Here is a 49,805-nt window from a genome sequence, read left to right as displayed (position 1 = left end):
CGTCCCGGGCGGCTTCATCCTTCTTGCCGTCACGGTCCTCGCCGGTCTTGCCGGCGTCGCTGGCGTTCTGCGGCGCCGCCGCGTGGTTCTCCGCGACGCGCTGCGCGTCGTCGGACTTGTTGTTGTCGCGAGCGGCGAGGCCACCGAGTGCCGCCAGACCGACGACGCCGGTCAGTCCGGCCACGCCGGTGGCGACCCAGAGCGCCCGCCGCCTGCTCGTCGGCGGGACCATCGGGGACCCGCCGTCCGAAGTCGTTACGTCGTTGGACATCAGAGCTTCCGCCCTTTCGGTTTCTCCCAAAGGGGTCGCACCACCCGGGGCGGGGCGACCAGCTACAAACCGGTTGTAGCCTCTGATCGACACCGTATGAGAAGCTTCCTCGCGACGCGGACGTATACGAAAAAATCGCGCATTACGCCCACACTCGATCGGGTGGTGCGAGCCGGTGCGTGACCGCCCGCACCGGCAGCGAGCAGCGCAAACGGCGACGGGCCCGCCACCGGCGTCGGACGACGACAAACGTCGCAGACGCCGACGGACGGGCCCGTCGTGCGGGTCGTGCCTTCCCGGTCAGCCCGGCAGGCGGGGGCCGGCCTCGCGCTGCTCGGCCAGCCAGGTCTCCACCTCGTCCGAGCGGCGCGGCAGGCCGGCCGAGAGGTTCACCGGACCGTCGGCGGTGACCAGGATGTCGTCCTCGATCCGGACGCCGATGCCCCGCAGCTCCTCGGGAACCAGCTCGTCCTCCGGCTGGAAGTACAGGCCCGGCTCGACCGTGAGCACGTACCCCTCGCCGAGCGGACCGTCCCGGTAGGTCTCCTTGCGGGCGTTGGCGCAGTCGTGCACGTCGATGCCGAGCATGTGGCTGGTGCCGTGCAGCGTCCAGCGGCGGTAGACCGTGGAGGCCGGGTCCATCGCCTCGTCCACGCTGACCGGCAGCAGCCCGAGGTCCTTCAGCGCCTCGGCGAGCACCCGCATCGCGGTCAGGTGCACGTCGCGGAACGCCACGCCCGGCTTGATCACGTCGATGCCGGCCTGCTGGGCGGCGTAGACGGCGTCGTACACCTGCCGCTGCAGCGGGGTGAACCGGCCGTCGACCGGCAGCACCCGGGTCACGTCGGCGGTGTAGAGGTTGCGGTTCTCCACGCCCATGTCCATCAGCAGCAGCTCACCCGGGCGGGTGGCGCCGTGGTTGTGCACCCAGTGCAGGATCGTGGCGTGCTCGCCGGCGCCGACGATCGAGCCGTACCCGACGTCGTTGCCGTCGTGCCGGGCGCGCAGCGCGAAGACGCCCTCCAGCAGCCGCTCCGAGACGGCCCGGTCCGCCGGGAGAGCCCGGGCCACGTCCTCGAACCCGCGTACGGTGGCGTCGCATGCCTCCTGGAGCTGGGCGATCTCCCACTCGTCCTTGACCAGCTTCAGCTCGGAGATCGCGATGGCCAGCTCCCGGTCGCGGCCGGGCTGCCCGTCGACCCGGGCCCCGTCGTACGGCCGCACCGCGGCATCCACCCGGGCGTCGAAGCCGCGCAGCACCCGGGTACGCCCCGGCGCCAGGTCGGCCAGGGCCGCGTCCAGCTCGCTCAGGTCGGCGGTGGGCAGCCCCAGCTCGGTCGACTTCTCGTTGAGCGTGGGCCGCCGGCCCACCCACAGCTCGCCGTGCCGGCTGCGGAAGAACTCGTCGGTCTTGCGGGACGACCGGGGTCGCATGTACAGCGTGGCGTCCCCGTTCGGGCGCAGCACGAGCACGCTGTCCGGTTCGAGGTCGCCGGTCAGGTACGCGAAGTCGCTGCCCGGCCGGAATCGGTGGTCGGTGTCGTTGGCCCGTACCTTCTCGTTGCCGGTCGGGATGACCAGGGTCTCCCCGGGGAAGGCCGCGGCGAGCGCGGCCCGCCGCTTGGCGTGGTTGGGCACCTCCGGGCGGGGGCCGACCGGCAGTTCGGTGTCCCGCCAGCCCTGCCGCATGAACGCCAGGAACGCCTCCGGGAAGTCCGGGTCGTGCGACTCCGTGCCGTCCGCCGGCTTGCCCTGCTGCGTCCGCTCCTCGGCCATGATCCGTCCTCCTCGAGCCTCATCGCTGGTCCAGACGGTATCGCGCGCGCGGGAGTGAAGAGAGCCTGCGGTGCCGCGACGTCCGCTTCGGCCGCGTGGAAAGATGACCACCATGTGCGGACTCCTGGCCTTTTTCAGCGCCCGCGGCGACGCCGCGGCCCACCGCGACCACATCGCCGGAGCACTGGAGTGCCTGCACCACCGCGGCCCCGACGAGACCGGGGTCGAGGTGGTCGGCGACGCCTCCGGCCGGTACGCGGACGGGGTGTTCGCCCACAAGCGTCTGGCGATCATCGACGTGGCACTCAGCCACGAGCCGCTGCCGTACGCGAACGGCCGCTACCTGCTCACCTTCAACGGCGAGATCTACAACTACATCGAGCTGCGCGACGAGCTGATCCGGGACTACGGTGCCGAGTTCGTCACCAACGGCGACGGCGAGGTGATCGTCGCCGGCTACCACTACTGGGGCGAGCAGGTGCTCACGAAGCTGCGCGGCATGTTCGCCTTCGTGATCTGGGACCGGCAGGAGCGGCGGGCCTTCGGCGCCCGGGACTACTTCGGCATCAAGCCGCTGCACTACCTGGAGACGCAGGACGGCCTCTATCTCGCGTCGGAGAAGAAGGCGCTGCTGCCGTTCGCCCACTCGGCGTACCAGGGCGACGCCGGGATCGACACGGCCAACCTGAGCCACTACCTGACCCTCCAGTACGTCCCGGAGCCGGGCACCCTGCACAAGGGGATCAGCCGGATCGGGTCGGGGGAGTACCTGACCTGGACCCCGGGCGGCCGGATCGAGGTGCGCCGCTGGTACCGGCCGGTGTTCCACCCGGCCCCGATGGCCGACGAGCAGAAGCTGTACCACGAGATCCGGGAGACGCTGCGGGAGAGCGTCCGGATGCACATGCGTTCGGACGTGCCGGTCGGCTCGTTCCTGTCCAGCGGCATCGACTCCACCGCGGTGGTCGCCCTGGCCCGGGAGTTCAATCCGAACATCCTGACCTTCACGGTCGGGTACGACGTGCCCGGCTACTCCGAGATCGACGTGGCCCAGGAATCGGCCCGGCACCTCGACGTGACAACCATCCCGACCAAGATCGGGCCGCAGGACATGATGGAGGCGCTACCGAAGATCGTCTGGCACCTGGACGACCCGGTGGCCGACCCGGCGCTGGTCCCGCTCTACTTCGTGGCGAAGAAGGCCGCCGAGCACGTCACCGTGGTGCTCTCCGGCGAGGGCGCGGACGAGTTCTTCGGCGGGTACACCATCTACCGGGAGCCGCTCTCGCTGAGCGGCGTCAACGGCCTTCCCGGCGGGGTGCAGAAGGGCCTGCGGGCGGTCTCCAAGGCCATCCCGCAGGGCGTGAAGGGCAAGAGCTTCCTGGAGCGCGGCACCACCCCGATCGAGGAGCGCTACTACGGCAACGCCCGGATGTTCACCGAGGAGGAGAAGCAGCACCTGCTGCGCCGCTACGACCCCTCGGTGCGCTACACCGACGTCACCGCGCCGATCTACGCGGAGTGCACCGAGCTGGACGACGTCACCAAGATGCAGTACGTCGACCTCTACACCTGGCTGCGTGGCGACATCCTGGTCAAGGCCGACCGGATCTCGATGGCGCACTCGCTGGAGGTGCGGGTGCCGTTCCTGGACCGGGAGGTCTTCAACGTCGCCGCCGGCATTCCGGTCGACCTGAAGCTGCCGCCCCGCTCCGAGGCCACCAAGTACGCCATGCGCCAGGCGCTGCAGGGCGTCGTCCCGCCGGCCATCGTCAACCGCAAGAAGCTCGGCTTCCCGACCCCGACCCGGGTCTGGCTGCGCGGCGAGATGTACGAGTGGGCCCGGCACGTGCTGGCCACCTCGGGCGCCGGCGACCTGATCGACCTGCCGTACGCCATGCGCCTGCTGGACGAGCACAAGCGGGAGGAGGCGGACCACTCGCGCAAGGTGTGGACGGTGTTGATCTTCTGCATCTGGCACGCCATCTTCGTGGCGAAGACCCTCGACCCGGGCATCCAGCGCAACCAGTCCGCGCTGCTCACCAAGCCGGTGGTCGGCAGCATGGTCCGCTGACGGCTGAACGGGCCCCCGACACGGCGCCGGGGCGTCGTACCGGGGGCCCTTGCTAACGCGCGCGCTCGTGGCTCACCTGCCCGTGCAGGTGACCGTGGGCATGGTGTTGGTGCCGGAGGTGCTGGCCAGGAAGCCGAAGGTCGTGGTGCCCTCCGGGGCGAGGGTGCCGTTCCAGGACTCGTTGGTGACGGTCACCGACGATCCGCTCGTGCTCGCCCTGCCGTTCCAGACCTGGGTGAGGGTCTGACCGCTGGGCCAGGCCCAGCTCGCGGTCCAGCTGCCCCAGGTCTGGGCACTGTGGTTCATGATCATGACCTCGCCCTGGAACCCTCCGCTCCAGGCGCTCACCACCTTGTAGACCGCCATGCAGGCGCCGCTGCCCGGCGGGGGCATGGTCGGGCTCGACGTCGGGGTGGGCGTCGGGCCGGTCGGGCTCGGCGTCGGCGTGGTGGGGGTGGGGGCCGGGGTGGTGGGCGACGGGGTGCCGCCCGGGCCGATCCCGGTGACCTCGCCGTTGCCGCCGTCAAAGGTCACGTCGGAACAGCCGAAGAAGTTCTCCTGGCTGTCTGAGCGGACCCACCGGGAGTAGATGATGTGCCGCCCGCTCTTGTTCGCCGGGAGCGTGCCGTTGAAGTAGTAGTGCCCGTCGTTGGTGCCCGGGGAGCCGACCGACGGTGGGTTGGTGACCGTCAGGAACGGCTGGTCCTCCAGGTCGCTCCAGGCCAGCGGCCTGGTCGGGCTCCAACTGTCCTTGGTGACGTAGAAATAGAAGGTGCCCGGGTGGTGGGCCCAGTTGCTGTACCGGAACTCCATCGTCCGCCCGGCGGTCAGGTGGGTGAGCGGCCAGTCGTTGCGGGCCGCGTCGTAGCCGCTGAAGTTGGGGTTGCCCCCGCTGCACAGCTTGCCGTCGGGGATGAAACCGACGGTCCGGCCGCCGGCGTCCGAGCGCAGCACGCTGAACCAGTTGTAGAGCGAGTTCGCTCCGCTCTCGGCGACCGCCGCGGCGCAGGCGGGGTTGTTCGGCTTGATCTCACCGGTGGCGGTGAGCCCGTCCTTCCAGCACAGGTAGGTGCGGGCGCCCGGGGTCATCGCCGCGCCGTGCGCGGCTGCCGGGGCGGAGTTGCTGGCCAGGGCGAAGGCGCCCAGGGCCAGGGTGGCGGCCGCGGTGAGCAGCGCGGCCGTACGGGATCGGTGCACGGGGTTCTCCTGACTCGCGGGCGCGGCCCCAGCGGGCCGCCCCGCTGCGACGAGCGGATGCGACGATCGCGGTGCCGCGCCCGGCGGTCGGCGGAGGCCGGGGCCGTCAGGGGCGTGCACCGCCAGCGGTCCGTCTCGCGGACCGGGGTGCCCCTCGCGTCGGCTCGACCCGGCGGCCGGCGGCGCGGCAGCCCCCGCGCCACTCCGGCAAGCGCAATCCCACCATGCCGCAGTAGCGGGCGCAATAGCCGTCGGTCACTGAGGGGGTCTTCTCGCGCTGCGTTCCGGCATGCGCCAGGATCGGGGGTACGACGTACGGAGGGAGCCAGGATGGGGTACGCGGTGGTGCTCGGCGAGGCGCTGGTCGACCTGCTCGACGCCGAGTACGACGGGCAGCCCGTCTACCGGCAGGCGATCGGCGGCGGACCGCTGAACGTGGCCGTGGCGGTCGCCCGGCTCGGCGGCGATGTCCAGTTCGTCGGGTCGTTCGGCGACGACGCCCTCGGGCAGCGGATCCGCGCCTTCCTCGACGCCGCCGGCGTCGGGCTGGCCGGGGCGGTGACCGTGCCGGCCGCGACGGCGTTGGCGGTGGCCACCTTCTCCGGCCCGGAACCGGACTTCCGCTTCTACGGCGAGCCCCGCTCGTACGCCCTGCTCGGCCCGGACGACCTGGACGTGGCCCTGGTCGAGGGCGCGGACGTGCTCTACTGCGGCTCGATCGTGCTGCTCGACCCGCCGGTGCTGGCCGCCGCCCGGCGAGCCTGGTCGATCGCCGGGGCGCTGCGGGTGTTCGACCCGAACGTGCGGCCCAGCCTGCTCGGCGGCCCCGGTGCGCTGGGCGGGCTGCGCGAGGTGGTCGCCGAGTTCGCCGCGAGCGCCCACCTGGTGAAGCTGAGCAGCGCGGACGCCCGGCTGCTCTACCCGGATGAGCCGGTCGAGGGGGTCGCCGCGTACCTGCGGGAGCTGGGGGCGGCGACCGTGGTGGTCACCCTCGGCGCGGACGGTGCCCTGGTAGCCGCCGCCGAGGACGTGGTCCGGGTCCCCGCGCCGAAGGTCGCCGCGACGGACGCCACCGGCGCGGGCGACTCGGTGATGGGCGCGCTCATCGCCGAGCTGCTCGCCGCCGGCGAGCCGGTGGACCCGACCGGCTGGCGGGACCGGGTCGCCTTCGCCCTGCGGGTGGCCGGACTGGTCTGCGAGTCCCCCGGCGGCGCCACCGCCATGCCCACCCGCGCCGCGGTCGCCGCCCGCTTCCCCGGCTGACCCTCCCGGAATCGCGTCGATCCTCGGATCAGCGGCGGGGGCGGGCGAGGGTCAGGACGGCGGTGAGGGAGAGGGCGGCGGCCCCGGTGAGGACTGCGGCCATGGGCGCGGCGCTGCCCTCGCCGCCGAGGCCGACCAGGGGTGCGGCGAGCGCGCCGACGACCGACTGGACACCGCCCATCAGCGCGGCGGCGGTACCGGCGTGCCGGGCGTGCCGGTCCAGCGCCAGGGCGGTGCTGTTCGGCATCACCATGCCCAGCGAGCCGACGAAGACGAAGAGCGTCACCGCCACCAGGGTGAGGCTGCCGGCGAGCGCCCCGGTCAGCACCCCGGCCGCGGCGACGGCGTTGACCAGCAGGGTGGCGACCAGCAGCCGGCGCGGGCCGGACCGGTCCAGCAGCCGGGCGTTGGCCTGGCCCATCGCCACCAGGGCGAGCGCGTTGAGCCCGAAGATCAGGCTGAACGTCGTCCCGGACACCCCGAAGACGTCCTGGAACACGAACGACGACCCGGAGATGTACGCGAAGAGCCCCGCGAACGCGAAGCCCTGGGTCAGCGCGTACCCGAGGTAGACCCGGTCGGCGGCCAGCGACCGCATGGTCCGCGCGGTGACGGTCAGGCCGCCGGTGCTGCGCCGCTCGGCGGGCAGCGTCTCCGGCAGGTGTCGGGCGACCGCGACCGCGAGCAGCAGCCCGATCACGGCCAGGGCGAGGAAGACCGCCCGCCAGGAGCCGAACCGGAGCACCAGGCTGCCCACGCTCGGCGCGGCCACCGGCGCCACCCCGAAGACCAGGGTCAGCCGGGAGAAGTACTTCGCGGCGGCCCGGCCCGAGTAGAGGTCGCGGACCACCGCCCGGGCGACCACCACCCCCATGCCGCCGGCCAGGCCCTGGACGAAGCGGGACGCGGCCAGCGCCGGGGCGCTCGGCGCCGCCGCGCAGACCAGCGCCAACAGGGCGTACGCGGTGACCCCGACCAGCACCGGGCGGCGTCGTCCCCAGCGGTCGCTGAGCGGGCCGGTGAGCAGTTGGCCGAGGGCGAGGCCGATCAGGCAGGTGGTCAGCGAGAGCTGAATGTGGGCCTGGTCGGCGTTGAGGTCGCGGGTCATCGCGGGGAACGCCGGCAGGTACATGTCCAGCGACAGCGGGCCGATGGCGGTGAGCGTGCCGAGCAGCACGAGCAGGGTGGCGCCGCCGCCGTGCGGGGCCGGCGCGCCGACGGGCGGGCGCACGGTCGTCGGCGCGGTACGGCTCACGGCAGGGTCCCCCAAGAGGTGATGATCTCCCGCTAACCTTAGCTCTGTACCCAGAATTGTTGCGCTGTGAAGTAGGTGACCCGGTGCCGAGCGAGGAGGCCGCCGCCCGGCTCGGCGCCGTGGTGGGCGATCTGCACCGGCTGCTGCGGCGCAGCGCCGCCGGCCGAGCCAACCGGGACGCGCTGCCCGAGGCCCAGGTGGAGCTGATGCTGCTGGTCCGGGCCGAGCCCGGGATCAGCGGCAAGGAGGCGGCCCGCCGGCTCGGCACCGCGCCGAACACGGTCAGCACCCTGGTCCGGGACCTCGCCGATGCGGGACTGCTGGCCCGGGAGCGCGACCCGGCCGACCGCCGGGTGGTCCGGTTGCGCCTCACCGACGCCGCCGGCAACCGGATGGCCGAGCACGAGAGGCATCGCGCCGCCCTGCTCACCGAGGCCCTGGCCGCCCTCGACCCCGCCTCCCGCGACGTCGTCCTCGCCGCGGTTCCCCAACTCGACGCCCTGCTCGCCCAGCTGCGCGGCGTGCCCGACCCGTCCCGGTAGCCCAGGCCCTAGGTGTGCTGTCCCGTCGCGGGGCGCCGCCACCCCGGGCGGAGCGTCATCGGGAACGGGCGAAGAGGTCAGGCGCTGCCGTCGAGTTCGGCGTAGCCGCGACGGGCGGCGATCAGGCCCGGGCGGGCGCCGAACGGGGACTCGGCGGCCACCCGCTCGGGCGGGGCGTTGCCGGTGTGCCCAGCCCGGATCAGCCAGGACTGCTCGACCAGTTGGGCGTGCTGGGCCCGGACGAACTCCACGTCGACCGGCGCGCCGTGCCCCGGCACGACCAGGGTGGCGGGGTTGGTGAGCCGGAGCAGGTCCGCCACCGCGTCCGGCCACTGCAACGGGTACGACTCCTCGAACGCCGGCGGCCCGCTCTGCTCCACCAGGTCCCCGGCGACCAGCACGTCCGCGTCCGGCACGTGCACCACCAGGTCGGCCTCGGTGTGCCCGTGTCCGGGGTGGCGCAGCACCACCCGCCGGCCGCCGATGTCCAGCGCGGTCTCGGTGACCACGGCGTGGGTCGGCGCGAGCAGTTCGGTACGGGCCAGCTCCGCGGCGAGCGCCGGCTGCTCGCCGCGCATCTCCTCGTACGCCGCCCGGCGCAGCTCGTCGGGACGGTCGCGCAGCGCGGCGACGGCCAGTTCGTGCGCGTACACCGGGCGGGGCGGGTCGGCGGCCAGGGTGGCGTTGCCGAAGCAGTGGTCGAAGTGGTGATGGGTGTTGACGACGGTCCACGGGTGCGGGGTGACCGCGCGGGCGGCCTCGCCCAGCTCCCGGGCCTGCCCGGCGGTGGAGAGGGTGTCCACCAGCAGCGCCGCGCCGTCCCCGACCACCAGGGTCACGTTGACGTGCAGCAGCGGGTCGCGCAGCACGTGCACACGGTCGGCGACCTCGACGAACCCGGCGGTCATGAGGCCCGCGACGCGCGCTCGACGAAACGCTGGCGGTCGACCAGCAGCCGCTCCACCCGCCCCTCGGCCACCGTCTCGTCGCCGTCGGCGACGGTCACCTCGAACAGCAGCCGCCGCCCGTCGATCTTGGCCAGCCGGGCCTGGGCGATCACCGTACGCCCGACCGGGGTGGCCGCCCGGTGGTCCAGCTCGACCCGGACCCCGACGGTCGTCGACCCGGCGGGCATCCGGGTGGCGGTGGCCGCCACGGTCGCCGCCTCGGCGAGGGCGAGCACCCGGGGTGTGCCGAGCACCGGCACGTCGCCGGAGCCCATGGCCTGTGCGGTGTCGGCGTCGGTGACGGTCAGCTCGACCCGGGCGGACAAACCCGGCGCGAAGGGCGTCTCCGGCTGTTCCTGCATGCCCCGAGCCTAGACGAGCCGGGGCCCGGGCGTCCGGCCTGCGGGTGGTCGCCATCCGTCGATCCGTTGCCCGCCGTTAACCTTGACCGCGATGGCCGTCGTGACAGACCCCCAGCCCCCCGCCCGGACCGGTGCCACACCCTCGCCCGACGGCGGACGCCGTCGCGTGCTGGCGATGGCGATCTGGGGCGCCGCCTTCGTGGCCGCCTGGCTCGCCATCGGCCTGCCGACCGACCCGGCGTACGCCTTCTTCTGGATCTGGGCGGGCACCATCGCCTGGAACTCCGCCCGCCCGTGGCGCAGCCATCTGCGCTTCGCCCGGGACTGGGTCCCGGTGGTGCTGCTGCTCGCCGCGTACAACCTCTCCCGGGGGTTCGCGGACAACGGCGCGACGCCGCACGCCATGGAGTTGATCGTCGCCGACCGGTTCCTGGCGGGCTGGGCCACCGGCGGCGAGGTGCCGACGATCTGGCTGCAGCACCACCTCTACCGGCCCGACCGGGTGCACTGGTGGGATGTCGTGGTCAGCTGGGTCTACTTCTCGCACTTCGTGGCGACGCTGGCCGCCGCCGCGGTGCTCTGGCTGCGGGACCGCGCGCGCTGGGGCGCGTACATGCGCCGCTGGGGTTTTCTCTGCGCCGCCGGACTGGCCACCTACTTCCTCTACCCGGCCGCGCCGCCGTGGTGGTCCGGCCAGAACGGGCTGCTCACCGACGTCGCCCGGATCTCCACCCGCGGCTGGAAGGAGGTCGGCATGCACGGCGCGGGCAACCTGCTCAACGCCGGGCAGATCGCCTCCAACCCGGTCGCCGCGATGCCCTCCCTGCACACCGCGTTCGCCCTCTTCGTGGTGCTCTTCTTCCTGCGCTCGACCCGCCGGCGGTGGTGGCCGCTGCTGCTCGTGTACCCGCTGGCGATGACCTTCACGCTGATCTACAGCGGCGAGCACTACCTGATCGACGTGCTGGTCGGCTGGGCGTACGTCGGGGTGACCTTCCTGGTCGTCGGGCTGGCCGAGCGCTGGTGGGCGGCCTACCGGGCGCGGCCCGCCAGCCCGCCGACCGGGGACGCGCCGCGCGCCGAGCCCGCCGCCGACACCCCGCCGCCGGCCCCGGCCGCCCCGGCCGCCGCCGACGCCGCCGCGCCCGGCACCGACCCGGCGACGGTCCACGCCGACCGCTGACCCCCGCGTCGCACCCAGGTTGCGCCCTCGTTCACGGTAAGCGTGGTCATCCCACGCGGGACGACCACGCTTTCCGTGAATCAGCGCGCTTCCGGCGCGCGCTGCGACCCGCGCCTCGGAAGCGTGCTAGCGACGCGGGGGAGTGGGTGGGGTCAGGAGCGGCGGGCCGCCTCCGCGCGGGCGGTCAGCTCGGCGGCCAGCTCCCACGCCTCGGCCAGGTCCCGGTCCGGCGCGGCCGCGCCCGACCCGCCGGCCGTGTCCGCGTGCACGGTGGCCAGCCGCAGCCACCGCTGCGCCGGGCCCTGAGTCACCCGCACGCTCTGGATCCGGGCGTACGGCACCAGGGTCGCCTGCCGGGTCAGCAGCCCGGAACGGGCGACGAAAACCTCCGCGTCGAGGCCGGCGCCGACCGCCGCCCGGGTCAGCGGACGCAGCCAGCGGGCCCGCCGCGGCGGCGGGGTGGACGGCAGCGCCGACAGCCGCACCCCGGGCAGCACCTCCGCGACGACCAACGCGCCGGTGTCCGCGTCACCGACCGGCAGCAACCGGTCCGGCCGGTTGCGGTCGTCCGGCTCGGCGCCCGAGTAGCCGGCCACCTCCAGCCGCAGCCGCAGCCAGCCCTTCATCCGCCAGAGCAGCGGCCAGGTCACCCCGACGGTCTGCACCCGGTGCAGCGGCACGGTCTGTACCCGGGTCTCCAGCAACCCGTTGCGGACCCGCAGCCGCTCGGCGTCCCGGTCGAGCCGGAAACCCCAGTCGTCGAGCACCCGGCGGACCGGTTGCAGCAGCACACCGGCCATCGCGGTCAGTGTGCTGGCCACCGCGATGAACGACCAGGAACCCTCGGAGAGGAACTGCGCGACCACGAAGGCCACGCCGAACGGGAGCAGGAACGCCTGCGGCGTGAGCAGCTGGCTGACCAGCAGGTCCTGGTTGCGTACGGCGTGCAGCCGGCGCCCCTGCGGGGCCGGCGCGGGGGATGTGACGGCGTCCGGTGGGGCGGCCTGCGCCGGGTGACCGGCGACGGCGAGCAGCCGCTGCCGCAGCGCGGTGGCCTCGGCGACCCCGAGGTAGGCCAGCGGCGCCTCCGTCTTGCCCCCGCCGACCACCTCCAGCCGTAGCTCAGCCAGCCCGGTGAGCTGCGCCAGCAGCGGCCGCACCACCTCCACGGCCTGCAACCGTTCCAGCGGGATCGCCCGGGTGCGCCGCCAGAGCAGACCCTCGTGTACCCGCAACTCCCGCCCCACCACGTGGTAGCCGGTGTTCCACCAGCTGATCACGGACAGGACGGTGGCCCCGAGGGCGAAGATCGCGACCAGCACGGCGAACCAGCCGAAGCCGACCCGGGACAGCGTCGACCAGGACAGCCCGGCGATCACCACCACCAGCGACTTGGCGCCGTGCAGCGCCGGGCTGAGCGGGTGCAGCCGTTGCCGCGGCTCCGCGCCGCCCGGCTGGGGCGGGACCGGGTACCAGCCGGGGCCGGGCGGCGCCGGCCAGCCGGCGGGCCCGGCCGGTCCCGGCCCGCCGTACGCCGGGAACCCGGGGTGGCCGGCCGGGTACGGTCCGGCGCCGTGCCCGGGTGGCTGCGCCGGCCCGGGCTGCGGGTGGCCGGCCGGCGACGGGGCGGGCACCCCGGGCGGGCGCGGGACCGGGTGGTCGTACCCGGGCGGCGGTGCCCAGGGCGAGCCGTTCGCGACCGGCGCGGCCTCGCCCGGTGGTGGCGGGACGGCGGGGCGTCCGTCGCCGCCGGGCGGGTGCGGCGGCGGAGCGCCGGGCTCGGCGTCGGCCGGGCCGTGGCTCACAGCCCCTCCGCCCGATCCTCGCCCAGGGCGGTGAGCCGGTCCCGCAGCCGGGACGCCTCCGCCGGTCGCAGGCCCGGCACCCGGGCGTCGCTCGCCGCGGCGGCGGTGTGCAGCTGCACGGTCGCCAGGTCGAAGGCGCGTTCCAGCGGACCCGCGGTGACGTCCACGAACTGCATCCGGGAGTACGGGACGATGGACAGCCGCCGGACCAGCAACCCGTGCCGGACCAGCAGGTCGTTCTCGCGCTCCGCGTACCCCCAGGCGTGCACCGCCCGGACGATGGTGACCGCCCGCCAGCCGGCCAGCAGCACGGCCGCGCCGAGCGCGGCGCCGAAGAGCCAGTGCCCGCTGACCGCCCAGCCGATGCTCAGCACCACCAGCCCGATGGCGAACAGCACACCCAGCCGGATCAGCTCCACCCAGATCAGGTCGCGGGAGATGGTCTGCCACCGGACCGTGTCCGGCCAGGGCTCCAGGGGGCCGGGCCGGGCCGGCGCCCGGCCGGCGAGGTCGTCACCGTTCACCGGGATGATCCGCTGCGCTCGACGGCGGCGCGATGCGCCACGCTGCTGAGCCGACTGGTTCGCTCGCTCACGCTTCGAGCGTAGGCGATCCGGGCATCGCGACCACCTCGCGCAGGAAGCCGCGTGCGTCGAGGAAATCGCCAAGGGAGCCGCGGTGCTCGACGCAGGCCAGCCAGGTCTTGCGCCGCTCGGGGGTGTGCAGGCGGGGATTGTTCCAGCGCAGCTCCCAGACGGCGGGGGCGCGGCACCCGCGCGCCGAGCAGATCGGCGCCTCGTCGGCGGGAGAGGGAATGGTCATCGGGGCGAGTCTAGAGGCCGCGCGACGAGAGGTATAGCGCCGGGCGGCCACGGGGGGAGCCGCCCGGCGACGGGGTGAATCGTACACACGCCGGGCCCCTTGTTGTCCACCCGTGTTCAGGGTTTTCCGTGCGGAGGGACGGCGCGGTAAAAATCGTCCTTCTCCCGGCCTCGGCTCCCAGGAAGGCATGACAGTCTTGGTACGCACCACACCGCGACGACGACCAAGCTGTGGAGGACCGGTGGCCCAGCCGACCACGCCCGACGCCCCGACCCCGACCGAGGCCGCGCCGGCCCCGGCCGCCACCACCCCGGCGCAGGACGCCGGGCTGCTGGAGCGGGCGCTGTTCGAGATCAAGCGGGTGATCGTCGGCCAGGACCGGATGGTCGAGCGGATGTTCGTCGCGCTGCTCGCCCGGGGTCACTGCCTGCTGGAGGGGGTTCCCGGCGTCGCCAAGACCCTCGCCGTGGAGACCCTGGCCAGGGTGGTGGGCGGGTCGTTCGCGCGGGTGCAGTTCACCCCGGACCTGGTCCCCGCCGACATCATGGGCACCCGGATCTACCGGCAGTCCAGCGAGAAGTTCGACGTCGAGCTGGGGCCGGTTTTCGTGAACTTCCTGCTCGCCGACGAGATCAACCGGGCCCCGGCGAAGGTGCAGTCGGCGCTGCTGGAGGTGATGAGCGAGCGTCAGGTCTCCATCGGTGGGGAGTCCCACCGGGTGCCGGACCCGTTCCTGGTGATGGCCACCCAGAACCCGATCGAGCAGGAGGGCGTCTACCCGCTGCCGGAGGCGCAGCGGGACCGCTTCCTGATGAAGATCCTGGTGGGCTATCCGACCGACGCGGAGGAGCGGGAGATCGTCTACCGGATGGGCGTCGCGCCGCCCGAGCCGGCCCGGGTCTTCGACACCGCCGACCTGATCGCCCTGCAGCACAAGGCCGACCAGGTCTTCGTGCACAACGCGCTGGTCGACTACGCGGTCCGGCTGGTGCTCGCCACCCGGGCCCCCGCCGAGCACGGCATGCCCGACGTCGCGCAGCTCATCCAGTACGGGGCCAGCCCACGCGCGTCGCTCGGCCTGGTCCGCGCCACCCGGGCGCTGGCGCTGCTGCGCGGGCGGGACTACGCGCTGCCGCAGGACGTGCAGGACATCGCCCCGGACATCCTCCGACACCGGCTGGTGCTCAGCTACGACGCGCTCGCCGACGACGTGCCGGCCGACCACATCGTGCACCGGGTGATGTCCACCATCCCGCTACCGGCGGTGGCTCCCCGGCAGCAGGCCACACCGCCGCCACCGGCCGTGCCGAACGGCGCCGGCTGGCCCGGGCAGCGGCCGTGACCCCACCCACCCGACTGCCGGCCGGCGAGGACCGCTCCGGCGCCGTGCTGGCCCGGCTGCAGTTGCTGGTCAGCCGCAAGCTCGACGGGCTGCTCCAGGGCGACTACGCCGGGCTGCTGCCCGGGCCGGGCAGTGAGGCGGGGGAGTCCCGCGAGTACCGCCCCGGCGACGACGTACGCCGAATGGACTGGCCGGTCACCGCGCGCACCACGATGGCGCACGTGCGGCGTACCGTCGCCGACCGCGAGCTGGAGACCTGGCTGGCGGTCGACCTGTCGGCGAGCCTGGACTTCGGCACCGGGCGGTGGCTCAAGCGGGACGTGGTGGTGGCCGCCGCCGCGGCCCTGGTCCACCTGACCGTGCGGGGCGGCAACCGGATCGGCGCGGTGGTGGGCACCGGGGCGCCGCCGCCGGCGCGCACCGGCCGGTGGCGGGGCGCACCGCCGGCCGCCGGGCCCGGCACCCTGGTCCGGCTGCCCGCCCGGGCCGGGCGCAAGGAGGCGCAGGGCCTGCTGCGGGCCATCGCCGGCACCGAGATCCGGCCCGGCCGCAGCGACCTCGGCGCGCTGGTCGACATGCTGAACCGGCCGCCGCGCCGGCGCGGCGTGGCCGTGGTGATCTCCGATTTCCTCGCACCGCCGCAGCAGTGGGGCCGGCCGCTCCGTAAGCTGCGGGTCCGGCACGACGTGCTGGCGATCGAGGTGGTGGACCCGCGGGAGCTGGAGCTGCCCGACGTGGGGGTGCTGCCGGTGGTCGACCCGGAGACGGGGGAGCTGCACGAGGTGCAGACCGCCGACCCGGGCCTGCGCCACCGGTACGCCGACGCGGCGTCCGCCCAGCGGGCGGCGGTCGCCGCCGAGCTGCGCGCCGCCGGCGCGGCCCACCTGCGGCTGCGTACCGACCGAGACTGGCTGCTGGACATGGTGCGTTTCGTGGCCGCGCAGCGGCACGCCCGTACCCGAGGGACGACCCGATGATCCGTTTTCTGCAACCGTGGTGGCTGCTGGCCGTCCTGCCGGTGCTCGCCCTGGCCGCCGCGTACGTCTGGCGGCAGCTGCACCGCCGCACGTACGCGATGCGGTTCACCAACGTGGACCTGCTGCGTACCCTCGCCCCGAAGGGGCTGGGCTGGCGGCGGCACGCGGCGGCCACCGCGTTCCTGCTCTGCCTGCTGGTGCTGGCCACCGCGCTGGCCCGCCCGGCGGTGGACACCAAGGAGCCGCTAGAGCGGGCCACGGTGATGCTCGCCATCGACGTGTCGCTGTCCATGCAGGCCGACGACGTCGCGCCGAACCGCCTCGAAGCCGCCCAGGAGGCGGCCAAGCAGTTCGTCGGGGAGCTGCCAGCGAGCTACAACCTGGGGCTGGTCTCGTTCGCCAAGTCGGCGAACGTGCTGGTGCCGCCGACCAAGGACCGGGGCGCGGTGACCTCCGCCATCGACGGCCTCGTCCTGGCTGAGGCGACGGCCACCGGGGAGGCGGTCTTCACCTGCCTGGAGGCGATCCGCTCGGTGCCCGCCGACGGCGCGGCCGGGATCCCGCCGGCCCGGATCGTGCTGCTCTCCGACGGCTACCGGACCGCCGGGCGTTCGGTGGAGGAGGCGGCCGCGGCGGCGCAGGCGGCGAACGTGCCGGTCTCCACCATCGCGTTCGGCACCGACTCGGGGCAGGTCGACATCGGCGGTCAGCTCCAGCGGGTGCCGGTGGACCGGATGGCGCTGTCGCAGCTGGCGGAGACCACTCAGGGCTACTTCTACGAGGCGGCCTCGGTGAGCGAGCTGAAGCGGGTCTACCAGGACATGGGCAGCTCGATCGGGTTCCGGACGGAGCCGCGGGAGATCACCCAGTGGTACGCGGGGATCGCGTTGCTGTTCGCCCTCTGCGCCGGTGCGCTGAGCCTGGTCTGGTCGTCCCGCCTGATCTGAGGCGGGGCGGCCGGGGCCGGGTGCCGCGCGGGGGCCGGCCGGGTCCGGCCGGCGCGGTCAGTGACCGCCGGCCAGGACGAAGAGGACGGCCACCCAGACGGCGGCGAGGGTAAAGCCCAGCGGGGCGACGTAACGGCTCATGGGACTGCTCCGTGGCGACGGACGGTCCGGGCCGTGCGGGGCCGGACCGCAGGGGTGGATCAGGACGTACGCACACGAAGTCGTGACCGGGATGCTCCGCCGCGGGCGGCCCGATCGGGCCGCGCAGCACGGTCGCCCCGGCCGACGGCCGAGGAGACGGGCGGTGCTTCAGGGGCGGGAAGCTGGGTCAGCGCTGCCGACTGAGTCGCGGCTCAGCGGGGCTGACGGTCGGCCCGGCCACGACTGGGAGGATCGCTATCTCGCACAGCGATCACCTCCTGCGGTCGGCGGGGTCCGGACGGCGGGCGGTTTCCAGCCCGCAAACGCGGATCATCGTACACCCGCGGGGCCCGCGGCACGCACTCGGCCGACCGGCCCACCAGGGGCGTCCGTCAGGCTTGCCGGGCCGGCCCGGGCCGGGGCGCGGGTTAGCGCTTACCCCCCGGTAACCCCTAGGCTCGCCAGCGACCGAGAGATCAGCTGAGCAGAGGGGGAAGCGTGGCCCGTACCGTGCTGGTGACCGGCGGAAACCGGGGGATCGGCCTGGCCATCGCGCAGGCCTTCGCCAAGCAGGGCGACCGGGTGGCGGTGACCCACCGCAGCGGCGACGTTCCCGAGGGACTGTTCGGCGTGAAGTGCGACGTGACCGACGCCGAGTCGGTGGACGCCGCGTTCGCCGCGGTCGAGGCGGAGTTCGGCCCGGTCGAGGTGCTGGTCGCCAACGCCGGCATCACCGACGACACGCTGCTCATGCGGATGTCGGAGGAGCAGTTCACCCGGGTGCTCGACACCAACCTGACCGGCGCCTTCCGCTGCGCCAAGCGGGCCTCCACCAAAATGCTCCGGGGCAAGTGGGGCCGGATGATCTTCATCTCCTCGGTGGTCGGCCTCTATGGCGGCGTCGGCCAGGTCAACTACGCGGCCAGCAAGGCCGGCCTGGTCGGGGTGGCCCGCTCGATCACCCGCGAGCTCGGCAGCCGCAACATCACCGCGAACGTGGTGGCACCCGGATTCATCGAGACCGACATGACCGCGGCGCTGCCCGAGGAGCGACGCGCCGAGTACCGCAAGGCCGTCCCGGCCGGTCGCTTCGCCCAGCCGGAGGAGGTCGCCGGCGTGGTCACCTGGCTGGCCTCGGATGCGGCCGGGTACATCTCGGGCGCCGTCATCCCGGTCGACGGCGGCCTCGGCATGGGCCACTGAGAACGTACGGAGGAAACAACGCAATGTCCGGACTCCTGGCCGGTAAGCGGCTGCTGGTCACCGGCGTCATCACCGACGCCTCGATCGCCTTCTCGGTGGCGAAGCTCGCCCAGGAGAACGGCGCCCAGGTGGTGCTCACCGGTTTCGGTCGGCTCTCCCTGGTCGAACGGATCGCCAAGCGGCTGCCCGAGCCGGCCCCGGTGATCGAGCTGGACGTGACCAACGCCGAGCACCTGGCCGGCCTCGCCGACAAGGTGCGCGAGCACGTCGACGGGCTGGACGGGGTGGTGCACTCGATCGGCTTCGCCCCGCAGAGCTGCCTCGGCGGCGGCTTCCTCGACGCTCCGTGGGAGGACGTGGCGACCGCGCTGCAGGTGTCCACCTACTCGTACAAGTCGCTGGCCATGGCGGCGCTCCCGCTGATGTCCGAAGGCGGCGCGGTGGTCGGCCTCACCTTCGACGCCACCAAGGCCTGGCCGGTGTACGACTGGATGGGCGTGGCCAAGGCCGGCCTGGAGTCCGCCTCCCGCTACCTGGCGCTGCACCTGGGCAAGCGGGGCATCCGCAGCAACCTGGTCGCCGCCGGGCCGCTGCGCACCATCGCCGCCAAGTCGATTCCCGGCTTCGAGCAGTTCGAGGACGCCTGGGCCGAGCGGGCCCCGCTCGGCTGGAACCTCACCGACCAGGAGCCGGCCGCCCGGGCCTGCCTGGCGCTGCTCTCCGACTGGTTCCCGGCCACCACCGGCGAGATCGTCCACGTCGACGGCGGCTACCACGCGATCGGCGCCTGAGACGGACCCGAAACCGGGCCGTCCCGGGGTGGTCGCCGGGCCGTCACGGCCGTCGGGGGAGAATGGCACCATGGCGTACGACGCGTTGGTGCTGGTCTCCTTCGGCGGCCCGGAGCGGCCCGAGGACGTGCTGCCCTTCCTGCAGAACGTCACCCGGGGGCGGGGCGTGCCGCCGGAGCGGCTCGCCGAGGTCGTCGAGCACTACCAGCACTTCGGCGGGGTGTCCCCGATCAACCAGCAGTGCCGGGAGCTACTCGCCGCGATCCGCGCGGACTTCGCCGCCCACGGCGTCGACCTGCCGGTCTACTGGGGCAACCGGAACTGGCACCCGATGCTCGCCGACACCGTCACGCGGATGCGCGACGACGGGATCAAGCGGGCGCTCGCCTTCGTCACCAGCGCGTACGGCGGCTACTCCTCCTGCCGGCAGTACCAGGAGGACATCGCCGCGGCCCGGGCCGCGGTCGGCCCGGACGCCCCGGTGATCGAGAAACTGCGCCAGTTCTGGGACCACCCCGGCTTCGTCGAGCCGCACGCCGACGCCGTCCGGGCCGCCCTCGCCCAGCTCGACCCGGCGAAGCGGGACAGCACCCGGCTGGTCTTCACCGCCCACTCCGTCCCCACCTCGATGGCCGCCACCGCCGGCCCGCACGGCGGCCGGTACACCGCGCAGCTCGCGGAGACCGCCCGCCTGGTGCACGCCGCCGCCGCGCCGGACCTGCCGTACGACCTGGTCTGGCAGAGCCGCTCCGGCCCGCCGCAGGTACCGTGGCTGGAGCCGGACGTCAACGACCACCTGGCCGCCCTCGCCGAGCAGGGCGTGACCGGCGTGGTGGTCAGCCCGATCGGGTTCGTCTCGGACCACCTGGAGGTGGTCTGGGACCTGGACACCGAGGCGCTCGACACGGCCAAGCAGCTCGGCCTGGACTTCGTCCGGGCCGGCACCCCGGGCACCGACCCGCGTTTCGTGGCGATGGTCCGGGAACTGGTCCTGGAGCGCACCACCCCGGACGGCGAGCGGCTGCGGCGCCGCCTCGGCGAGCTGCCGATGTGGGACACCTGCCCGACGCCGTGCTGCGTGCCCCCGGCCCGCCGCCCTTGAGCCGACCGAACTCCGACACCCCTGGGGACGACACATGCATGACCGCAAGCCGGTGCAGAGCTGGCTCACCGACATGGACGGCGTGCTGGTGCACGAGGGACAGCCGGTGCCCGGCGCGCCCGAGTTCGTCAAGAAGCTGCGCGCCTCCGGCAAGCCCTTCCTGGTGTTGACCAACAACTCCATCTACACCCCGCGCGACCTGCAGGCGCGGCTGGCCCGGATGGGGCTGGACGTGCCGGAGGAGGCGATCTGGTCGTCGGCCCTGGCCACCGCCCAGTTCCTGGCCGACCAGCGGCCGGGCGGCACCGCGTACGTGATCGGCGAGGCCGGCCTCACCACGGCGCTGCACGCGGTGGGGTACGTGCTCAGCGACTTCGCGCCGGACTACGTGGTGCTGGGCGAGACCCGCACCTACAGCTTCGAGGCGATCACCAAGGCGATCCGGCTGATCAACGACGGCGCGCGGTTCATCTGCACCAACCCGGACGCGACCGGCCCGTCGGTCGAGGGCGCGCTGCCGGCGGCCGGTTCGGTCGCCGCCATGATCTCCAAGGCGACCGGGGTGGAGCCCTACTTCGTCGGCAAGCCGAACCCGATGATGATGCGCTCGGCCCTGAACACCATCGAGGCGCACTCGGAGTCCACCGCGATGATCGGTGACCGGATGGACACCGACATCCTCTGCGGCCTGGAGGCCGGGCTGGAGACGATCCTGGTGCTCACCGGGATCAGCAGCCGGGCCGAGGCGGAGCGGTACCCGTACCGGCCGTCGCGGATCGTCAACTCGGTGGCCGACCTGATCGACGAGATCTGAGTCCCGGCGACGGGGCTCCGCTCAGGGCCGCAGCGGGGCGTTGCAGGCGGCCACCAGCGCCTGCCGGCAGGCGGTGGTCAGCGGGCGCAACGCCGCGTCCCGCTGCTGCGCCTCGTAGGTGTTCACCGCGCCACCCGGGGCGCTCTCGCCGGCCAGGGCGAGCACCCGGTCCAGCACCGCCGCGCGGGCGAACAGCCGGCGGGCCCGCGGGTCGAAGCCGGGCGGCAGGTCGGTGCCGCCGTCCGGGCGGCGCAACGCGGCGAGGGCTCCGGCCAGCTCGGGGCGCCACTGGGCCACGTCGAGTCGGGTGAGCGCGGCGGTCGTCTCGGCGAGCGCGGCGGCCAGCTCGGCCTCCGCCTCGGCCGCGCCGGGCACGGCGAGGGACGCCTTTGGCGCGTCGGCCGGCAGCGGGTAGACCCGCCAGAGGACGGTCTCCCAGGTCATCCCCGAGCCCGAGGTGTGGGTGCGTACCTCCGGGACCAGCCCGAGCCCGCTGGCCACCACCGCCTCGCCGGCGAGCAGCGCCGCACCGGCGAACTCGCCCGGGCCGGGCAGGCCGCGCGGGTCGCCGGGCGCGGGCAGCACCAGGCGGATCTCGTCCGGGGAGAGCTTGGCCAGGCTGGGCAGCGCGTCCCGCAGGGAGACGTCGGTCCAGGTGCCGGGGGCGTCCGCGACCAGGTGCTCCTCGTCGCCGGCGACGGAGTCGGCGACCTCGTCGAATGGCACCAGGCCGGCGCGCCAGGCGCGTACCCAGGCGACGAAGCGGCTCGACCGGCGCGGCGCCAGTGTGGCCGCGCCCGCTGCGGGGGAGGACATGCCGAAAGGGTACGTGCTCGCCGCCGCCCCTGTCTCGACTGCCGCTCCGGCGGTGCGACCTGCCCCTGACTACCCCCTTCGCCCCGTTCTGCGCCGCCGGTGGGGCCGCTGATCGGCGCGTCGCCCGGCGACGCGCCGGGCCGCTGGCTAGCGTGATCGCCATGGCGGGGCGATACGACGGGGACGTGCTGGCGGGCGACTGGCGGCGACGGAAGGTCACCCCGGAGGTGGACGCCGAACCCGATCTCGTGGTCGAGGACGCCGACTCCGGGTTCTGCGGCGCGGTGGTCGGCTTCGAGGCCGGCGCGGTGGTGCTGGAGGACCGGCACGGCCGGCGGCGCAACTTCCCGCTGCTGCCGGCCGCGTTCCTGCTCGACGGCCAGCCGGTCACCCTGCGCCGCCCGGCGCGCGCCCCGGTGCCCGCCGCGCGTCGCCGGACCGCGTCCGGCTCGATCGCGGTGGACAACGTCCGGGCCCAGGTGGCCAGGGCCAGCCGGATCTGGGTGGAGGGTGTGCACGACGCCGCGCTGGTCGAGCGGATCTGGGGCGACGACCTGCGGATCGAGGGCGTGGTGGTGGAACCCCTGGACGGGATCGACGACCTCGCCGCCGAGGTGCGCGCCTTCGCGCCCGGCCCGGGCTGCCGGCTCGGCGTGCTCGTCGACCACCTGGTGCCGGGTTCCAAGGAGAGCCGGATCGTGGCGGCGGTGACCTCGCCGCACGTGCTGGTCACCGGGCACCCGTACGTGGACGTGTGGCAGGCGGTGAAACCGGCGGCGTTGGGCATCCGGGCCTGGCCGGTGGTGCCGCCGGGGCGGCCCTGGAAGGAGGGGGTCTGCGCGGCCCTCGGGGTGGCCGACCCGGCGGACATGTGGCGGCACATCCTGTCCAGGGTGGACAGTTTCGCGGACGTGGAGACGCCGCTGATCAATGCGATGGAGCGGTTGATCGACTTCGTCACCGAGCCGGCGTAGTGGTTGCGTGCGCCAGGGCCGGCCTTCGCGGCTCGGTTCCACGGTCCGGGTGACCTCGGTGGTGCTACGAACTTGATGCGGTGAACGGATCGACGGGTGAGTCGTCCACGTCATCAAGTTCGTAGTGACTCAATCCAGCACCGCGGCCGCCGGGCCCTGGCGGGGCGAACGGGGTCAGGGCTCCTGCTCGGGGGTGCGGGTGAAGACGAACGTGGCGATGTCCAGGGCGACCGGGCGGCCGGACCCGTCGCGGATGACGGTGAGGATCTCGCCGTCCTGCGAACCCGAGCGGCCCCGCCAGCGGTCCGGGCCTTCCGGGGTGAACCGGAGCAGCGGCTTGCCGACCGGGCCGCCCACCAGGTCGCCGGCGGGATCCCCGCGGAACTCGTACTCGCCGCCCATCCACCACCAGCGGCCGGTCAGCTCCGCCAGCTCCGCGGCCGGCACCGCGGCCGGCCGCCACGGGGCGGGCGGGGCGGGCTCGGCGTCGAGCACCAGGGTGAGCACCTCGCGGGCCAGGCCGACGATGTGGTGGCCGCCCCTGAGGCCGTATGAGTTGGCGAAGTCGACCACGGCGGTGCGGCTGGGCCGGTGCACCGCGAGTCCGGCGACGTAGCCGGGCATCGAGCCGCCGTGGCCCAGGTACACCCGCTCGCCCACCCGGTAGAGCTCCACGCCCAGGCCGTGCCCGCCGGTCCAGGAGTCCAGGTCGCTGATCACCACCGGCGCGCACATCTCGGTGAGGGTGTCCGGGGCGAGCAGCTGCGGGTCCGGGTCGGCCAGGAAGGCCGCCCAGCGGCTGAGGTCGGCCACGGTCGACCAGAGCTGGCCGGCCGGCGCCATCGCGGCGGTGTCGGTGCGCGGCTCCTCGCGCAGCGTCTCGTGCCAGGGGTGCACCACGTAGCCGCGGGCGTACGGTTCCGTCGGGTGGTACGTGGTGCGGCGCATGTCCAGCGGTTCGAGGAGCCGCTCCCGCAGCAGCTCGGCCCAGGGCGTGCCGGTGATCCGCTCCAGCGCCCCGCCGAGCAGGCCGTAGGCCAGGTTGGAGTAGTGGTAGACGCGGTGCGGCGGGTGGGCGATCTTCTCGGGCGTCAGCCCGGCCAGCAGGGTGGCCAGGTCGACGCCCTCGGTCCGCTCCCACCAGTCCCCGTCCGGCTCGCGTTGCAGGCCGCTGGCGTGCCCGAGCAGCTGCCGCACGGTGAGCGCGCCGACCGGAGTGCCGGGCAGGTGCTTGTCCAGCGGGTCGTCGAGGGCCAGCCGGCCGGCGTCGCGCTGCTGCATCACGAGCACGGCGGTCATGGTCTTGCTGATCGAGCCGATCCGGTACTGCAGGTCGGCGTCGGGGCGGGGCTGCTCCCCGGCGACGGCGAGGTGGGCGAGGCCGCCGTCGCGCACCACGCCGAGGGCGAGCGAGGGCCCGCGTCCCTCGGCCTGGGCCCGCGCGACCAGCAAATCCACCCGTCGGGCGGTCTCGGGCAGCAGGGCCATCGTCGTCCTCCTCGTCGCGTCGGCGCCTCGGGTCGAGCCTAGGTGATCATCAGGGGTCGCTGCCGCGTGCGTCGGCGTGTCACGATCGTGGGGTGGACGCCGTGCTGTGGATTGTTTTGGGTGTGGTGCTGGCGGTCGCCGAGATCTTCACGACGACGCTTTTCCTGATCATGTTCGCAGCCGGAGCGTTCGCCGCCGCCGGGGCGGCCGCGCTGGGCGCTCCGGTCGCCCTCCAGGCGGTGATCTTCGCGGTGGTCTCCGCGCTCACCGTGGCGGTGGTCCGGCCGGTCATCCGGCGACACGCCCTCCCGGCGCTGGAGAGCGGCGAGCAGCCGTTCGGAGTCGAGGCGATCGAGGGGGCCACCGCCCTGGTGCTCGAGCCGGTGGACGCCGAGCGGGGACTGGTCAAGATCGACGGTGAGTTGTGGAGCGCGCGGTCGTACGACGCGACGCAGAGTTACGCCGCCGGTGAGCGGGTGCAGGTGATAAAGGTCCGGGGCGCCACCGCCCTGGTCTGGCAGGACGAGATTTCCGGCCCGGGCGGACTGCCCGAAGCGAAAAGGTGAGCGGTATGGAGTTTGCAGCGATCCTGTTGATCGCCGTCGCGGTGATCGTCGTGGTGACGCTGGTCAAGGCGGTGCGGATCGTCCCGCAGCAGCGGCAGGACGTGGTGGAACGGCTGGGCAGGTACAAGCGGACCCTGAACCCGGGGCTCAACCTGCTGGTGCCCTACATCGACGCGGTACGCACCAAGGTCGACATGCGGGAGCAGGTGGTCAGCTTCCCGCCGCAGCCGGTGATCACCTCGGACAACCTGGTCGTCTCGATCGACACGGTGCTCTACTTCAAGGTGGTCGACTCGGTCCGCGCCACCTACGAGATCTCCAACTTCCTCCAGGCCATCGAGCAGCTGACCGTCACCACGCTGCGTAACGTGATCGGCTCGCTGGACCTGGAGCGGGCGCTGACCAGCCGTGAGGAGATCAACCGGCACCTCTCCGGGGTGCTGGACGAGACCACCGGCCGGTGGGGCATCAAGGTCACCCGGGTCGAGATCAAGGCGATCGAGCCGCCGCCGAGCATCCGCGACTCGATGGAGAAGCAGATGCGCGCCGAGCGGGACCGCCGCGCCGCGATCCTGAACGCCGAGGGTCTCAAGCAGTCGCAGATCCTCACCGCCGAGGGTGAGAAGCAGGCCGCCGTGCTGCGCGCCGACGGTGACCGGCAGGCCCGGATCCTCCAGGCGGAGGGCCAGGCCAAGGCGATCCGTACCGTCTTCGACGCGATCCACCAGGCCAACCCGAGCCAGAAGGTGCTGGCCTACCAGTACCTCCAGGCGCTGCCGCAGATCGCCAACGGCTCCGCCAACAAGGTCTGGATCGTCCCGGCCGAGCTGACCAAGGCCCTGGAGGGGATGGGCGGCGCGCTGGGTGGCCTGGCCGGCATGGTCGGCGACGTGCCGTCGCCGGAGGCCAGCCGGGGCGCCGGCGAGGTGGAGCGGGAGGCCGCCGAGGCCGCCAAGGCCGCCGCCAGCGCCGCCCAGGAGATCCACGACGAGGTACGCGTCGCCGAGGCGCAGGCCACCGGCGGCGGCAACGCCCCGCAGGGGCTGCCGGCCCCCGAGCCGGTCGCCCCGGAGAGCCTGCTCAACGACCCCGCGGACCACCGCGAACGGGGCTGAGCCCGGACGCCGTCCGACCCCGGGCGGCAAATGCGAGAAAGCCTCATGCGGCGCCCCGGTGCCTGCCACGATCGGTCTGAGGACGGGTGGTGAGCAGGGACCGGGGCGCCGCGCGCGTTTCGCGCCCGTGGGCGGAGCGAGGTGACGCATGAAGGATCCGGCGAAGGGGCTGTTCTCCAAGGAACTCTTCTCCAGGGAACCGGTTCCGGGCGTGCACGACCCCGCCGGGCCGCTCGGCACCCGTCAGACCGGGGGCGGGTTCGGGGTGCTGCCGTTCGTCTCCGAGCCGGGGCCGGCCGCCCCGGCCACCGACGCGAGCTGGGCCTGGTCGGTACGCCGGTTCGCCCGCGCGGCGGTCTGGCTGCTGCCCGCGTACGCGGTCCTTTACGGCGTGGTGGCGATGGCCAGCGACGGCGGGGTGGGCAACGACCCGTACCCGGCCGACGGCCAGCCGCTCTACCTGGTGGGCTGGGTGGCCGCGGTCTGGCTGGGGCTGCTCGCGTTGCTGGCGCTCACCGGCCTGCTGGCCGCCACCCGGTGCCGCCGGGTCGCCCTCGCCGGGCTGCTGTCCAGCATCGGCGGGATGGTGCTCATGCTGCCCTTCGCCGGGCTGGCCGAGCAGACGCCGGTGTTCGGCCTCACCGCGCGGACCATCGTGCTGTTCGGTGCCACCTGCTACAGCGTGGGGTGGTTCCTCACCGGTTGGTCGGTGGCCCGGTCCGGGCTGTTCGCCTACGGGGACGGGATCATGCTGATGATCGCGGCGCCGCTGCTCGGCCTGGGCGGCGCGCTGATCGGCTCGCTACAGACCTTCGGGGCGATCTTCGTGCTGATCGCCGGTATCGGCATCGGCTATCGGTCCGGACGGCTGGTGCCGGCCGTCATCGCCCGCGACGCGGTCGCCGCCAGTGTGGCCGCCGCTCCCGCCCCGCCGCCCGACGGACCCCTCCCGAGCTGACCCGCCACCTGCCCAGCGGGCCGGTGGTGTCGGGGCGCTACCGCTCGTGGCGCCGACGCGCGAGATGAACGGTGATGTCGGCATCGATCTCGACCGTTTCGGGCAGGACCTGCTCGATCAGGCGGTACACCTGCTCCCGCACGGGGGGCGGCAGTTCGAGATAGGCCGAGACGGTCGAGAGATGACCGACGTAGTCCCGAGCACTCATCGTCAGGCGCCGCCCGAGCACGGACTGCTGAACATCGGCGAACCACTCGGACCGTTGGAGCTCCGTGCCCGGCCACTGCATGTCATGTCCCGGTGGCGTCCCGTCGGGGGAGGGAACCTCGTCGCTCGCCAGGAACGGCGCCCGGGCGGCGCGCACCGCTTCCGCCACGGCCGGGTCGGCCAGCCGGATCGGCCCGCCGAACGAGGCGAACACGCCGTCCGGCTCCAGGAGGGCGGCCACGCGGGACCAGCGCCCCTCCGGCTTCGTCCAGTGCAGCGCCGCCGCCGCGTAGACCAGGTCGTTACGCTCGCCGGGTCGCAGGTCCTCGAACGCGGCCCGGCGGGTCCTGACGTCCGCCGGGACGTGCCGGCGCAGTTCGGCGAGCATGGCCCCGTCCGGTTCGGTCGCGGTGACCGTGATCCCGCGTCCAGCGAACAGCCGGGTCGCCTTGCCGGTCCCCGCGCCGATTTCGAGGGCGGTGCGGATCGGCCGGCCCGCGTACGCCGTCACCAGGTCGGCAAGCTCCCCGGGATACCCGGGCCGGAACCGTTCGTACGCCTGCGCCACAGCCCCGAAGCTGAGCGCGCGACCGGACATGCGGAGCATCCTGACACGAAACACGCCGTCGGCGCGCGGTGTTTCCGGCGGCCGGATGCCGGGCCGGACCGGACACCCGGGGCGGGACCGGGCGGGCGCCCACCGGCAGCCGGGGAGCCGTGGCTGAGAAGTCGCGGTGAGGTGACTGACAGTTGCCTGGCGGAGTGGCCGATTGGCGGCATTCGCGGTAATCCTGGGGTGCATGCCGTCTACCCGGTCGCCCCTGTCGCGGCTCTTCACCGTGCTGCTCGCCGGCGTCCTCGCCGGGCTCGTCCTCGCGGTCGCCGCGCTTCCCGGCAACCTGCTCGGCGGGTTCGCCGCCAAGGCCGCCCTCGGCGCCTACGCGGAGCTGCCCGACGCGCTGCGCACCCCCGCGCAACCGCAGCGCTCCTACCTCTACGCCAACGACGGCAAGACCCTGCTCACCACGTTCTACGACGTCAACCGCACCGACGTGCCGCTCGCCGAGATCGCGCCGGTGATGCGGCAGGCGATCGTCGCGGCCGAGGACCGCCGCTTCTACTCCCACGGCGGCGCCGACCTGCGCGGCATCGCCCGCGCGCTGGTCGCCAACGTCAAGGGGGGCGGCACCGAGCAGGGCGGCTCCACGCTGACCATGCAGTACGTCCGCAACGTGCTCAAGACCGACCCCACCCGGTCCGCCGAGGAGCGGCAGGCCGCCACCGAGCAGACCATCGGGCGCAAGCTCCAGGAGATCCGGTACGCGACCGCCCTGGAGAAGACGCTCAGCAAGGGCGAGATCCTCAACCGCTACCTCAACATCGCCTACTTCGGCTCCGGGGCGTACGGCGTCGCCGCGGCCAGCCAGCGCTACTTCGGCAAGACGCCCGCCGACCTGAGCCTGGGCGAGGCTGCCCTGCTCGCCGGCCTGGTCCAGTCGCCCGACGAGTACAGCCCCATCGACGGGGACAAGGACAAGGCCCTCGCCCGCCGGGCGTACGTGCTCGACTCGATGGCCGCCACCGGCGCGGTCACCGCGCAGCAGGCCGCGGACGCCAAGGCGGCGAAGCTGAGCCTGCACCCGACCGCCCAGCCCAACGGCTGCACCGCGACCGCGCAGGGGCACGACGACTGGGGCTTCTTCTGCGACTACCTGCGGCAGTGGTGGCTCGCCCAGCCGGCCTTCGGCAACACGGTCAAGGAGCGCGAGCAGGCGCTGCGCCGGGGCGGCTACAAGGTGATCACCACCCTGGACCCGCAGGTGCAGCAGACCGCGCAGGAACAGGCCACCAAGGTCTACGGCTACGACAACAAGCGCGCCCTGCCGATCGCCGCGGTCGAACCGGGCACCGGCCGGGTGCTCGCCATGGCGGTCAACCGCCACTACAGCCTGGCCGCCAACCCGAAGGGCCAGACCAACCATCCGAACACCGTCAACCCGCTGATCTCCGGCGGCGCCAGCGTCGCCGGCTACCAGGCCGGCTCGACCTTCAAGCTGTTCACCATGCTCGCCGCGCTGGAGGCCGGGAAGCCGCTCTCCACCGGCTTCGACGCCCCGGCCAAGCTGCCCACCCGCTACGCCTCCGACGCCGACGGCAACTGCGACGGCAAGTGGTGCCCGGCCAACGCCAACCCGGAGTGGATGGACGGCTACCGGATGATGTGGGACGGCTTCGGCCGCTCCGTGAACACCTACTTCGTCTGGCTGGCCGAGCAGGTCGGCGAGGCCAAGGTGGTGGAGATGGCGCAGCGGCTCGGCATCACCTTCCGGGCCGGCTCCGACGCCGACTTCGCCAAGAACAACCCCGAGAACTGGGGCGCGTTCACCCTCGGCGTGGCCGCCACCACCCCGCTCGACCTGGCCAACGCGTACGCCACCGTGGCCGCCGAGGGGACGTACTGCTCCCCGGTGCCGGTGGTGTCGGTGACCGCCGGCAACGGCCAGAAGGTCGACGTCGGCCAGCCCTCCTGCAAGAAGGTGCTGGACACCGACGTGGCCCGGGCCGCCACCGACGCGGCCCGCTGCCCGGTCGGTCAGCAGTCGGCGTACGGGCAGTGCAACGGCGGCACCGCCACCTCGGTGGACCGGATCGTCGACCGGCCGGTCGCCGGCAAGACCGGTAGCTCGGAGCAGAACGCCACCGAGACCTTCGTCGGGTTCACCCCGCAGGTGGCGGTCGCCGGCATCGCGGCCAACCCGGACGACTCGACCGACCTGGTCGGCTCGGCCGTGCAGGCCAAGGTGATCGACGCGGTCGCCCGGACCATCCGGACCGCCGTCGGCGGCAAGCCGGTGAAGGACTTCACCGCACCCAGCAAGGAGCTGGCCGGCGACCCGCAGCGCCCGCAGCCGCGGCCGTCGCCGCAGCCGCAGCGCCGCCAGCAGCAGGACCAGAACCTCCCCGGCGACATCCTGCGCTGGCTCCAGGGCCGCGGCCGGGGCTGAGCCGGCGCGGCCGCACGGACCGGCCCCCGCCGTCGTCCCCTCGTGGCGGCGGGGGCCCTCAGCTCGGGCGAAGCCGGATCAGGACTCCCGGCCGGCTGGCGCTCGGCGGGGGCCGACGCGGAACATGCCGGTCATGTCGTCGTGCACCGCGTAGCCGAAGCGGCGGTAGAGGCTGACCGACGCGCCGGCCGCGAAGAGCCCGACGAAGGTGCGCGACGAGGCCCGGCCGGCGATCCACTCCTCCAGCCGGGCGAGGATCGCCGCGCCGACCCCGCGCCGCTGCCGCTCCGGCAGCACCGCCAGGTCCTGCAGGTAGTAGTAGATCGCGCCGTCGCCGATCAGCCGGCCCAACCCGATCACGCGGTCGCCCTCGACCGCCACCACCGCGTGCAGCGAGGCGGCCAGCGAGGCCGGGATCGCCGCCGGGTCGTACGCGTCGGTCCAGCCGACGGCGGTGGTGACGGCGACGAACTCCTCGACCGTGGGCAGCCGGTCCTCCAGGCGGTACTCCATGATCGACAATCTAGCGTCTGAGCAGCGGCGACACGATGCGGTCCAGCGCGCCGGCCACCTCGTCCACGTCGCCGTCCCCGTCCAGCGTCGCGAAGGAGCCGAACTCCGGCAGTGCCCGGTAGGCGGCGTCCAGCGCCCGCAGGTGCGCCAGCTCCTCGGTGTCGATGCCGCGTGCCGCCACCCGCCGCTGCGCCACGGTTGGTGAGGTCGCCAGGAAGCAGACCACCGTCGGGCGCGGGAAGACCGCGTACACCGCCCGGACCGCCCGCCGCCCCCGGTCGCCGCGGGCCGCCATGATCACGTCTTGGCACCAGGTCCACCGGTCCAGCACCGCAGCCCGCCCGGTCAGCCGGGCCACCAGCACCGTGCGCGCCATCGCCACCGCGCGCACCGTCGCCTCCAGGACCGGATAGAGGGTACGGCCGAACAGCGCCACCCCGTCCGGCCGGCCGAGCGCCCGGGCGAGCCGGTTCCACAGCGGCCGGCCGCCGGCGTTCTCGAAGTACCGCGCCGGCACGCCGGCGGCGCACAGCCGCCGGGCCAGAGCCCGGGCCTGGGTGCTCTTGCCGGAGCCGTCGACACCGATCAGGGCGATCATCACGGGGCCTGCCACGACCCCGGACGCTAACCGGCCCGGGCAAATCCGCCGGCGAAGAATCCCGCGCGACTGTCGGATCGCGTCGGGCGGCTCCGACCCACCGGCGAGCGCGCCCGGCCGGGCGCACCGGAACGCGGAGGAGCACCGCCATGGGCAGGATCATCTACTGGGTGCACCAGTCGGTCGACGGCTTCATCGAGGGGCCGAACGGCGAGTTCGACTGGCCGGCGATGGGCGAGGAGCTGTCCGCGTACTCCCTCGGGCTGACCGGGCGGGCCGGCGCCTTCGCCTACGGCCGGCGGGTCTGGGAGATGATGTCCTGGTACTGGCCGCGCGCCGAGTCGATCTCCGACCACCCGCACGACCTGGCGTTCGCGCCGATCTGGCGGCGCACCCCGAAGATCGTCGTCTCCCGCACCCTGACCGGGGCGGACCACGACGCCCGGGTGGTCGGCCGCGGCGACCTGGCCAAGGAACTGGCAGCGGTACGCGAGCGGGTCGACGGCGACCTGCTGCTGACCGGCGGCACCGGCGCGGCGGCGGCGCTGACCGGCCTCGGCCTGATCGACGAGTACCAGGTGGTCGTGCACCCGCTGCTGCTCGGCGGCGGCAAACCGGTGCTGCCCGACGTCGAGCGGCTGGACCTGCGGCTGGCGGAGACCCGGAGCTTCGACGGCCGGTCGGTGCTGCTGCGCTACGCCCGGGCGTGACGGCCACCGCTCCCGGCGGCGGGGGACGGCGGGCGCCCGGGACGGGCCGGGCAGAATCGACGGGTGCCCGTCCACGAGATCACCGACCCCGACGACGACCGGATCGCCGACTACCGCGCGCTGACCGACGTCGAGCTGCGGACCCGCTGGGAGCCGCCGCACGGCCTGTTCATCGCCGAGGGGGAGCTGGTGCTGCGGCGGGCGCTGCGGGCCGGCTACCCGGCCCGGTCGTACCTGGTCGACGCCAAGCGGGTGGACCAGCTCGCCGACCTGGACACCGGGGACGCGCCGGTGTACGCGGCCACCCCGGAGGTGTTGCAGCGGGCCACCGGCTTCCACGTGCACCGGGGGGTGCTCGCCTCGTTCCACCGCAAACCGCTGCCCAGCGTGGCCGAGGTGCTCGGCACCGCCCGGCGGGTGGTGATCCTGGAGGACGTCAACAACCACACCAATCTCGGCGCGATCTACCGGGGGGCGGCGGCGCTCGGCATCGACGCTGTCCTCCTGTCACCCACCTGCGCCGATCCGCTGTACCGGCGGAGCGTACGGGTCAGCATGGGTGAGGTCTTCGCGGTCCCGTACGCCAAGTTCGAGCGGTGGCCGGCGGGCCTCGACCAGGTGCGGGAGGCGGGCTTCACCGTGCTCGCCATGACGCCGGCCGCGGACGCCGTACCGATCCAGCGGCTCACCCCTGCACAGCGGGAGCGGGCCGCCCTGCTGCTGGGCGCGGAGGGCCCCGGCCTCACCGCGGCGGCCCAGAACGCCAGCGACGTGCGGGTGGTCATCCCGATGCGCCGCGGGGTGGACTCGCTGAACGTGGCCGCGGCCGCGGCCGTCGCCTTCTGGGAGCTGGGCCGCGACGATCCCCTGTGACGGCGGGAGCGGCCGGGTCTTCGGGAACGGCGGTGACGCACGGTAGCGTGTCGCCCGTGTTCCCTACCGTCCGTGAGGTGCTCGCCCTGGTGCCGGTGCGCCACGGCGCCCCGCGCCTGGTGGCCGGGGACGCGGGCCTGGACCGGCCGGTCCGCTGGGTGCACGTGGCCGAGGTGCCGGACATCGCCACCCTGCTCGGCGGCGGGGAACTGGTGCTCACCACCGGCATCGGGCTGCCGGCCGACGACGCGGGGCTGCGGGCGTTCATCGGCGACCTGGCCGACGTCGGGGTCTCCGGCCTGGTGGTCGAGCTGGGCCGCCGCTACGTCAGCGGGGTGCCCCGGGTGATGGCCGCCGCCGCCGAGCGGCGCGGCCTGCCCCTGGTCGAGCTGCGCCGGGCCACCCCGTTCGTCCGGATCACCGAGGCCGTGCACGCGCTGATCGTGGATGCCCAGCTCACCGAGCTGCGCGCGACCGAGGAGATCCACCAGCGGTTCACCGAACTCTCCGTGGAGGGCGCCGAGCCGGCCGAGGTGGTGCGGCAGGCCGCCGAGCTGGCCGGGTGCCCGGTGGTGCTGGAGAACCTCTCCCGGCAGGTGCTCGCCTACGACCCGGCGGGGGAGAACGCCGAGCTGCTGCTGGACGGCTGGGAGCAGCACTCGCGACGGATCCGTCCCACCGGGCGCACCGCGTACGACCCGGACAGCGGGTGGCTGGTGACCACGGTCGGCGCCCGCGGCCAGGACTGGGGGCGGCTGCTGCTGCGCTGGCCGGCCGGCGGCGAGCTGACCACCGGCCGGCCCGGCCGGCCACCGGCACCCGACGACGACGGGCACCCGGACGACGCCGCCCCGACCCGGGTCCGGCCCGACGCGTCCGGCGGTGGGGCGGACGCGGACGCCGCCGGCGGTCACCCCTCCGGATGGGACGACGTCCCGCCCGCCCCGGTGGAGGTGCGGCCGGTCGGCGGGATCGTCGCCACCCCGCCCACCCGGCTCACCATCCTGATCGAGCGGGCCGCCTCCACCCTCGCCCTGGGCCGGCTGATCCGGCGCGACGCCGAGGGGCTGGAACGGCAGATCCACCGCACCCTGCTCACCGCGCTGATCGACCACGCCCGCCCGGTCGACGAGGTGGCGCTGCGGGCCAAGGCGCTCGGCGTGACCCTGGACCGCCGGCACCTGGTCGGCGTGGTCGTCCGGCACCGGGCCGAGGACCCGGCGGGGGAGGGCGCGGGGCCCGGCGGCGACCCGGGCCCGGCGGCCGGGCCGGCCCGGCTGCGGGACCTCGCCGAGGCGGTCGGGCAGGCCCTGCGGGAGGCCAAACTCACCGCGCTGACCAGCGCCGTCGACGACCACGCGGTGGGCGCGCTGCTGGCCCTGTCCGACCCGGCCGCCGAGGAGAAGGCGCTCGCCGCGTTCGCCGCCGCGCTGCGCCGGGTACGCCTCGACGCCGTCCCGGCCCGCCCGGCGGTGCCCCGGCCGGCCGACCCGGCCACCCGACCCGCCGCCCCGCGCGTGGCCGGCCCGGTGGCGGTGATCATCGCCGCCGGCTCGGGGGTGGGCAGCCTGCGTGAGGCACGCCGGTCCCTGGTCGAGGCGCGGCAGATCGCCGAGGCGGCCCGCCGGGACCGTCGTGACCTGCCGATCTTCCGGCTGCCGCACGTCGGGCTGGCCGGTCTGCTGCACCTGCTGCGCGACGAGCCGCGCCTGCAGACCTTCGTCGAGCGGGAGCTCGGCGCGCTGCTCGCGTACGACGCCCGGCACCCCCGCGAGCAGCTGCTCGGCACCCTGCGGGCGTACCTGGAGCAGGGGCGGAACAAGTCGGCGGCGGCGGCCGCCGCGCACCTGTCCCGACCCGCGTTCTACGAGCGGCTGGCCCGGATCGGCCGCATCCTCGACGTCGACCTGGACTCGGTCGAGGCCTGCCTCTCCCTCCACGTCGCGCTGCTGGCCCTGGACGCCGTCCGCGCCCCCTGACCCGTCCCCGCCGGCGGCCGGCGCGGACGGGTCAGGTGAGGGCGGTGAGGGCCTTGGCGTAGGCGGCGGGGACGTGGTTCGGGCCGCCGGGGGTGAAGACGTCGGAGCCGGCCGCCGCCGTCCAGGCGGTCTCCGGCAGGGCGTCGACCAGGGCGCGGACCACGGGGGCGTCGCGCCACTGCTCCTGCTGGGCCAGCAGGCTCAGCGCCACCACCGACTCCTCCACCTCGCCGACGCACTCGAACGGCTTGTGCCCGTCCACGCCGAGCAGCTCCCGGTAGCCGGGGACCTGGGACTCGTCCGCGAGCAGGTCGCCGCCGAAGATGTTCGTGATCCGCTCCCGGGACATGAACGGGGCCATGGCCAGGAAGACGAACCGGCACTTCGGGCAGTCGCGGCACCACCGCTCGCTCGCGTCCCGCAGCTTGAACGCGGCGTTGCAGCTGGTCACCACCGCGTCGTACCGGTCGATCTCGGCGAAGAGCCGGGCGATGTGCAGCTCGGAGAGCGACCGCAGCAGGGAGAAGTACGGCTCGGTGAGCCCGGCGTGCTCGGCGAGGGCGGCCCGCAGCAGCCCCTCCGCCTCCACGCCCTTGGACCACTGGTGGTTGATCTCGTGGCCGTTCCAGACCAGGTTCGGGTCGGACGCCGAGCGCTCGTTGGACATCACCACCGGGCCGAGCCCGTGCAGCACGGCGGTGGCGACCGCGATCAGCGAGTTGATCGCGGTGACCGGGATGTGGCCGTTGCGCGCGCCGGCCGCGTTGAGGTCGAACAGCACCGGGTCGATCCGCCGCCGGGCCGCGAGCGGCACCAGGTCGGAGGCCTCGTTGACCGAGACGATGACGTGGTTCGGATTCACCGAGAAGGGCACCGGGTCGAAACCGGCCCGGCGCAGCGCCTCCAGGCTGACGATGGAGTCCTTGCCCCCGCCCACCGCCGACAGCGGGCGGCGGTCCGAGTCGTCGTACCCCCGGGGCGGGGTGGCCTCGCCCGACGGCACCTCCGGACGCAGCTCCAGCACGTGCGGCAGCTGGTTGCGGTACGCGTACTCGGCCAGACCCCGGGTGTAGACGCCGGCGACGAACTCGACGGCGGCCGGGCCCAGCGGTGCCGGCAGCACCAGCCGGGGCGGCGCGGCCGTCTTGTAGTAGCTGACCCCGGCCACGACGTGCAGCAGCTCGAGAACCCGGTCGAGGGTTGCCGCCGTCTCGTCGGACACCGGCTCGGCCGGCAGCGGCAGGGTGATCACCTCGGTGAACCGCTGCTCGCCGTCGGGGCCGGTGAGGGCGTAGTCCAGCAACACCTCGCCGGTGGCGAAGTCGATCGAGTAGGACGGGAAGGTGAAGGCGTCCATCCGCCGGAGCTGCTCGTTGGGCACACGCCATACTAGGCCCTGGTTCGTCCGCCGTGTCCGGCTGTGCCGGACCGCGCCCGCCCCACCGCCGTCGCGACCCCCGAGGAGAGCTTGTGCGCCTGTCTGATCTGCGCGGACGTCATGTCGCCGTCTGGGGAGCCGGCCGGGAGGGCCGGGCCGCGGTGACCGCGATCGCCGCGCACGGCCCGGCCGGCCTGGTGGCCGTCGACGACAGCGCCAACTTCCTCACCCTGCCCTGGGACGGCCCGCTCGCCGAGGCCGCGCCGCTGGTCACCGGGGAGGCGGGCCTCGCCCGGCTGACCGCCGCCGAGGTGGTGGTCCGCTCGCCGGGGGTGCCGAACACCCACCCGTGGATGGTGGAGCTGCGCCGCCGGGATATCACCGTCACCCAGGGCAGCGCGCTCTGGATGGCCGACCACGCCGAACGGACGGTGGGGGTCACCGGCAGCAAGGGCAAGAGCACCACGTCCAGCCTGATCAGCCACCTGTTGACCGCGATGGACCGACCGAACGTCTTCGGCGGCAACATCGGCGTGCCGCTGCTCGACCTGCCCGAGGCCGACCTGTACGTGCTGGAGCTGTCCAGCTACCAGTGCGCCGACCTGACCGACTCACCCCGGGTGGCCGTGGTCACCGCGCTCTTCCCCGAGCACCTCGACGCGCACGGTGGGGAGCGGGAGTACTACCGGGACAAGCTCAACCTGCTCGCGCACGGCCCGCACGCGGTGGTGGTCAACGGGGCCGACCCGCGGCTCGCGCTGGAGCTGGGGGATCGGGCGGCGGTACGCGCCGGACTGCCGGACACCACCCACGTCGCGTCCGGCCCGGACGGCACCCCCTGGTTCCACCTGCGGGACAACCCGCTCTTCCCGCGCGGTGTGCTGCCGCTGGTCGGCCGGCACAACGAGGGCAACCTCTGCGTCGCCCTGGCGGTGCTCGACGCGCTCGGCGTCGACGTGGCCGGCCGCAAGGACAGCCTCGCCGTGGCGGTCGCCGGGTTCCAGGGACTCGCCCACCGGCTCACCGAGATCTCCGACCCGTCCGGCCTCACCTTCGTCGACGACACCCTGGCCACCAGCCCGTACGCGGCCATGCACGCGATCGACGCGTACGAGGGGCGGCCGCTGACCGTGATCGTCGGCGGCACCGACCGGGGCCTGGACTACACCCCGCTGCGGGACCACCTGGCCGAGCGGGAGATCACCGTGATCGGCATCCCGGACAGCGGTCCCCGGATCGTCGAGGCGCTCGCCGGGCTGCCGGGGGTGCGTACCGAGATCGCCGAGGACCTGGTCGACGCGGTCGGGCTGTCCCGCAAGCTCACCCCGGCGGGTGGGGTGGTGCTGCTCTCCCCGGCCGCGCCGAGCTACGGCCGGTTCCGCAACTTCGAGCACCGCTCCGAGGTGTTCGCCCAGGCGGTCGCCGACACCGCCCGCTGAGTCCGCACCGGGTCGATGGTGAGCCTTCGGCGGGCCGCAACCACGGTCTCAGCTCGGCGCAGGACCGGCTGGCCACGAGGCGGTCCGCCCGACTAGCCTCGTGATCATGGCGGTGCTGGTTGACGCGGACCCGGAGCGCCTGGTCGTCCGGCTCACCGGAGCCGACCGGCTCTGGGCGCTCTCGGCCGGGGTGCGGGTGCCCACCGCCGCGGTCACCGGCGTCCGGCCGGTCTCCCGCGCCGAGGCGTACGCCCGGGGCTCCGGCTGGCGGCTGCCCGGCACCTTCTGGCCCGGCCTGATCATGGCCGGCAGCTACCTGTCCCGGTCCACCGGACGGTCGTTCTGGTGCGTGCACCGCGCCGAGGAGCTGCTGCTGGTCGAGTTGGACGGGCAACCGTACGACCGCCTCGTCCTGGAGGTGGACCAGCCGGCGGAGGTCTCCCGGGCGATCGCGCGGGCCCGGTTCCGCTGACCCGGTCGGCCGGGGTGTCCCCTGCCGGCACCGGTCAGCGTCGCGGGGCGAGCTCGGCGACCAGGTCGGCCGCGTCCAGCAGGGTGACCCGCTCGGCGTCCAGCTCCGCCCGGTGCAACGCGTACGCCTGCGCCCCGGCGGGCAGCGCGACGTCCCCGCGCACCAGCGCGGCGAACCGCGGCTGCGCGCCCGAGGGCGCCCCGTCGGCCGGGCCGCGCGCGGTCAGCCGCCCCGCGAAGGTGGCCGCCGACTCGCCGGCCGACCGGCGGTAGCCGGTGAGCCCGCCGTCGCGGCCCCGGACCAGCACCGTGTCGGCCCGTTCGGCGGCGTGCCAGCAGGCCAGCTCCCACAGGCTCACCCGGCGGCCGGCGGCGAAGTGCTCGTCGGCGGCCACGGTGAGCCGGGCCAGGGTCCGCGAATAGCGAGCCACCGAGTGGTTGCTGCCGGTGCCGGTCATGGTGGCGTCGATCCAGCGCAGCGTCCTCGTGCGCAGGTCCACCACGAGCGGGGTGGCGACCTTGACCTGGCCCGTCAGGTCGAAGCGCTGCTCGACCGCCTTCGGCTCGAACGGTGCGCCGTGCCGCGGGTCCGCCATGAAGCCGGCGAACGCGTCGGTCATCTCCTCGAACGGCACGTCGTTGTAGCTGAACACCACCATCGTCACGTACCGGATCCCGCGCCGGGCCAGCGCAGCGACGTCCAGGTCGACGAACTCGCTGGCCCCCAGCGGAGCCGGGGCGGAGGTCAGGTCCCCGGAGTGCACCGCCGCCCGCTCGCCGAACCGCAGCCGGGTGTAGTCGCACCAACCGACGAAACCGCCGTCGTCGGCGATCATTGCCACCGACAGGTCCAGGTCCACGCGGGTGCCGGCCGGCTCCGTCCAGTGCAGGAAGAGCCGGATCCGGCGGCCGTCCGGCAACGGCCGGGCGCTGCCCCGCGGCAGACGGACCAGCGCGTCCGACGCGGTCCGCTCGGCGAACGGCGCGACCAGGTCGGCCAGCGCCGCGTCGAGCAACGCCACGTCGACCCGGGGCAGCCGTGCCGCGCGCGCCCGCAGTTCGGTGACCAGCAGGTCATCCAGCGCGCCGCCCAGCGCCGCGGGCAGCCGCGGCCGGCGGTCCGGCTCGCTCCACAGCCGAGCGCGCCCGCCGCGCGGGAAGAAGAGCCGGGTGCCGGCCGGCCACGTCGCCGCGCGGACCGCGCCGAGGGCGGCGATCAGCACGCCGGGCGAGACGGCACGGGCCGCGGCCGCCACCGCCGCGCACAGCCGCTCGGCGTCACCGCCGCACGCGGCCAACGCCACGATCCGTCGCAGCAGCTCACCCGGCCGGCGGGCGAGCAGCTCGACGGCGCTGTCGAGGTCCCCGTCGGCCAGCACGGTCGCGATCCGGGCACCCGAAGAGGCGGCGCGCAGCCGACCCGCAGCCGGCCGGACCAGCGGCGCGTACCCGGCCACCACCTCGGCGACGACCCGGCCGAGCCGGCTGTCCGGGGCCACCGGGGTGCGACGCAGCACGGCGAACGCGGTGGCCGCCTCCGGGTGCCGGGCCGGCAGCTCGAACGGGTGCAGGTTCTCGGCGACGGCGAGCCAGCGGGACCGGTGCCGGGGCAGGTCCGCCAGCAGGGCGGGCAGGCCAAGCGCGGCTAGCCGGGCCAGCAGCGCCCGGCGCAGCGCGCGGGGCGGAGAGGTGCGCCGCTTTGGCGGTTCCACCAGCCCGGGGTCGCCGCCGTCGCGGACGGCGAGCAACCGCAGCACGTCGGTGGCGGTGTCCACGTACCGGTCTAGCAGGGCCGCCGCCCGGGCCGGGTCGACCGGCCCGGTGAGCAGACGGTCCAGCAGCAGCGCCCGGGTCTCCCGGACCGGTACCTCGTCCGGCAGCCAGGTCGGCTCCGTCGGACCCGCATGGTCGATCAGGGCCAGCAGGTCGTGCCGGTCGGCGGGGGAGAGCGCGGTACGCCGCGCCAGCAGCGCGCCGAGCGCCTGGTGCACCGCGCGGTCGACGTCGTCGGCCAGCTCCAGCACCTCGGCCCGGCGGGGCAGGGACAGCGTACGGGCACCGCGCGGCGGCTCGACGACGGTCAGGAACGGGCCGTCGGTGATCCGACGGTGGCAGATCGGGCAGGCGGTGTAGCCCTCGTCCCAGCAAGCCCCACAGACCAGGTGGGCGCAGGCCGACACCGGGTGCACCGTACCCGCCCGGCCGCAGAGCACGCAGGACTGCTCCGGCCGCTGGAGCAGCACGGAGAACACGCGCCGGACGTACAGTTCCTCGGTGTCGGCCGGCACCCGGCGCGGGAAGTCCTTGAACAGCGGCAGGTGCGGGGCGTGCGCCCCGACCGCGGTCTCCAGGATGTCCAGCAGGCCGTGGCCCACCGCGGCGAGCCGCTCGGCGGGCAGCGCGGCGAGCGCGGCGCGCAGCCGGGGACCGATCAGCCAGCCGAGGGCGAGGACGTCCGCCTCGAGTGCGGTCACCCCGGCGTCGAGCGTCACCCGGCGACCGGCGCGGCGAACCTTGCGCCCGCCGTGCAGCAGGCCGGTGGCGACCAGGCCGGTGCGGCGGACCAGCGCCGCCGCGACCGGGTCCACGCGTGCGGCCCTGGCCGGAGCCCACTGCTGCGTCAACGCCGTCACCCCCGTAGCGGACAGGCGGCGAGGACGGAGATCGGGCGTGCTAGCAGGTCACCAAGACAGGATGGGAAGGAAGCGCGCCCTGAGCCGTCCTCGCCGTGCCGGGAAGGCTACCCGCTGGGTGCGACGCGGGGCAGCCCGGTTTTCGGCCCACCGTTCACGGGGGACAGCCGCACCGCGGCGTGCAGGGCGCGCATGGACCGGATCGCCGAGCGAATCTCCTGGAGGTACCGCCCCGGGGTGAGGGTCGGTTCGGGCACCCGGGCCGGCGCGGCCAGCGCATGATCCACCCCGATCGTGTCGATCCCGCAGCCGTACGGCACCGCGAGGGTGCGCAGCGCGTCGCAGTGCTGGAACGGCACGTAGATCGGCGCGGTCACCATCAGCACCGGATCGCCGGCGCGCAGCCGCACGTGCTCGGCCCAGAACCGCTGGGTGTCGGCGGTGTGCGCCCGACGCCGGCCGGGCTCGCTGGACGGCGCGGCGAGCACGCGTACCGGGGGCAGCCCGGCCGGTCGGTAGGTGCGCGAGGACCAGGCCCGGTGCGGGTGGTCGGCGTCGTCGCCGGTCTCCTCGCTCGGGGTGGTCACGCCGAACGCGGCGCGTACCGCCGCGTCGAGGGCGTCCACCTCGGTGGCGCAGCCGGTCACCCCGGCCCGGGCGAGCGTCCGCGACTCGGCCGCCGAGAGGGCCCGGAAGCTGCCCAGCACGGCCACCTCCCCGGAGACCCCGGCGACGGTGCGGACCAGGTGCGCGGCGTACCCGGTGCGCCGCACGCAGGCGTGCGCCAGCCCGCCGAGCACCAGCAGGTGGGCGTACCGGGGCAGGGCCGGCGGCGCGGCCCGCACCAGGCCCAGCGCGTCGGCCGCGGCCAGCACCAGCCCGACCGTGGCGGGGTCGAAGGCCGGTTCCCGCGCCTCGGGACGTTCCCGGCCCTCGCGGAAGTCCCAGTGCCGGGCGGAGAAGTCGTCCAGCCCGGCCAGCACCGCCGCCAGGTCCCCGGCCGGCCACTCGCCGCCGAAGTGGCGGACCAGGGCGCGCAGCGGCGGCGACTGGATCCAGGCCCGCACCCCCGCGGCGATCTCGTCCCCGCCCGTCCCCGCCGCGCCCGGCAGCGGGACCTCCGTCGTCCGCACCCGGCGGATGCTACCGCCCGCCGCCCGGCCAGCACCGCCCGTTGTGGATCGTCACCCACCCACCCACCCAGCCCCTGCGGCCTGATTCACGGAAAGAGTGGTCATTGCTCGCGGGACAGCCACTGTTTCCGGGAATTGGTGCGGATCCTGACCGCGTCACCGGGGCGCGAGGTGGGCGCGTCCGCAGTGCTGGGGCGACTGGTGCGGATCGAGTGGTTGACCGACCTGGAGACCAGCGGGAAGGTGGGCGTGGAGGGGGTTTGGCTCCGGAAATCGCAACGAGGCGGTTGACGTGGTGTCAGGCATGGACGGTCGCTGCGCTACAGGCTGACAGTTGTCCCGACGGTCACCCGGTGAGAGCGTGCGAGGACCAACCGCCGCTGAAGGGTGCGCCGAATGACCACCGACGACCTGCTGGCCCGACACCGGGCCGTGCTCCCGTCCTGGATGCCGCTCTACTATGCCGAACCGATCGAGCTGGTCTCCGGCTCCGGCCGCCGGGTGACCGACGCGCAGGGCCGCACCTACCTGGACTTCTTCGGCGGCGTGCTGACCAACATGATCGGCTACGACATCCCGGAGATCCGTGAGGCGGTGCAGCGGCAGCTGGGCACCGGCATCGTGCACAGCTCGACCCTCTATCTCATCCGGCAGCAGGTGGAACTGGCCGAGAAGGTGGCCCGGGTCTCCGGCATTCCCGACGCCCGGGTGTTCTTCACCAACTCCGGCACCGAGGCGAACGAGGCCGCCCTGCTGGTCGCCACGAACCACCGCCGCTCGCACCAGATCCTCGCCGTGCGCAACAGCTACCACGGCCGCTCGTATGCGGCGATGGGGGTGACCGGCAACCGGGGCTGGTCGGCCAGCGCGCTCAACCCGCTCCAGGTGGCCTGGCTGCACTCCGGTGAGCGGCTGCGCGGCCTGCTGGCCCGGCTCGACGAGGCCGACCGGGTCGAGGCGGCGGTGGAGGACCTGCGCGAGGTGCTCGCCACCCAGACCTCCGGCGACGTGGCCTGCCTGATCGCCGAGCCGATCCAGGGCGTCGGCGGTTTTGTGCACGGTCCGGACGGGCTCTTCGCGGCCTGGAAGAAGGTGCTCGACGAGCACGGCATCCTGCTGATCAGCGACGAGGTGCAGACCGGCTGGGGGCGCACCGGCGAGCACTTCTGGGGCTACCAGGCGCACGGTGTCACCCCGGACCTGATCACCTTCGCCAAGGGGATCGGCAACGGCTTCGCGCTGGCCGGGGTGGTCGGCCGGGCGGACGTGCTGGAGTCGGTGCCCGCGATCAGCTTCTCCACCTTCGGCGGCAACCCGGTCTCCACGGCCGCCGGCAACGCGGTCCTCGACTACCTGCTCGACCACGACCTGCAGGCCAACGCCGCGCGGGTCGGCGCGATCCTCGGCGACGGCCTGCGGGCCGCAACGGCCGATCTCGACTGCGTCGCCGAGGTGCGCGGCAAGGGCCTGATGCTCGGCGTGGAGTTCGTCCGCCCGGGCACCGGCGAACCGGACCCGGCGCTGACCACCCGGGTCTTCGAGGCCTGCCGGGCCGGCGGCCTGCTGGTCGGCAAGGGCGGCCTGTACGGCAACGTGGTGCGGATGGGCCCGCCGCTGACCTTGACCGAGGAGGAGGCGCGCGAGGGCCTCGCGATCCTGGTCGACGCGATCCGGTCCTGCGCGCAGGCGGAGGTGGCGGCATGAGCGGCGGGGACGGCGTGCCGGTCAGCGGGCACTTCGTCGACGGCAAGCGGGTCGCCGGCGAATCGGAGCGGCGGGGCGACGTCTTCGACCCGGCCACCGGCCGGCGGACCGGGTTGGTGGCGCTGGCCTCCGCGGCGGACGTGGCTGGCGCGGTGGAGGCCGCCGAGCGGGCCGCGCGGGCCTGGCGGGACGCGTCCCTGGCCAAGCGGACGGCTGTGCTGTTCGCCTTCCGTGAACTGGTCAACGCCCGGCGCGACCGGCTCGCCGAGGTGATCACCGCCGAGCACGGCAAGGTGCTCGCCGACGCCGCCGGCGAGGTGCAGCGCGGCCTGGAGGTGATCGAGTACGCCTGCGGCATCCCCGCGGCGCTGCGCGGCGGCTTCAGCGAGAACGTCTCCACCGAGGTCGACTCGTACAGCCTGCGCCAGCCGCTGGGAGTGGTGGCGGTGATCTCGCCGTTCAACTTCCCGGTGATGGTGCCGCTCTGGTTCATCCCGGTGGCGGTCGCCTGCGGCAACGCGGTGGTGCTCAAGCCCAGCGAGAAGGACCCCGGCGCGGCACTGCTGCTGGCCGAGTGGTTCACCGAGGCGGGCCTGCCCGACGGCGTGCTCAACGTGGTCAACGGCGACAAGGAGGCGGTGGACGCCCTGCTCGACCACCCCGGGGTGCGGGCGGTGTCCTTCGTCGGCTCCACGCCGGTCGCCCGGTACGTGCACCAGCGCGGCGCGCTGAACGGCAAGCGGGTGCAGGCGCTCGGTGGGGCGAAGAACCACATGGTGGTGCTCCCCGACGCCGAACTGGACCTGGCCGCCGACGCGGCGGTCAACGCCGGCTTCGGCTCGGCGGGGGAGCGGTGCATGGCGATCTCCGTGCTGGTCGCGGTCGAGCCGGTCGCCGACGCGCTGGTCGCGAAGATCGCCGAGCGGATGGCCGGGCTGCGCACCGGGGACGGCCGGCGCGGCTGCGACATGGGCCCGCTGGTCACCGCCGCGCACGCCGACCGGGTCCGCTCCTACGTGGAGTCGGGGGTTGCGGCCGGCGCGGTGCCGGTGGTGGACGGCCGTGCGGTCGACCCGGACGGGGACGCGAACGGCTTCTGGCTCGGCCCGACCCTCTTCGACCACGTCACCCCGGACATGTCGATCTACACGGACGAGATCTTCGGCCCGGTACTCAGCGTGGTCCGGGTCGGCTCGTACGACGAGGCGGTCGAGCTGGTCAACGCCAACCCGTACGGCAACGGCACGGCGATCTTCACCAACGACGGCGGGGCCGCCCGGCGCTACCAGCACGAGGTGGAGGTCGGCATGGTCGGGATCAACGTGCCCATCCCGGTGCCGATGGCGTACTACTCCTTCGGCGGCTGGAAGTCCTCGCTCTTCGGCGACCTGCACGCGCACGGCGCCGACGGCGTCGCCTTCTTCACCCGCGGCAAGGTGGTCACCAGCCGCTGGCTCGACCCTCGGCACGGCGGGGTGAACCTCGGCTTCCCCACCCAGACCTGAGCAGTCGCAGCAGCCCCGCCCCGGCCAGGTACGCCACCAGCGCCGGGGCGGGCAGGCCCAGGGGCTCGGGCGCGGCCTTGCGGGTGAGGCTGTTCAGCAGCAGCCCGGCGACGATGCCCGCGTACCCGGCGACGGCCAGCGTGGTGCGCCACGGGCGGCGCGGCGCCGCCCCGGTCGGGTGCCGTCGCGACCGGGCCTCGATCGGGCCGAAGACGACGACCAGGGCGGCGAGCACCACGGCGAGGGCGAGCACCCAGGGGATCCGCCAGCCCCACCAGGCCGCCGAGCCGACCCGGGGGGTGGGCAGCACGCCGAGCGCGTCCAGGAGGCCGACCAGCAGCACCGCGGCGGTCAGCTGCCAGAGGAAGACGGTGAGCACCACCGAGTTCACCGCGATCACCGCCTGCCACGGGCCGGCGCGGCGCAGCCACCGCTCGGCCGGGGCGCGCAGCAGCAGGATCAGCCCGAGTTGCGCGGTGGCCGCCGCGAGCAGCGCCAGGCTCGGCGGGGCCGCGTTGTCCAGCCGGGTGCCCGGCACGTTGAGCATGACCACCGGGTACGGGCCGACGACCGTCAGCAGCACCAGCGCGGTGAGCCCGGCGGTCAGCAGCACCACCCCGGCGCGCCGGGACAGCGGCAGCCGCCGGCGGCGGGGAGGCTCTGGCGAGCGGGCGTCGTACCAGGCGAAGCCGAGCTGGTGCACGGCCAGCCAGCCGAACAGGTAGTTGCCGGTGGCGAGCCCGGCCGGGCCGAGCAGCCGGCCCAGGTCGCCGAGCGCGACGAGCCCGACCAGGGCCGCCGGTACGGCCAGCCCGAAGCGGCGGTGCAGCGCGTACATCGGCGGGGTCAGCGGCACCACGACCAGGTAGGCCACCAGGAACCAGAGTGGGATCGTGGCGAACCAGACCACGGTGCGGACCTGCGCCGGGTCGGCGTGCCGGAGGGTGGCCACCGCCGCGCCGACGGCGAGCACCACCAGCAGCGCGGTGGTGGGGCGCACCAGCCGGGCGCTGCGGTCGACCAGCCAGCCGGTGGCGTCTCCGCTCACGGCACCAGGTCGTGGTGCGGGGCCGGACGCGCCGAGCTGGTGTTGTCGCCGTCCGTGGGAGGTCAGCGAGGCGGCGTTGGCGTACCCGCCGACCAGGAAGAACACCGGCATCACCTGGGCCACCCAGGTCAGCGGCCAGGCCCATGGGAGGTCGCCCAGGGCGGAGTGCCCGGCGGGCCGCCCCGCCCGGTCGTACCCGATGACGGTGATCGTCCAGTGGCCGAGCACGACCATCGTGATCGCGAGGGCCCGGAGCAGGTCGACGTAGCGCTCCCGCCCGGCCGGCGTGCGCTCGGCGAGCTGCCGCAGGCGGCGCATGGACCCAGGCTAGGCCAGCCGGGGTGGACCGGTGGTGATAACGGTTCGGTCGTCGGGTCTTGTGGTCCACGTCCCGCTGTCGTAGAAATTCTTCATCAACTTCAAATGAAGTGAAGACGAGCAACACCTGACACCCCCGTGCCTCGATGCCGCGGCCACCGTCCCCCTCGGTGGGCCGCCCGTACCCGAACCGAGGAGATGCGATGAACAGGCGTGAGATTCTCCGGCGCACCGCCGCCGCCGGCCTGCTGGCCACCCCCGCCGCCGGCCTGCTCTCCGGCTGCGCCATGTCCGGCGACGACGACAAGGGCGACGCCGGCAGCTACAAGGGCACCAAGAGCGAGCAGAACCCGCTCGGCGTCAAGGAGGACGCCCCGCTCGAGGTGGTGATCTTCAACGGCGGCTTCGGTGAGGAGTACGCCAAGTCCCACGAGGCCATGTACAAGGAGAAGTACCCCAAGGCCGAGATCAAGCACTCCGCCACCCAGGAGATCAACAAGACCCTCCAGCCGCGCTTCGTCGACGGCACTCCGCCGGACGTGGTGAACAACTCGGGCGCCGGCCAGATCGACTTCAACGGCCTGGTCAGCCAGAACGCCATCGCCGACCTGAGCGCGGTGCTCGACGCCCCGAGCCTCGACCAGCCGGGCAAGAAGGTGCGGGAGACGCTGCTGCCCGGCGCCGTGGAGGTCGGCTCCTACGACGGGAAGTTCCTGGTCCTCAACTACACGTACACCGCGTACGGCATCTGGTACTCCACCAAGCTCTTCGCCGACCGCGGCTGGCAGTACGCGAAGAACTGGGACGAGCACATCGCGCTCTGCAAGCAGATCAAGGCGGCGGGCATCGCCCCGTGGACCTATCAGGGCAAGCACCCCCGCTACATGAGCTGGCCGCTGATCGCCACCGCGATCAAGTTCGGCGGGCCGTCGGTGGCGATGGCGATCGACAACCTCGAGCCGAACGCCTGGAAGTCCGACGCCATGAAGGCGGCGGCCGACGCCTGGTACCAGATCGTCAAGGACAAGTACATCCTGGACGGGTCGCCGGGCCTGGATCACATCCAGTCGCAGACCGCGTGGTGCCAGGGCAAGGCCGCCTTCATCTCCTGCGGCTCCTGGCTGGAGAACGAGCAGGCGAAGGTCACCCCGGCCGGCTTCAACATGACGATCGCGCCGACGCCGAGCCTGGGCAGCGGCGACAAGCTGCCGTTCGAGGCGATCCGGGGCACCGCCGGCGAGCCGTTCATCGTGCCTTCGAAGGCGAAGAACGCGGCCGGTGGCATGGAGTACTTCCGGGTGATGCTCTCCAAGAAGGGCGCGCAGGACTTCACGAAGAAGGTCTCCAGCCTGACCGTGGTGGCCGGCACGACCGAGGGGATCGACCTGCCGTTCGGCCTGTCCAGCGTGGTCAAGGCCCTCGACGCGTCCGGCAGCAACGGCTTCAACTGGGTCTACAACAACTACTACCGCAAGCTTGAGCGCGAACTGGTCGACGCCGCCTGCGGCGAGTTCTTCAGCGGCCGGAGCACGCCGGCGGAGTTCCTCGACGCGTGCCAGAAGGGCGCCGACTCGATCGCCCAGGACAGCTCCATCAAGAAGTACAAGCGGGCCGCGTGACGCCCGGCCGGTGGGGGCGGGCGTCCCGCCCCCACCGGCCCACCGCTGGGGAGAAGGTCTGCTCGTGAGACATGGCAAGTACCCGCTGATCGTCACCTTCCTGGTGCCACCGCTGCTGCTCTACGGCGTCTTCGTGCTGTCGCCGTACCTGCAGGCGTTCCAGATCTCCACCACCAACTGGCTGGGCTACTCGGCGCACGCCGACTCGGTGGGGATGGCCAACTTCCGCACGTTGTGGCACGACGGCCAGGTGTGGAACGCGATCAAGAACAATGCGGTCATGCTCGCGGTGGTGCCGGTGCTGACCATCGGGCTCGGCCTCTTCTTCGCCACCATGCTCAACATGGGTGGCCGCAAGGGGCGGGCCGGGGTGACCGGCGTCCGGGGCACGGCCTTCTACCGGATGGTCTACTTCTTCCCGCAGGTGCTCTCGGTGGTGATCATCGCGCTGCTCTGGAAAGAGGTCTACCACCCCAACAACGGCCTGCTCAACGGCGCACTCCGGGCCTTCGGCCTGCCCGCGCCCACCTGGCTGGGCGATCCGCGCACCGCATTCTGGTGCGTGCTGGCCGTGATGGTCTGGAGCAACGTGGGGTTCTACGTGGTGCTCTTCGGCGCGGCCATGGCGGCGATCCCGCGCGACATCTACGAGGCGGTGATGCTCGACGGGGCGTCACGGTGGACCACCCTCCGCCGGATCACCGTCCCGCTGCTCTGGGACACCGTGCAGGTCGCCTGGATCTACCTGGCCATCGCCGCGCTGGACGGGTTCATCCTGGTCCAGCAGATGACCAACGGCGGCCCCAACTTCTCGTCCGACGTCATCGGCCTGCGGATGTACGAGACCGCGTTCGGCAGCGAGAGCAAGTTCGGGTACGCCTCGGCGATCGGCGTGGTGATGCTGTTCCTGACCCTGTCGGTCGCGGTGCTCGCGCTGCGTACCGGCCGTCGTGATCGGATCGAGTACTCGTGACCACCATGGATCGGGCCACCACGACCGGGGCCGCAGAGTCCGGGCCCGCCCGTGTCGGGGACCGGCGACCGCGCCGCGAGCTGGGCGTGGCCAACGTCTTCTCGCACGGGTTCCTGCTGCTCTGGGCGGCGCTGACCGCGCTGCCGCTGCTGTGGATGTTCCTCAGCTCGTTCAAGAGCGACGGCGAGATCCTCTCCGACCCCTGGGGACCGCCCGGCGCGCTGCGCTTCGAGAACTGGTCCCGGGCCTGGACCGAGGCGCACATCGGCCGGTACTTCCTGAACAGCGGCGTGGTGGTGGCCGGATCGCTCACCCTCACCATGGTCCTCGGCGCCACCGCCGCGTACGTCTTCGCCCGGTACGAGTTCCGGGGCCGGCAGGTGGCCTACTACCTGTTCGTCGGCGGAATGATGTTCCCGGTCTTCCTCGCCCTGGTGCCGCTCTTCTTCGTGGTGCGCAACGCCGGCCTGTTCGGCACCTGGACCGGGCTGATGCTGGTCTACGCCGCCTACTCGCTGCCGTTCACGGTCTTCTTCCTGACCGCGTTCTTCCGGACCCTGCCGACGTCGATCGCGGAGGCGGCGCTCATCGACGGGTGCGGTCACTTCCGGCTCTTCTTCCGGGTGATGCTGCCGATGGCACGACCGGGACTGATCAGCGTCGCGATCTTCAACTTTCTCAGCCACTGGAACCAGTTCCTCCTGCCGCAGGTGCTCATGCAGGGCGACGACTCCAAGTGGGTGCTGGCGCAGGGGCTCGCCGCGCTCGCGGTCAACCAGGGCTACCAGGGTGACTTCAGCGGGCTGTTCGCCGGACTGACCATCGCCACCCTGCCGGTGCTCGCGGTGTACGTGGCCTTCCAGCGGCAGATCCAGACCGGACTCACCGCGGGCCAGCTCAAGTGAGGCGGTTGCCACAGGCAACGGGGCAGCGCGGTCGATGACCGGCGCCTGACGGTTCGTCCTGGC

42 protein-coding genes and 3 pseudogenes are annotated in these 49,805 nt (G+C 73.7%); 27 read left to right on the top strand and 18 right to left on the bottom strand.

Annotated features, from left to right (window positions below; translation table 11 throughout):
- Both ACL02O_RS20095 and ACL02O_RS20090 read right to left on the bottom strand, forming a co-directional pair.
- Positions 1 to 271, bottom strand: a pseudogene (locus ACL02O_RS20095) (hypothetical protein); the annotation flags it as partial.
- Between the two features lie 300 nt (positions 272 to 571).
- Positions 572 to 2,047, bottom strand: a complete 1,476-nt coding sequence (locus ACL02O_RS20090; RefSeq protein WP_412819643.1) for an aminopeptidase P family protein — start codon at positions 2,045 to 2,047, stop codon at positions 572 to 574.
- 112 nt (positions 2,048 to 2,159) lie between these two features.
- Here ACL02O_RS20090 and asnB point away from each other — a divergent pair, with 112 nt between their 5' ends.
- A complete protein-coding gene (gene asnB / locus ACL02O_RS20085; RefSeq protein ID WP_412819642.1) occupies positions 2,160 to 4,121 on the top strand; it encodes an asparagine synthase (glutamine-hydrolyzing) in 1,962 nt (653 codons plus the stop codon).
- Positions 4,122 to 4,193: 72 nt separating this feature from the next.
- On the opposite strand, the gene ACL02O_RS20080 is transcribed toward asnB, so the two are convergent.
- Complete coding sequence (locus tag ACL02O_RS20080; RefSeq protein ID WP_412819641.1) at positions 4,194 to 5,318, bottom strand: lytic polysaccharide monooxygenase; 1,125 nt, start codon at positions 5,316 to 5,318, stop codon at positions 4,194 to 4,196.
- A 330-nt stretch (positions 5,319 to 5,648) separates the two neighbouring features.
- On the opposite strand from ACL02O_RS20080, the gene ACL02O_RS20075 reads away from it, so the two are divergent.
- Positions 5,649 to 6,581, top strand: coding sequence for a carbohydrate kinase family protein (locus ACL02O_RS20075; RefSeq protein ID WP_412819640.1), 933 nt, complete (start codon positions 5,649 to 5,651; stop codon positions 6,579 to 6,581).
- A 28-nt stretch (positions 6,582 to 6,609) separates the two neighbouring features.
- Here the strand turns inward: ACL02O_RS20075 and ACL02O_RS20070 are convergent, their stop codons facing one another.
- Entirely contained in the window at positions 6,610 to 7,836 is a 1,227-nt protein-coding gene (locus ACL02O_RS20070; protein ID WP_412819639.1) for a multidrug effflux MFS transporter, read from the bottom strand.
- 44 nt (positions 7,837 to 7,880) lie between these two features.
- Between ACL02O_RS20070 and ACL02O_RS20065 the strand changes: the two genes are divergently transcribed.
- A complete protein-coding gene (locus ACL02O_RS20065; RefSeq protein WP_412819648.1) occupies positions 7,881 to 8,378 on the top strand; it encodes a MarR family winged helix-turn-helix transcriptional regulator in 498 nt (165 codons plus the stop codon).
- Between the two features lie 77 nt (positions 8,379 to 8,455).
- Here the strand turns inward: ACL02O_RS20065 and ACL02O_RS20060 are convergent, their stop codons facing one another.
- On the bottom strand, positions 8,456 to 9,286 hold the full coding sequence (locus ACL02O_RS20060) for an MBL fold metallo-hydrolase (RefSeq protein WP_412819638.1): 831 nt from the start codon (positions 9,284 to 9,286) through the stop codon (positions 8,456 to 8,458).
- On the bottom strand, positions 9,283 to 9,687 hold the full coding sequence (locus tag ACL02O_RS20055; protein ID WP_412819637.1) for a thioesterase family protein: 405 nt from the start codon (positions 9,685 to 9,687) through the stop codon (positions 9,283 to 9,285). Before ACL02O_RS20055 ends, ACL02O_RS20060 begins: the two co-directional genes overlap by 4 nt.
- A gap of 91 nt (positions 9,688 to 9,778) precedes the next feature.
- Here ACL02O_RS20055 and ACL02O_RS20050 point away from each other — a divergent pair, with 91 nt between their 5' ends.
- Complete coding sequence (locus ACL02O_RS20050) at positions 9,779 to 10,870, top strand: phosphatase PAP2 family protein (protein WP_412819636.1); 1,092 nt, start codon at positions 9,779 to 9,781, stop codon at positions 10,868 to 10,870.
- A gap of 152 nt (positions 10,871 to 11,022) precedes the next feature.
- Here ACL02O_RS20050 and ACL02O_RS20045 read toward each other — a convergent pair whose 3' ends face one another.
- From ACL02O_RS20045 to ACL02O_RS20035, 3 genes are all read right to left on the bottom strand, one after another.
- Complete coding sequence (locus ACL02O_RS20045) at positions 11,023 to 12,504, bottom strand: PH domain-containing protein (RefSeq protein ID WP_412819647.1); 1,482 nt, start codon at positions 12,502 to 12,504, stop codon at positions 11,023 to 11,025.
- Between the two features lie 167 nt (positions 12,505 to 12,671).
- A complete protein-coding gene (locus ACL02O_RS20040) occupies positions 12,672 to 13,199 on the bottom strand; it encodes a PH domain-containing protein (protein WP_412819635.1) in 528 nt (175 codons plus the stop codon).
- Positions 13,200 to 13,266: 67 nt separating this feature from the next.
- Positions 13,267 to 13,497, bottom strand: coding sequence for a hypothetical protein (locus ACL02O_RS20035; protein ID WP_412819634.1), 231 nt, complete (start codon positions 13,495 to 13,497; stop codon positions 13,267 to 13,269).
- Between the two features lie 241 nt (positions 13,498 to 13,738).
- Between ACL02O_RS20035 and ACL02O_RS20030 the strand changes: the two genes are divergently transcribed.
- From ACL02O_RS20030 to ACL02O_RS20000, 7 genes are all read left to right on the top strand, one after another.
- Positions 13,739 to 14,839 (top strand): AAA family ATPase, encoded by a 1,101-nt coding sequence (locus tag ACL02O_RS20030; protein WP_412819633.1) that lies wholly within the window; start codon positions 13,739 to 13,741, stop codon positions 14,837 to 14,839.
- A complete protein-coding gene (locus ACL02O_RS20025; RefSeq protein WP_412819646.1) occupies positions 14,818 to 15,816 on the top strand; it encodes a DUF58 domain-containing protein in 999 nt (332 codons plus the stop codon). The genes ACL02O_RS20030 and ACL02O_RS20025 overlap by 22 nt, the downstream gene beginning before the upstream one ends.
- Positions 15,813 to 16,763 carry a VWA domain-containing protein gene (locus ACL02O_RS20020; protein WP_412819632.1) on the top strand — a complete coding sequence of 317 codons (951 nt, stop codon included), beginning with the start codon at positions 15,813 to 15,815 and terminating at the stop codon, positions 16,761 to 16,763. Before ACL02O_RS20025 ends, ACL02O_RS20020 begins: the two co-directional genes overlap by 4 nt.
- A gap of 639 nt (positions 16,764 to 17,402) precedes the next feature.
- On the top strand, positions 17,403 to 18,107 hold the full coding sequence (gene fabG / locus ACL02O_RS20015) for a 3-oxoacyl-ACP reductase FabG (RefSeq protein ID WP_412819631.1): 705 nt from the start codon (positions 17,403 to 17,405) through the stop codon (positions 18,105 to 18,107).
- A 23-nt stretch (positions 18,108 to 18,130) separates the two neighbouring features.
- Positions 18,131 to 18,898: an enoyl-ACP reductase FabI gene (fabI, locus tag ACL02O_RS20010; protein ID WP_412819630.1), complete on the top strand. Its 768-nt coding sequence runs from the start codon at positions 18,131 to 18,133 to the stop codon at positions 18,896 to 18,898.
- A gap of 70 nt (positions 18,899 to 18,968) precedes the next feature.
- Positions 18,969 to 20,000: a ferrochelatase gene (locus ACL02O_RS20005; RefSeq protein ID WP_412819629.1), complete on the top strand. Its 1,032-nt coding sequence runs from the start codon at positions 18,969 to 18,971 to the stop codon at positions 19,998 to 20,000.
- A gap of 34 nt (positions 20,001 to 20,034) precedes the next feature.
- Positions 20,035 to 20,814, top strand: a complete 780-nt coding sequence (locus ACL02O_RS20000) for an HAD-IIA family hydrolase (RefSeq protein ID WP_412819628.1) — start codon at positions 20,035 to 20,037, stop codon at positions 20,812 to 20,814.
- Positions 20,815 to 20,835: 21 nt separating this feature from the next.
- Here ACL02O_RS20000 and ACL02O_RS19995 read toward each other — a convergent pair whose 3' ends face one another.
- The gene (locus tag ACL02O_RS19995; protein ID WP_412819627.1) at positions 20,836 to 21,630 is read right to left on the bottom strand and encodes a hypothetical protein; all 795 of its coding nucleotides are present in this window, start codon (positions 21,628 to 21,630) and stop codon (positions 20,836 to 20,838) included.
- 161 nt (positions 21,631 to 21,791) lie between these two features.
- On the opposite strand from ACL02O_RS19995, the gene ACL02O_RS19990 reads away from it, so the two are divergent.
- Positions 21,792 to 22,604, top strand: a complete 813-nt coding sequence (locus ACL02O_RS19990) for a DUF3097 domain-containing protein (protein ID WP_412819626.1) — start codon at positions 21,792 to 21,794, stop codon at positions 22,602 to 22,604.
- A gap of 174 nt (positions 22,605 to 22,778) precedes the next feature.
- Here ACL02O_RS19990 and ACL02O_RS19985 read toward each other — a convergent pair whose 3' ends face one another.
- Positions 22,779 to 24,092, bottom strand: a complete 1,314-nt coding sequence (locus ACL02O_RS19985; RefSeq protein WP_412819625.1) for a serine hydrolase domain-containing protein — start codon at positions 24,090 to 24,092, stop codon at positions 22,779 to 22,781.
- A gap of 92 nt (positions 24,093 to 24,184) precedes the next feature.
- On the opposite strand from ACL02O_RS19985, the gene ACL02O_RS19980 reads away from it, so the two are divergent.
- The 3 genes from ACL02O_RS19980 to ACL02O_RS19970 all read left to right on the top strand — a co-directional run bounded on the left by ACL02O_RS19980 (position 24,185) and on the right by ACL02O_RS19970 (position 26,731).
- On the top strand, positions 24,185 to 24,658 hold the full coding sequence (locus ACL02O_RS19980) for an NfeD family protein (RefSeq protein WP_412819624.1): 474 nt from the start codon (positions 24,185 to 24,187) through the stop codon (positions 24,656 to 24,658).
- A 5-nt stretch (positions 24,659 to 24,663) separates the two neighbouring features.
- A complete protein-coding gene (locus ACL02O_RS19975) occupies positions 24,664 to 25,773 on the top strand; it encodes an SPFH domain-containing protein (protein ID WP_412819623.1) in 1,110 nt (369 codons plus the stop codon).
- A 148-nt stretch (positions 25,774 to 25,921) separates the two neighbouring features.
- Entirely contained in the window at positions 25,922 to 26,731 is an 810-nt protein-coding gene (locus ACL02O_RS19970) for a hypothetical protein (RefSeq protein ID WP_412819622.1), read from the top strand.
- Positions 26,732 to 26,768: 37 nt separating this feature from the next.
- On the opposite strand, the gene ACL02O_RS19965 is transcribed toward ACL02O_RS19970, so the two are convergent.
- Positions 26,769 to 27,536 (bottom strand): class I SAM-dependent methyltransferase, encoded by a 768-nt coding sequence (locus ACL02O_RS19965; RefSeq protein ID WP_412819621.1) that lies wholly within the window; start codon positions 27,534 to 27,536, stop codon positions 26,769 to 26,771.
- Between the two features lie 202 nt (positions 27,537 to 27,738).
- Here ACL02O_RS19965 and ACL02O_RS19960 point away from each other — a divergent pair, with 202 nt between their 5' ends.
- On the top strand, positions 27,739 to 29,943 hold the full coding sequence (locus tag ACL02O_RS19960; RefSeq protein ID WP_412819620.1) for a transglycosylase domain-containing protein: 2,205 nt from the start codon (positions 27,739 to 27,741) through the stop codon (positions 29,941 to 29,943).
- Between the two features lie 78 nt (positions 29,944 to 30,021).
- Here ACL02O_RS19960 and ACL02O_RS19955 read toward each other — a convergent pair whose 3' ends face one another.
- Positions 30,022 to 30,456 carry a GNAT family N-acetyltransferase gene (locus tag ACL02O_RS19955; protein ID WP_412819619.1) on the bottom strand — a complete coding sequence of 145 codons (435 nt, stop codon included), beginning with the start codon at positions 30,454 to 30,456 and terminating at the stop codon, positions 30,022 to 30,024.
- A 10-nt stretch (positions 30,457 to 30,466) separates the two neighbouring features.
- Positions 30,467 to 31,069 (bottom strand): dTMP kinase, encoded by a 603-nt coding sequence (locus ACL02O_RS19950; protein WP_412819618.1) that lies wholly within the window; start codon positions 31,067 to 31,069, stop codon positions 30,467 to 30,469.
- 134 nt (positions 31,070 to 31,203) lie between these two features.
- On the opposite strand from ACL02O_RS19950, the gene ACL02O_RS19945 reads away from it, so the two are divergent.
- The 4 genes and pseudogenes from ACL02O_RS19945 to ACL02O_RS34535 all read left to right on the top strand — a co-directional run.
- Positions 31,204 to 31,764: a dihydrofolate reductase family protein gene (locus ACL02O_RS19945; RefSeq protein WP_412819617.1), complete on the top strand. Its 561-nt coding sequence runs from the start codon at positions 31,204 to 31,206 to the stop codon at positions 31,762 to 31,764.
- Between the two features lie 63 nt (positions 31,765 to 31,827).
- Positions 31,828 to 32,637: a TrmH family RNA methyltransferase gene (locus ACL02O_RS19940; RefSeq protein ID WP_412819616.1), complete on the top strand. Its 810-nt coding sequence runs from the start codon at positions 31,828 to 31,830 to the stop codon at positions 32,635 to 32,637.
- A gap of 56 nt (positions 32,638 to 32,693) precedes the next feature.
- Positions 32,694 to 33,509, top strand: a pseudogene (locus ACL02O_RS34540) (PucR family transcriptional regulator ligand-binding domain-containing protein); the annotation flags it as partial.
- 111 nt (positions 33,510 to 33,620) lie between these two features.
- Positions 33,621 to 34,616 (top strand): annotated as a pseudogene (locus ACL02O_RS34535) (PucR family transcriptional regulator); the annotation flags it as partial.
- A gap of 31 nt (positions 34,617 to 34,647) precedes the next feature.
- Here ACL02O_RS34535 and ACL02O_RS19930 read toward each other — a convergent pair.
- Positions 34,648 to 35,997: a hypothetical protein gene (locus ACL02O_RS19930; protein WP_412819614.1), complete on the bottom strand. Its 1,350-nt coding sequence runs from the start codon at positions 35,995 to 35,997 to the stop codon at positions 34,648 to 34,650.
- A gap of 89 nt (positions 35,998 to 36,086) precedes the next feature.
- On the opposite strand from ACL02O_RS19930, the gene murD reads away from it, so the two are divergent.
- Both murD and ACL02O_RS19920 read left to right on the top strand, forming a co-directional pair.
- Positions 36,087 to 37,433, top strand: coding sequence for a UDP-N-acetylmuramoyl-L-alanine--D-glutamate ligase (gene murD / locus ACL02O_RS19925; RefSeq protein ID WP_412819613.1), 1,347 nt, complete (start codon positions 36,087 to 36,089; stop codon positions 37,431 to 37,433).
- Between the two features lie 106 nt (positions 37,434 to 37,539).
- Positions 37,540 to 37,905 carry a hypothetical protein gene (locus ACL02O_RS19920; RefSeq protein WP_412819612.1) on the top strand — a complete coding sequence of 122 codons (366 nt, stop codon included), beginning with the start codon at positions 37,540 to 37,542 and terminating at the stop codon, positions 37,903 to 37,905.
- A 34-nt stretch (positions 37,906 to 37,939) separates the two neighbouring features.
- Here the strand turns inward: ACL02O_RS19920 and ACL02O_RS19915 are convergent, their stop codons facing one another.
- Together ACL02O_RS19915 and ACL02O_RS19910 are read right to left on the bottom strand one after the other, a co-directional pair.
- Positions 37,940 to 40,537, bottom strand: a complete 2,598-nt coding sequence (locus ACL02O_RS19915) for an MXAN_6230/SCO0854 family RING domain-containing protein (protein WP_412819611.1) — start codon at positions 40,535 to 40,537, stop codon at positions 37,940 to 37,942.
- Between the two features lie 107 nt (positions 40,538 to 40,644).
- Positions 40,645 to 41,670: a hypothetical protein gene (locus tag ACL02O_RS19910; RefSeq protein WP_412819610.1), complete on the bottom strand. Its 1,026-nt coding sequence runs from the start codon at positions 41,668 to 41,670 to the stop codon at positions 40,645 to 40,647.
- A 396-nt stretch (positions 41,671 to 42,066) separates the two neighbouring features.
- Here ACL02O_RS19910 and ACL02O_RS19905 point away from each other — a divergent pair, with 396 nt between their 5' ends.
- Positions 42,067 to 43,374, top strand: a complete 1,308-nt coding sequence (locus ACL02O_RS19905; protein WP_412819609.1) for an aspartate aminotransferase family protein — start codon at positions 42,067 to 42,069, stop codon at positions 43,372 to 43,374.
- Positions 43,375 to 43,388: 14 nt separating this feature from the next.
- Positions 43,389 to 44,879 (top strand): CoA-acylating methylmalonate-semialdehyde dehydrogenase, encoded by a 1,491-nt coding sequence (locus tag ACL02O_RS19900; protein WP_412819645.1) that lies wholly within the window; start codon positions 43,389 to 43,391, stop codon positions 44,877 to 44,879.
- Here the strand turns inward: ACL02O_RS19900 and ACL02O_RS19895 are convergent.
- Positions 44,815 to 46,245, bottom strand: a complete 1,431-nt coding sequence (locus ACL02O_RS19895; protein ID WP_412819608.1) for an acyltransferase family protein — start codon at positions 46,243 to 46,245, stop codon at positions 44,815 to 44,817. The two genes, ACL02O_RS19900 and ACL02O_RS19895, sit on opposite strands and share 65 nt — an antisense overlap.
- A 203-nt stretch (positions 46,246 to 46,448) precedes the next feature.
- Here ACL02O_RS19895 and ngcE point away from each other — a divergent pair, with 203 nt between their 5' ends.
- From ngcE to ACL02O_RS19880, 3 genes are all read left to right on the top strand, one after another.
- A complete protein-coding gene (gene ngcE, locus ACL02O_RS19890; RefSeq protein WP_412819607.1) occupies positions 46,449 to 47,864 on the top strand; it encodes an N-acetylglucosamine/diacetylchitobiose ABC transporter substrate-binding protein in 1,416 nt (471 codons plus the stop codon).
- Positions 47,865 to 47,928: 64 nt separating this feature from the next.
- The gene (locus tag ACL02O_RS19885; RefSeq protein WP_412819606.1) at positions 47,929 to 48,837 is read left to right on the top strand and encodes a carbohydrate ABC transporter permease; all 909 of its coding nucleotides are present in this window, start codon (positions 47,929 to 47,931) and stop codon (positions 48,835 to 48,837) included.
- Positions 48,838 to 48,842: 5 nt separating this feature from the next.
- Positions 48,843 to 49,742: a carbohydrate ABC transporter permease gene (locus tag ACL02O_RS19880; protein ID WP_412819644.1), complete on the top strand. Its 900-nt coding sequence runs from the start codon at positions 48,843 to 48,845 to the stop codon at positions 49,740 to 49,742.
- The last annotated feature ends 63 nt before the right edge of the window (positions 49,743 to 49,805 follow it).

The organism is Micromonospora mangrovicola (genome assembly GCF_047200535.1).
Taxonomy (GTDB): domain Bacteria; phylum Actinomycetota; class Actinomycetes; order Mycobacteriales; family Micromonosporaceae; genus Micromonospora.
This window is presented reverse-complemented; position numbering and strand designations above follow the sequence as displayed.

Bases quoted from the DNA above. Each gene is read 5' to 3' on its own strand.
- ACL02O_RS20020 (WP_412819632.1), top strand. From the start codon at position 15,813: ATGATCCGTTTTCTGCAACCGTGGTGGCTGCTGGCCGTCCTGCCGGTG.
- ACL02O_RS19965 (WP_412819621.1), bottom strand. From the start codon at position 27,536: ATGTCCGGTCGCGCGCTCAGCTTCGGGGCTGTGGCGCAGGCGTACGAA.
- ACL02O_RS19880 (WP_412819644.1), top strand. From the start codon at position 48,843: ATGGATCGGGCCACCACGACCGGGGCCGCAGAGTCCGGGCCCGCCCGT.
- ngcE (WP_412819607.1), top strand. From the start codon at position 46,449: ATGAACAGGCGTGAGATTCTCCGGCGCACCGCCGCCGCCGGCCTGCTG.
- ACL02O_RS19895 (WP_412819608.1), bottom strand. From the start codon at position 46,245: ATGCGCCGCCTGCGGCAGCTCGCCGAGCGCACGCCGGCCGGGCGGGAG.
- ACL02O_RS19945 (WP_412819617.1), top strand. From the start codon at position 31,204: ATGGGCAGGATCATCTACTGGGTGCACCAGTCGGTCGACGGCTTCATC.
- ACL02O_RS20055 (WP_412819637.1), bottom strand. From the start codon at position 9,687: ATGCAGGAACAGCCGGAGACGCCCTTCGCGCCGGGTTTGTCCGCCCGG.
- ACL02O_RS19960 (WP_412819620.1), top strand. From the start codon at position 27,739: ATGCCGTCTACCCGGTCGCCCCTGTCGCGGCTCTTCACCGTGCTGCTC.
- ACL02O_RS19975 (WP_412819623.1), top strand. From the start codon at position 24,664: ATGGAGTTTGCAGCGATCCTGTTGATCGCCGTCGCGGTGATCGTCGTG.
- ACL02O_RS20000 (WP_412819628.1), top strand. From the start codon at position 20,035: ATGCATGACCGCAAGCCGGTGCAGAGCTGGCTCACCGACATGGACGGC.
- ACL02O_RS19955 (WP_412819619.1), bottom strand. From the start codon at position 30,456: ATGGAGTACCGCCTGGAGGACCGGCTGCCCACGGTCGAGGAGTTCGTC.
- ACL02O_RS19990 (WP_412819626.1), top strand. From the start codon at position 21,792: ATGGCGGGGCGATACGACGGGGACGTGCTGGCGGGCGACTGGCGGCGA.
- ACL02O_RS19970 (WP_412819622.1), top strand. From the start codon at position 25,922: ATGAAGGATCCGGCGAAGGGGCTGTTCTCCAAGGAACTCTTCTCCAGG.
- ACL02O_RS20075 (WP_412819640.1), top strand. From the start codon at position 5,649: ATGGGGTACGCGGTGGTGCTCGGCGAGGCGCTGGTCGACCTGCTCGAC.
- ACL02O_RS20090 (WP_412819643.1), bottom strand. From the start codon at position 2,047: ATGGCCGAGGAGCGGACGCAGCAGGGCAAGCCGGCGGACGGCACGGAG.
- ACL02O_RS19985 (WP_412819625.1), bottom strand. From the start codon at position 24,092: ATGGCCCTGCTGCCCGAGACCGCCCGACGGGTGGATTTGCTGGTCGCG.
- ACL02O_RS19995 (WP_412819627.1), bottom strand. From the start codon at position 21,630: ATGTCCTCCCCCGCAGCGGGCGCGGCCACACTGGCGCCGCGCCGGTCG.
- ACL02O_RS19905 (WP_412819609.1), top strand. From the start codon at position 42,067: ATGACCACCGACGACCTGCTGGCCCGACACCGGGCCGTGCTCCCGTCC.
- ACL02O_RS20035 (WP_412819634.1), bottom strand. From the start codon at position 13,497: ATGACCATTCCCTCTCCCGCCGACGAGGCGCCGATCTGCTCGGCGCGC.
- ACL02O_RS20060 (WP_412819638.1), bottom strand. From the start codon at position 9,286: ATGACCGCCGGGTTCGTCGAGGTCGCCGACCGTGTGCACGTGCTGCGC.
- fabI (WP_412819630.1), top strand. From the start codon at position 18,131: ATGTCCGGACTCCTGGCCGGTAAGCGGCTGCTGGTCACCGGCGTCATC.
- ACL02O_RS20050 (WP_412819636.1), top strand. From the start codon at position 9,779: ATGGCCGTCGTGACAGACCCCCAGCCCCCCGCCCGGACCGGTGCCACA.
- asnB (WP_412819642.1), top strand. From the start codon at position 2,160: ATGTGCGGACTCCTGGCCTTTTTCAGCGCCCGCGGCGACGCCGCGGCC.
- ACL02O_RS19920 (WP_412819612.1), top strand. From the start codon at position 37,540: ATGGCGGTGCTGGTTGACGCGGACCCGGAGCGCCTGGTCGTCCGGCTC.
- ACL02O_RS20005 (WP_412819629.1), top strand. From the start codon at position 18,969: ATGGCGTACGACGCGTTGGTGCTGGTCTCCTTCGGCGGCCCGGAGCGG.